A 57,671-nucleotide genomic window follows, 5' to 3' on the forward strand; every position below is an offset into this window, starting at 1 on the left:
GTCGCGGGGGCAACGACGTGATCCATGGAGCGTTTGGGCTGGACAGCCTTCTCGGTGGCGAGGGCGATGATAAACTGTACGGTGGCGCAAGCTCTGACCGGTTATTGGGCGGAACCGGTGCAGACACTCTCAGCGGTGGAACTGAAGCCGATACATTCATTTGGGACAATGCATCACTGCAATCCAACGATATTGATCACGTCACCGACTTTGATGTCCAAGGTGGCGATGTGCTTTTGTTCCGGGATACTGAGGTCATAACTGATTTCGCCAGCTTCGTCGCGGCGTCAGTTGATACACCAGACGGTGTTTTCGTCAGCATCGATGGCGCAACGAATGGGATTGTAATTGAAGGTGTCTTGCTGAGCGAGTTGACGTCCGACGACGTTTTGTTCAGCTGAATTGAACTGGCATTGTGCCGTCCGGCATATGTTTCATCACCAGCGTCAATCCAATAAAGTGGACTGACGCTGGTGGTGACCATTTAAAGATGGTCGCGCGGAATAGTCTGGTTCCATTCGCGGATTTTGACCGTCTCGCCATTTTCCTTCGCCGTCAGTACGCCGGAAATGTAGAAACTCTCAGCATCTGAATGCATCTTCGTGATGCTTTTGATGTCGATCATCCAGCCTTCACGACCCATCTGATAGGCCTGTGTCAGCACATAGGATGCCGACAGCGGGTCATTGTCATTGACGCGCAGCTCGCGCTTGAGACTGTGGCTCAACTGTGTGTCGAGATCGTCAAAGCGCAAGATACCTTCGCCGAACAGACCGCCGATGCCTTCCGTCACATAGAGCGTTTCGCCGGTGACGTGATCCTGTTCGGTCCAGCGGCGTACGCTGCCCGGATCAAGCTGGGTCATCGGTGTTGCCGGGCCATGCGCTGGCTTCTGGAAGCAAACCTTCGCATCGTCAGCAGACGGCAGGCGCACGGGCAGATCGAGAACCGATGTGGCGGTGTCGAGCGTCAGCATCACGCGCTTTGGCGATGGCCAGACCATCGGCCAGTAACCCGTTGCAACCGAAAGACGGATGCGATGGCCCTTCTTGAAGCTATAGCCACTATCGTTGAGCTTGATCGCGATTTCATAGGTCTTGCCCGGCACCAGCATTTCCGGCTTGTCATGGCCGTTGATGTGGTTGAGGTTGAAGACCTGATAGCTGACGCGAGTGATGCGGCCATCCGGCAGAACGTCGCTCAGGCGCAGCGAAACCTGTGCAACCGGTTGATCAACGGTAAATGTCAGGCGAGCAACCGGCGCACCCAGAATTTCAAGATCTTCGGTCAGGACGGGTGTGTCGAAGTTGAGCGAGCCGCCATCGTCAAGACGCTGATCGGTCGGGTGTTCGCCGGGGCAACCCGTTGCCATCCATTCGCCGCCAGCCTTACCGTGGCTGTTTGGCGAGGAAATCGAAAGCACAGCCTTGGCGGCATCGGCCTTGCCCAGCGTGAAATCTGCACCAAGCGCGAAGGACTTAGGCGTGATTTCCGTCGACGGCCAGTTCTGTTCGCCAACCCAGCGTCCATTGGTGAAGTAGCGGGAGCCAGTCGGCTCGATGGTGTCGCAGACATAGGCGCGCAGCTTCGGCTCGTCCATGATGCCGGTGTCTTTGCCCTTGAGCCACTGGTCCCACCAGCGCACTGCTTCCTGCAGGAAGCCGATTGCCGGACCCGGCAGGCCGTCCTGCGGATAGACGTGACCCCAAGGGCCGATAATGCCGCGCGCAGGAACCTGCAGGTTTTCGAGCAGGCGCGGAACAGCATTGGTGTAACTGTCGGCCCATGCGCCAATGGCGAGAACCGGGCACTGGATTGCTGACCAGTCTTCGCAGACCGAGCCATGCTTCCAGTATTCATCGTAATGCTGGTGTTCAAGCCAGAGCGCCGGGAAGAATGGCAGGCGTTCCAGACGTTCAATCCATGCATCGCGCCAACCGGCACCCACAATCGCCGGATCGAGCGGACGCGACTGATAGGCGAGCATGATGGTGCCCCACCAGAGATTATCATTGAGCAGCAGGCCGCCCATGTAGTGGATGTCGTCGCGGAAACGGTCGTCGGTCGAATAGGCGGTGATGATCGCCTTCAATGCTGGTGGACGGCAGGCTGCGACCTGAAGGCCGTTGAAGCCCCCCCAGCTCTTGCCCATCATGCCGACATTGCCGCTGCACCATGGTTGCTCAGCGATCCAGGCGATGACTTCCAGCGCGTCATCCTGTTCCTGCTGGATGTATTCGTCAGCCATATGTCCATCGGATTCGCCCGTACCACGCATGTCGACACGGATCGCGGCATAGCCGTTCTGTGCGAAATAGCCATGCATTGGCTCATCGCGGCCACGGGTGCCATCACGCTTGCGGTATGGAATATATTCGAGCACGGCAGGAACGGGATTTGCCTCAGCGCCTTCAGGCAGCCACAGGCGCGCGCCAAGACGGGTGCCATCTTTCAGAGTGATCCACAGGTGCTCGGTGATATTGACGGTCATGATCGGTTCCAATTTCAATAAAGAGGAGCCGGTGCGGCATTAGCGCCGCATCGGTAGTTTAGCTGGCGGCGCGAGCCTTGAGTATGTCGTCCAGCCAGTCGCGGCGCAGCTCCGGAACGGATGTGATGAGCTGCTCCGTATAGGGCTCGTAAGGCGGTTCGAAGATTGCCTTCGTGGTGCCGGTTTCGACCACCTTGCCCTTCTGCATCACCATGGTGCGGTCGGCGAGCCGACGGACGACGCCAAGGTCGTGGGTGATGAAGAGATATGACACGTGCAATTCGTCCTGCAACTTGCGCAGAAGTCTGAGAATTTCCTCAGCCACGAGCGGGTCAAGCGCCGAGGTGACTTCATCGCAGATGATAAGATCAGGCTTTGCTGCCAGCGCGCGGGCGATACACACGCGTTGTTTCTGTCCGCCTGAAAGTGCGCCCGGAAGGCGGTTCGCAAAGTCGGCAGGCAGGCCGATCAGTTCAAGCAGACGCTGGACCTCGATCTCGCGCAGGTCCTCATTCATGCCGAAATAGAACTTCATCGGACGACCGATGATCTCACCAACGGTCTGGCGTGGGTTCAATGCCACGTCCGGAAGCTGGTAAACCAGCTGAATGCGGCGCAGTTCTTCGCGCGAGCGCTTTTTGTAGTTCGCTTCCAGCCGCTGCCCGGCAAGCGTGATGATACCGCTTGAGTGTGGCGGCAGGCCTGCAATAATGCGCGCAAGCGTTGATTTTCCGGAACCGGATTCACCCACGACCGCAAGCGTTTCGCTGCGACGGATGTAGCAACCCACATCGGTCAGGACGAGCTTCTTGCCGTAATAGGCGGTTGCGTTTTTCACTTCGAGCAGGATTTCGCCGGTCTTGTGTTCGGCCTGTTCGCCCGAAATGCTCGATTCACGCTCAGACACCAGACGCTGGGTATAGTCCTGCTTTGGCGCTTCGAGAATTTCTTCTGCAGAACCAAGCTCGACCATTTTGCCGTGACGCAGAACCATGATGCGGTCGGCAATTTGGGCCACGACTGCAAGGTCATGCGTGATGTAAAGAGCGGCAGTGTTGTAACGCTGGATCAGGCTGCGCAGGAGTGCCAGCACTTCGATCTGGGTCGTGACGTCCAGCGCGGTTGTCGGCTCGTCCAGCACCAGAATATCCGGGCGGCAGGACATGGCCATGGCGACCATGGCACGCTGCAACTGACCACCGGAAACCTGATGCGGATAGCGATCACCAAAAGTGTCGGCATCCGGAAGCTGCAATGTATGCAGCAGTTCCAGCATCCATGCCTTGGCTTCTGCCTTGGTCATCAGGCCATGATAGAGCGGGCCTTCCATGATCTGATCGCCAATGCGGTGCGCCGGATTAAACGACGCCGCCGCACTTTGTGCCACATAGGCGATGCGTGCGCCGCGCGCCTTTTCACGGGTCTCGCGGGTGCCATCCATCAGCGAAATATCGTCAACGACAACTGTGCCTTCAGCGATCCTGCAGCCGCCACGGCCATAGCCCATCGCGGCAAGGCCAATGGTGGATTTGCCTGCGCCGGACTCGCCAATAAGGCCAAGCACTTCGCCACGCTTCAGCGTCACATCGACATGATCGACAAGCGTTGCGTCATTGGGTGCTTTGACGACGAGGTCGGAGATTGAAAGAACGATATCCTTGCTCATCGATCAGCTCCCTGCGTGGTCGTGCGTCCGGCCAAAAGCCAGTCAACGACGAGGTTGACGCCAACGGTGAGGATGGCGATTGCAGCCGCCGGAAAAAGCGGTGCGTAGAGGCCGTAGAGAATAGCCTGCTGGTTGTCCTTCACCATGCCGCCCCAGTCCGCGAATGGCGGCTGAATGCCAAGGCCAAGGAACGACAGACCGGCCACGAAAAGGAAGGTGAAGCAAAAACGCAGGCCGAATTCCGCAATCAGCGGCGGCAGCGTATTCGGCAGGATTTCACGCCAGATCAGCCAGCCGAGACCTTCGCCACGAAGACGGGCGGTTTCAGCATATTCCAGCACATTGACGCCCTGCGCCACGATGCGTGCTAAGCGGAACACGCGGGTGGAATCAAGCAATGCGATGGTGATGATCAGAACCGGCAGTGACGAGCCGAGCGCCTGCAGGATGACGAGCGCCGAAATGAGCACGGGAATGCACATGACGGTATCGACGATGCGCGAAAGGATCGTATCGACCCAGCCGCCGAAGATGGCTGCAAGGAAGCCGAGCGGTACTCCAACGCTGAACGACAGGAGCGACGCTGCGAGCGAGACGCCGATCGACATCTGCGCACCGAAGAGCAAGCGCGAGAGCATGTCGCGACCATTCTGATCGAGACCGAACCAGAACTGTGCCGATGGCGGATCAAACGGTGCACCAACGATTTCTTCCTGACCATAAGGCGCGATTAGCGGGCCGAACAGAAACATCAGGAGGCAGAGCGTGACGATCGCAAGACCGACCCACGCCGTCAGGGGAATAGACTTTTTCATCGGGGGTGCCTCAGACGCGGATTGAGCGCGATGGCAGCGACATCGGCGATGATATTGAGAATGACATAGGCCGCGCCAAAGACGAGGGCCGCAGCCTGCACGAGCGGAAGGTCACGCTTGGAAACGGCGTCAACCATGAAGCGGCCAAGGCCGTTATAGTTGAAAACAGCTTCGACAAGCACCACACCGGTGATGAGGTATGCGATGTTGAACGCCACCACATTGACGATAGGCGCCGCCGCATTGGGCAACGCGTGCTTGGTCACAACGCGCTTGGTGCGAAGTCCTTTGAGATATGCCGTTTCGACATAGGCCTGATCCATCACCGACAAAACGGCCGTGCGGGTCATGCGCATCATCTGCGCGACCGTCACGAGAACCAGCGTCAGTGCGGGCAGGGCCGTGGCCTGAATCCATTCGAGGAAGGTCATGCCTTCATAGGTGTCGGCGAGGCTTGGCAGCAGGTTGAAGCGGATCGACAGGAACAGGATCAGCAACAGGCCGAGGAAATATTCGGGCAGAGAAACGAAAGCCAGCGCCACAATGTTGATAACACGGTCGAAAATACCGCCGCGTTTGACCGCGGTGACAAGGCCGAGAAGGATGGCGATTGGAACGCTGACGACCGCGGCAAAGGCTGCCAGTGCCATCGTATTCCAGAAACGTGGCCAAAGCAGTTCTGCAACCGGCTGCTGATTGGCAAGCGAGGTGCCAAGATCACCGGTCACGAAACCTGCAAGCCACGCGAAATAGCGTGCGAGGACCGGTTGATTGAGACCGAGGCTTTCGCGCAGCGTGGCAAGCGCTTCCGGCGTGGCATTCTGACCGAGAATGGCGGACGCCACATCACCCGGCAGGATCTGCGTGCCGGCGAAAATCAACGCCGACACGAGGAACAGCGTGAGGAGCCCGAGCCCCACACGCTTGAGAATTAGAACGAACATTATGCTTCCAGCCAGACTTTTTCGGCAAGGCGCGCACCCATCAGATTGAACATCGGATGCGTGGTGACGCCCTTGAGCTTCTTGGAGGTGGCGTCGAGATAGTCGCCGAACATTGGGATAAGCGCGCCGCCATCATTGCTGATCATGGCCTGCAGCTCGGCATAGATTTCCTTGCGCTTGGCCTGATCGAGCATTGCACGGGCTTCGAGCAATTTGGCGTCAAAGTCAGCGCTCTTCCAATGTGTATCGTTTTGCGAAGCGTTGGATGCATAAGCGACCGACAGGGCCTGATCAGCAGTCGGGCGACCACCACGATAAGACATGCAGAACGGTGCCTTCATCCAGACATTGTCCCAATATCCGTCGGCCGGCTCACGCTTGATATCGATCTCTATCCCTGACTTGGCTGCAGCAGTGCGGAAGATCGCGGCTGCATCGACGGCGCCAGTGAAGGCTGCGTCAGAAGCCGAAAGCTGGATTTTCAGTGAATCCATGCCAGCCTGCTTCAGATAGAACTTTGCCTTTTCCGGATCATAGGCACGCTGCGGCAGTGCAGCGTCGAAGAACGGGTCGGTGCTCGGGATCGGATTGTCGTTACCCAAGCGTCCATAGCCGCGCAAGGCTGTCTTGAGCAGTTGCTCCCGGTCGATGGCGTGCTTGACGGCAAGGCGAACATTGTTGTCGGTGAACGGCGCCTGCGTGCAGTCCATCAGGAAGGAGAAATGCTGGCCGCCAGACGACTGGACGATGTTGAGGTTCGGATTGCGCTTGAGCAGATCGACCGTCTTGAAATCAAGCTGGTTGATAGCGTGAACCTGACCGGACATCATGGCGTTGGTACGGGCCGACACATCATTGATGACGATGACTTCAACTGCATCGACCCAGGCCGTATTGGGCTTCCAGTAGCTTTCATTACGCGTGAAACGCGAACGCACGCCCGGCTGGAAACGCTCGAAGACAAAAGGACCGGTGCCGACCGGCTTGTTGAAATCGGTCCAGTCCTTGGGAACCACGAGGAAGTGATAATCGGACAGGATGTAAGGCAGATCGGCGTTGCCGCTCGTCAGCGCAATCTTGACTGTAGCGGCATCAACCTTGACGACATCGGTAAATTCCGAAGCGAGCGAACGAGCACCGGATGTGGTTTCGCCGCGATGCAGGTTGATCGAATAGATGATATCGTCAGCGTCGAGCGTCTTGCCATTGTGGAAGGTCACGCCCTGACGAACCTTGAAGGTCCATTCCTTGGCGTCGGCAGACGGTTCCCAGCTTTCAAACAGCTCAGGCACAGCCTTGTTGTTGGCGTCGATTTCGACAAGGCCGTTCATCAGCATGTAAGCCTGATTGACCGGAACCCAATCCTTCAGCAGGCGCGGATCGAAATTGTCTGTGGTAGAGCCGCCTCCAATGCCGAGCTTGAGCACTCCGCCTTTCTTTGGTGTGCCATCACCTTCTGCGGCCATTGCAGAATTGATAAGGCCACTCATGCCACTTGCCGCAACAAGGCCAAAGCCGGCTGCGCCCGACATGAAAGAGCGGCGTGTCAATTGAAACTGGCTTTTTTGCTCAGGCATTCTGTACCCCTGTGTTTAAGTCATAGCTTATTGGCTTTTGCGGGTGGGGTAGCTCACCGGACCCCTTATTTTCAAGGGTTGATGTCGAATTTCTGGGTATGACTTTTATGCATACCCCCATGCGAAATGTGTGTCTTGGCATTTGCGCGAACAGGAATAAAGGAGCGTTCAACAGTGATGGCAGGGGTGCTTTTCGTTCAGGAAAGCAATCCCCGCTTTTTCAGATTTTGATGATCCTGGAGATCGAAAATGGGTTTGCCGGATGTGATCGGCTTGGTGGGCGCGTTCTTTTACCTTCTGGGCTATGCGCTGATTCAATTGCGTATTTTTTCCGTCGATGATCCGGTCATTCCGTTGCTGAATGTTTTGGGCGGGGTCGCGCTGATCTATTCGCTTGCCTGGAATTTCAACCTCGGCTCCTTCATCTCACAGGTTGCCTGGCTGATAATCACCGTTATCGGATACATCCGTTTCCGCATGGTTGCGCGTCGCCGCGTCGCTCTTCCGCAGGAATGATATGTTTAACAGATCCGATCATCTTTATGTGATTGGATCTGTTCCATTGCTTGCTATCAGCCAGTCGGACACTTCCCGCACGATTTTGCGCTGGTGACGATCAGCTGGTCGCATGAGATAGAAATAGGCGTCCGACCGCATCATGTGGCTGTGCGCCGGGACCAATGTTCCGCTCGCAAGCTGCTCCTTGATAAGCCAAGTCCAGCCAAGCGTGATACCGATGCCCTGCGTTGCGGCGGCAACACAAAGACCATAGTCACCGAGCCGCCATTCCAGTGCACCGGCTGGACGAGAAAGTCTGGCATCATGCCACCATTCCGGCCAACCCTGCCACTCGCGCATTGTATCTTCGATGGCGAGCAGAACCGGTGCCTCCTGTTCCATGATGCCGGGCCCGCCTGGCGCTGAGACGGGTACGACTTCCTCCCGGCCCAGCACGGTCAGATTGACCCCGATAGGCCGCTCCTTGCGATAGAATAGCGCAAGATCAAACTCGTCCAGGCGCAGATGTGCCACGTCATCCGTTACACGCAACCGGATTTCGATTCCGGGAATTTCCGCCTTCAGCCTGCCTATTCGCGATAGGAACCACTGGTCGGCAATCCCGCGTGAACAGGCGATCGTGATTTGTCGCGGCCCAATCCATGCCCGCAAGCCGTCTGTGACAGCGCTCAGATCGCCCAGAAGTCGGCTTACCTCCGAGGCATAGCTCTCCCCGATAGCAGTCAACTGCACGCCGACAGGCAGACGATTGAACAGTTTCGAGCCTATGAAGGCTTCCAGCTTGCCAATCTGCCGACTGACGGCGCTTTGGGTGAGGCCGAGCTCCAAACCTGCGCGAGAGAAACTCCCGAGCCGAGCCGCACTGTCGAAAACTACCAGCGCGTTGAGCGGCGGCATGGATTGACGACCGACTGCCAAAGTTTATTTCTCCCGTTTCTCAGAAGGCATGCATCTTTTTATGGTTTAGGTTTTCTGTATCGGGTCCTTGTCAGTCAAGCCCCTCCGATGGATTATCTCGTCACGGATTTTTTGCCGATGAATGCGAGTTCTAGAAATCCAATAGAAGTCAGTCGAACTTACGCGAAAAGCGAATAGTGTCACCCACTTCTTCAATCTGCCTGGAATGATTGAAAGCCGGAATGGTTTTCAGACTAAAGGTCGATCCAATTTTACTTGGCTAGTTTTACTTGGCTAGTTTTACTTGGCTAGTTTGATTTGGCTAATTTGGTTTGGAAAGTAACCTGAGAAAAAAGCCGCCCCCGATGAGGGATGCGAGCAACCCGGCAGACATGGGCCACGGATAAGCGAGATTGCGCCCAAGCCAATCCGCAAAAACGAGCAGCAATGCGCCGAGCAGAGCGCTGGCGAGCAGGCGCATCGTCACGCTTCTGAACCCGAGCAGGGCAGCAAAATGCGGCACCATAAGACCGATGAAACTGACAGGCCCAATGGTGATCGTTGCCGCTGTTGTTCCAACACCTGCAAGAGCAAGAAGGATCGCGCGGCTTGACGAGACTTTGAGGCCAACAGCGCGCGCTGTCATATCGCCCAACGGAAAGAGGTCGAGTGGGCGCCTGAAAAGAAGAGCCGCAAGCAGAACGATAATCGCGCAGATGCAAACCAAAGCCGCGTCATTCCAGCCGATATTGCCCATTGAACCGGAAAACCAGTTCAGGAGGCCAGCCACACGCGGATTGCCGCTGGCAAGAAGCAGGATCATCAGCGCGTGGAACATGCTTCCCAAGCCTACGCCGACAAGAAGAACACGCTCTGGCTGGAACGCCATACGCCAGCCGATCCCGGCAATGGCGCTGAGCACCACCAAAGCGCCAATGGAGGCCACAACAAGCTTGGAAAAGCCACCCGCATCGCCAATGAAGAGCACTGCGATTGCAAGCCCGAAGCCCGCGCCATAACCAATGCCAAGCAAGTCGGGACTGGCCATCGGGTTTCGGAGCGTACCCTGTAGAACAAGGCCCGCAACCGCAAGACATATGCCTGCGCCGGCCGCCGTAAAAATACGTGGCACACGCCACCATGTTACGGCCTCTGGTGCGCCAAGGCTCCAGCCTTCAGGTGTTTTCGACACCAGCGCCGATATGATCATGCAAAGGGCAAGAGCGCATGAAAGCGCTAAAAGCAGGTGCAGCGGTTTCTTGATCTGCTCTCTCGCCGGGGTGATTGCCTGCGTTGAAGACACAGCAGGCAGACGAACGCGGCTTGCCAGAATGACAAGAATTGGTCCTGTGAAAAGGCCTGCAGCGGCACCCGCGGGAATGTTGCCGACGAAAGGCGCTATGGCCCGCAGCAGCTGATCGATACCGACCAGCAGCAACGCACCAAGCAAGGCCGACCATAAGAGCCTGCGCCCATCCTGTCCGGGTGCAAAAGTGCGTGCAAGATTTGGTGCGGCAAGTCCGATCATACCAATCAGTCCAAGACTGCTGGTGATAACCGCAGCCATCGCCGCTGCGGCAGCAAGCAGAACCAGCCGCATCATTGCTGGCGAAATACCGAGTCCCTTTGCCTGATTATCGCCAAGCGAAAGAAGATTGAGCGGCCGTTGCAGGATGAAGATAAGCGCTGCAAGCGGCAGGAGACGCGGGAGAAGATAAAGGCAGACTTCCCAGCCACCTTGCTGCAGGGAACCTGCCTGCCAGGTCAGCAGGTTGATGAGGTAATCATGATTGAAGAGTACGAGCAGGCTGAAGATTGCATTGCAATAAAGCCCGACCATCAAGCCGGCCAGCACGACAGTTGTCGATGAAAACCGTCCGCGAGAGGCGATAAACAGCGAAAGGCTGAGTGCCAGTCCAGCACCGATGAGCGCGATGGCTTCGTTGCCCGCCATCCATAGGCCGGGTGCGAAAACCAGCGTGAAAGCCAGTGCAATCTGCGCGCCGGAGGCAACACCAAGAAGTCCGGGTTCAGCCAGCGGATTGCGCAGAACGGTTTGAAACACTGCGCCGCCAAGCCCGAGCGCACCACCCACAAGCAGGCCAACCGCAAGACGCGGCAGAAAGCTGTAATAACCGATCACATGGCGTGGATCGTCCAGATTGGGAGCTGCCACGATGCGCAGCCATTCCGAAGGCGCAGCAATGCTGAAAAAGCCCTGAACAATGAGCAACAATACAAATGCGACCGACAAACCCAGCATTGCCCAGCGCAGCGGGGAAGCTCGCGTGCGGCCGTGGGTTACTTCAACGCTGCTCACGCCATGTTCTCCAATGCCGAGGCGATGAGATCCGCCAGATGGGCCGCAGAAGGTACACCGCCAAAAGGATGGAATTGATTGAGCCATGCCACGCGCCCGTCGCGCACTGGTCGGAGCAGTTTCCACATCGTGTTCTGTTGTAAGGAGCGTTCGGTCTGAACCCGCTGCGAAGGAATATCCACGACGAGAAACGCCGCATCAGCGCTTTCCATCAGCCGATCAAGTCCGACACGCGCCATGCCGGTTCCATTGACCGGGCCTTCCCAGACATTGGAAAGTCCGAGTTTTCGCAACACGGCATCGGGAAGCGTGCCTTCGCCATACATGGTCATTTCACGCCCGCCGATATCAGGCAGCATGATACCCACCGCATAATCATGCTTCGAGACAGTCTCGCGCGCCTTTGCAAAACGGCTTTCCGCGTCCTCAACCACAGAAGACGGCACGGAAGGCGAAACACCGCATAAGTCCGCGACGCGGTTCAGTATCTCGATCGCCAGCCGGTATCGTTCGACATTCGGCGTTGTGATGCTCGGCACCAGCTCGACACGCGCAACATCCGCGATGCGCGGCGTCATCACGAGATTATAGTCCGTTGCGATCACAAAATCGGGCTTCAGCGCTGCAAGGGCTTCAAGATTGATCTCCCAGAACGGCCCGACATCAACGACCGTTTCCGGTAAAACCGGTGCCGCCATGCGCTGACGATAGAACGCTGTATCGGAAAGCCCTACGGGAACAATACCGAATGAAAGCATGGCTTCTGCCGCTGCCCAGTCGATCGCCACCACACGTGGAGGAGATGCGGCGGCGGCTCTGAAACCAAAGCCAGAAAGCCCCGCGCAAAGCGCGAGGCCCGAACCGAACATTATCTGGCGACGTGTCAGCAAAACGCTCGCCTCAGAAACTGACCTTCACACGGCCTATGACCGAGCGGCGATCGCCTTCATAGCAGCTGAACGCATCCTCGCAGGTGGTGAAATACTTCTTGTCAAACAGGTTTGTGGCATTCACCTGGAAGGTCATGTCCTTGTACTTGTAGCTCACACCGGCATCGACGAGTGTTCGGCCATCGACCTTGATCGTATTGGCTTTGTCGCCATAGCTTGCACCCACATAACGCACGCCGCTACCAAGGCTGAGGCCTTCAAGCATGCCGCTGTTGAACGTGTAATTGAGCCATGCCGAAGCCTGGTGTTCCGGCACCATCGTCACCTGCTTGCCGATAAACGCCGCAGCATCTTCGGTGATTTCCGCCTTGGTATAGGTGTAGGAACCGACGAAATCCCAGCCATAGCTCAGATCGACCTTGCCTTCGAGTTCCAGCCCGCGCGAATGCACCTCGCCCGTCGCCTGTGGCCCATCGATATAGCTGTAGGAAACGACATTCGATTTCACGATGTCGAACCACGCCAGCGTGAACAGCGCGTCGATTTCCTTTGGCTGATATTTTACGCCGACTTCCCACTGACGGCCTTCCGACGGATCGAAAGTGTTGCCGCTGTTATCCGCGCCGAGATTGGGCACAAAGGATTCCGAATAGCTGACATAGGGCGCGATGCCCCATGGCGTCACATAGGTGATACCCGCGCGACCGCTGAATTTCCCAATGCTCTGATCTGTATCACTGGAATCGAGACGATTATGGCTGTTGAGGTCCAGCCAGTCATAGCGCCCGCCCAAAGTGACAATCCAGTTGTCGTTGAACTTGATCTGATCCTGCGCATAAAGCCCGGTCTGATTGTATTTCTGGCGATAGCTTTGCGTTACCGTCGTCGGAACAGAAATCGGAATACCATAAGACGGATTGAACGGGTTCAGCGTTGGGGCCGGATCACGATACTGCGTCACATCGGAATCCGAATAGGAGTAATCAAGGCCGAACAGTGCCTGATGGGAGATGTTGCCGGTTTCAAATTCCGCAATGGCCTGATTGTCGACCACCAGCCCGCTCATATTCTCATCGAAGCGACGCGCCTGACGCGTGATCCCGGTCGGCCCGAGCCCAAGCGCCAGCACATTGTCGAGCAGGAAGCTGACCTGTCCGTAGCGAAGGTTCTGCTTCACCGTCCAGGTGTCGTTGATATGATGTTCAAACTCATAGCCGATGCTGCCCTGCTTCTGGACGCTGCGGTTGAAATCAGGATCACCAACCAGAATATTGGGGTAATTCGGATAAAGGCTGCTGATCGTCGCAGGCAGCACGCTGCCGCCACTATCGTCGCGCAGCAACTGGCCCGAAACCGTCAACGACGTATCCGCATCGGGTGCCCAGGTGAGCGAAGGCGCGATCATGTAGCGATCGTCCTTGACCTCGTCGCCATTGGAATATTCGAACTGCGTGTTGCCCTTGCGAACCACGCCGACCAGACGATAGAGCAGTGTCTTGTCTTCATTGACCGGCCCGGTCAGGTCGACGCCAATCTGCTTGCGATTGAAACTGCCATATTCGACCGATGCTTCATGCGAAGCTTCAGCCTGCGGCTTCTTGGTAACGCGATTGACCAGACCGCCAGCATCGCTCTGTCCGTAAAGCGACGAAACAGGACCACGCAGCACTTCGATGGAATCCAGTTCGTACGGATCGGTACGGAAGAAGGTGTAGGAATTGGAGAGCTGACGCAGGCCGTTCTGATAGGAACTGGTCGACTGCGCGTTGAAACCGCGCATGAAAATCCAGTCATAGCCTTTTGGGTCCGGACCGTAGGTTTCAATGCTTACGCCGGGGACATAACGCAGCATTTCCGTGACGCTTTGCGCATTCTGCATCTCGATCTGCTTGCGGCTGACAACAGATACTGACTGCGGCACCTCGATAAGCGGCGTATTGGTCTTGGTGGCTCCGCCAGAGCTTTCAACGACAACGCTCCTCGACGTGTCGCTGCCACTATTGCCTTCAACGGTAATCGTATCGAGGAGCAAAGACCCATCAGGAGCAACCGCGCCAGCATCGACTGATTGCTGCGCCGATATCGTGACGGTATTGCCGCGCAAACTATATGTGAGGCCAGAACCGGAGAGAATCCGGCCTAGTGCTTCCGAACGTGTCAGCGAACCTTGTGCACCGCCGGAGTTCTTGCCGCGCACAATATTTGCGTCAAAGAACAGCTGAACGCCGGTTTTGTTTGAGTATTGCACCAGCGCTTTGGACAACGGCTGTGCTGCAATATCAAACGACGTGCGCTGCACCTGGCTGTTGGCAGCGGCTTGCGCCCAAACCGTACTTGGCGCGAATGCCGCGACCGCAACCAGCGCACTTGCCGCGAGCAGATGCGCTGACAGCCCGGTTTTAAGAAGAGCCTGAGAACCTTGGCCACGACCAGTCTGAGTTCGGCTCTTCATATCGACGCGCATAGTTTAATCCCCGATGTCTGATGCCCCTGCTTTTGGCAGGATTTTCCTGTTACTTCATGGCTGCCACGCAGCCCCTCAGAGGATTAGACACCTCGGAAACGCGATCTAATGATCGGTAGCTTAAAAAAATTTGATTTTTTTAATCCAGTTATTATCGCCGTGTAACGACGGTCACCCAGCCGGAACCGTTCAGGACCCTGACCGGCAAGGTTTCGGCAATGGTTGCAAGAGCCGCTTCGGCATCACGCGTATCAAAAATTGCCGTAACCGGCATATTGCCGATTTCTGTGTCGGTGAGGAAAATCCTGCCGCGACGATAGCGTTCCAGCTCGCTCAGTACTCGGCTGAGCGGAACGTCCTCAAAGATAATCCTGTCATTGCGCCAGGCTTCAACCGTCTGCTGGTCGGCCCGTTGCGGCAAAGCCGCTTCATCACCGCTATAAGTTATCTGCCAGCCCTCATCAAGGCGCACCGGATCGCTTTGACCAAAAGCCACTGAAACTGCATGCTCAACCACTGAAACAGTGACCGCCCGATCGATCAGTTTCACGTCAAAAGCAGTCCCGAGCGCGGTGATCGTGCCGCCATTGGCGCTAACCACAAAGGGGCGCGACGGATCGGAGGCGACCTGAAAGAACCCCTGCCCTTCATGGAGCACAAGGTTGCGCCCGTTGCCCGAAAAATCGAGGGAAAGCGCCGAATAGCTGCCAAGCTCGACAGTGCTTCCATCGGCAAGCGTAAAGCTGCGACGTTCACCGACACCCGTTTGATAAGTCGCAAACAGACCGGGACGCGACAAGAGATAAGCGCCAGGCAGAAGAACGAGAGCGGTAAGGCCACCCAGAACAACGCCGCGCCGGCCCACACGACCGTCCGATTTATGGCCCGATTGGCGGAAGCGGTCATATTCAGGCTTCACGGCATCGAAGCGTTGCCACAGCGTCTGCGCACGCTCATAGGCCACTCGATGCGCAGGGTCAGATGCAATCCAGGCTGAAAACGCACGCCGGTCATCGGCGCTGACGGTTTTGTCCTGTAACAGCACAAACCATTCCAACGCCTTCATGTAAACCGGATCGGTTTCAAACTCCTTCATGGGCGTCTTGATGTTCCCGCTTATAATTACTCTGAAAGCCGCCTGTCGAGTTCAGCCAGCGCTGACACGATCTGCGTTATAACCGTATTTCGGGAAATTCCCATACGCTCGGCAACTTCGTCATAACTCAACCCCTCGATCCGGTTGAGAACAAAGGCTTCGCGCCGACGCGGCGGAAGCTGCGCAACGGAATGTAAAAGACGATGAAGCTCGCTGCGATAAAGCACCGTCATTTCCGGCGATGGTCTCGCATCGGCAAAGCGCTCGGGCTCATCGACCTCGATTTCGACATCCGCCCTGCGGCGGGCATCGCGTAAGTGATTGAGCGCGAGATTGCGCGCAGTGCGCTTTACATAAGCAGGACCTGGCGCCTGTGCCGTATCTTCATAGCGGGAAAGCAGGTTCAGGAAGGCTTGCTGAACGACATCTTCAGCCGTGGCGGTATTTCCGACAATACGACGCACAAAAGCCCGCAGACTGATCTGCTCGCTTTCATAGAGTTCTGCCAGATCCCACAACCGGGAAGTCATTTGTTCGCGTGCTCCGAACTAAACATATGCTCCAGCATCTGCGGACGAACAGACACTCATTCACGCCATAAAGGTCCGGAAAATATCGCGCAATCACAATGATTTAGAAGAATTCCAGGCAGAGAAAACAAACATGTATCAAATACTCATCTTTTATCGTTTTAAAACATTGGCTTCGGCAGGGACCTCGCGCCCGCTTTCATTGGAAACAAGAGGGCGGCGCCGGAAACTTTGTTGTCCGGATGTACCTAAAATATCACATCATTTGCAGATCAATGAGCCGGCATCGCGATGATATAATGATGCTTCCATCCTCAAGCCGGTTGGGGCATTCTCGGCAAGCTGGTGAGAAGTTTTCTCGTATAGGCATGCTGCGGATCGGCCAGAATATCCCGCGTATTGCCCTGCTCCACAATCCGGCCTTTTTCCAGAACGATCAACCGCTCGCACAACAGCGCGACCAGCGCAATGTCGTGCGACACCACCACGAAAGTGGTTTGCTCTGAAAGAGACCGCATGAGATCGATAATGCGGGCGCGCGTCGTCAGATCAAGCGCGCTGACCACCTCGTCGGCGATGACGAGCTCGGGTTTAGAGACAATTGCCCGAGCGATGGCTATACGCTGGCGCTGGCCACCTGAAAACTCGTGCGGATAGCGGCGGGCGGCATCCGCTGGCAAATCGACGGAATCGAGCGCCTGCGCAACTGCCTGCGCAATATCGGTCTCGATTTTCAAAGATCGCAGCGGCTCGGCAATGATGTCGAAGACACGCTGGCGCGGATCGAGCGATGAATAGGGATCTTGAAACACCGCCTGCACCGAACGGCGAAAATCGCGCATGAAACCGCGATTGCCAATATCCAGAGGCTTGCCGCGAAACGAAACGTTCCCCGAAGATGGGCGCTGCAGTCCAAGCAGCAGTTTCAACATGGTCGTTTTGCCGGAACCGGACTCACCGACAATGCCCAGATTGCTTCCGGTCTCAAGTTTCAGATCGACATCATGCAAAACCGTCTTACCGCCGGCATAGGCAAAGGAAACGCCCGAAAGGTCCATCAAAGTCATCGCGCAACCTCCAGAGCGGCATCGAACGCCCGTGCAGCGGCCACGAGCCCCTGCGTATAGGGCTGCTGCGGATCGGTGAAAAGCGCCGCAACCGGCCCTTCTTCTATAAGTTTTCCGTGTCGCAGGACCAGCGCGCGTTCGGTGACGGCCGCAACCACCGGCAAATCGTGACTGATGAACAGAAGCCCCATTCCCTCGTCCCGCACCAGTTGCTCCAGCAGCTTCAAAATCTCGGCCTGCGTGGTGACATCGAGCGCCGTCGTCGGCTCGTCCGCGATCAAAAGCTTGGGGCGACAGGCGAGAGCCATTGCGATAGCCGCACGCTGGCGTTGACCACCCGATATTTCATGGGGCCAGGATCGGGCAATGCGCTCCGGGTCTGGCAGGGATACGCGTTCCAGAAGTGAGTGGACCTCAGCACTGACTTCAGTTTTCCCGGTTCGGTGACCATCCCGAAGCGCACGGCGACGGACGACCAAACCGACTTGTTTGCCAATCCGCATCAGCGGGTCGAGCGCCGTCATCGGTTCCTGAAAAACCGTTGCAATGCTCTGCCCGCGCAATGGCACCAGCTCACGGTCTCGCGCCCCTATCACTTGGTGGCCGTCGAGCGTGATCGATCCGCTTGCCCGCATGCCGTCCGGCAACAGTCCCATGATAGCAAGAGCCGTCAACGACTTGCCTGAACCGGATTCACCGATCAGACCGACCCGTTCACCCTGTCCAACCGATAGCGAGACGCCGGAAACCAGAGACCTGCCTGCCGTTTCTATCTGGAGGTTCTCCACATTCAGCAAAATGCTCAACGTTGTCTCCTCCGTGTTGGGTCGGCCACGTCACGCAGCCCGTCGGCAAACAGATTGAGCCCGATCACCAATGAGACAAGCGCCAGACCGGGTGCTATGGCACCGAACGGCGCCGTATAAACCGACGCTTGCGCCTCCTGCAGAAGCCGTCCCCAGGATGAATTGGGCGGTGGAGCGCCAAGACCAAGATAGGAAAGCGATGCTTCCGCGATCACCGCCAGACCGAACTGAAGCGCAAAATTGACAATCAGCGTCGGCCAGATGTTCGGCAGCACATGGATGCGGACCAACCCGAGCCGTGATGTGCCGGAAATGCGCGATGCCGTAATGTAATCCATCGCCAGAACCCGCTTTGCGAGGATGCGGGTCAGACGTGCCACGATGGCCGATCCGGCGATACCGATGGCCACGATGGCGGTCGTCAGGCTTGCACCGTCGCTGGAAGCCACGATCAACATGGCCAGCAACAGGGTTGGGAAGGCAATGAGAATATCGAGCGTTGCCGCCAGCACGTCATCAAGCGTCTGCGTTGCAAACGCCGCAAGCACACCCAGCGTGACGCCAATCACTGCGCTGAGCGCGATGGCTCCACAGCCGACGATAAGCGCAATGCGCGAACCGATCATGATTTGTGTCATCAAATCGCGTCCCAGACGATCCGTACCGGCCCAATGCAGCCAGGACGGAGCCTCCAGTCGTCCACCGACCATTTCGCCGGCACCGTAAGGTGTCCAGACCAGCGAGAGAAGAGCGACAGCCAGATGCAACCCCAGCAGCAATCCACCCACAATAAGGGGCCATGGCAGTCGGTAAGCCGGCTTTTCATCCCTGACGGCAGGCGTCATATCAGCAGGCTCCGTCATGCACGACCTCCCGCAGACCGCTGGCGCAAGCGCGGGTCGATCAGTCGTTGCAGGAGATCTGCGGCAAAGCCGACCAGCAGCACCAGAAGCGTCGATACAAACAGAACACCCTGAACATTGGGATAGTCGCGCTGCTCTATGCCGAGCAGAAGCATCGAACCGAGACCCGGCAACGAGAAGACACGTTCGACCACCACAGCACCAAGCAAAGTCGAGGCAAGCTCGATACCGAGGATCGAGATCACCGGCACCGCGCCGTTGCGAATACCGTGACGGACAAGAGCCTGCGAGAATGTCGCGCCAAGCGCCCGTGCGGTACGAAGATAGTCGCTGCCAAGCACGTCCTGCGTGGCCGAACGGACATAACGGATCAACGATGCCGACATGACGATGGCAATGGTTGTGACCGGCAATACCAGCGATTGAAAAGCAGCCGGCGCCGACTGCCATCCTCGTGATGGGAACCCACCCGAAGGAAACAACCGCAGCTTAACTGCAAAAAACCAGACCAGCAGAATGCCTATCCAGAACACCGGCACGGCGATGCCGAGCTGGGAGATGACGGATATCACCGTTCCATACCAGCGGTTCTGGCGCACGACCGACAGAATGCCGAGTGGCACCGCGATCATGATCGCAACGACGAATGCCATCAGCGTCAAGGGCACGGTCACAATCAACCGCTTGCCGATTTCGGCAAGAACCGGTGCTCCACTCACAAAGGAATTACCAAGATCGAAGCGCAGGAGGCTACCGATAAAACGCAGAAACTGCTCGTAGAGAGGCAGGTCCGAACCGACCTGCTTGCGCGCGGCCTCGATCTGCGCCGCATCCGCGCCGACAGAAACAAGCGCATTTGCGGGATCGCCCGGCAGAAGGCGCAACAGCAGAAACAACACGATCGATGCGATGAAAACCGACAGAACCAATATGGCTGAACGGCGTATGATATAGGCGAAAATAGCGTTTACCTCTCCGATGTCAGGGCAGCGCTCGGACCCTCATGCAAATGCGACAACGCCGCCGGAAATTAATTCAGGCGGCGCAGTCTGTCGAGCTGATGTTCTCGATATCGACAGGCGGTTATTATTCCGCTTTCACAATGTCATAGGCGGAAAACTGGGAGTTCAGGCCGTTGATCGGGTAGCCGCTCACTGATTTTTTCGAAACAACGATCTGCGGATAGAGGTAGAACCAGTTGCTGGCCGCATCTTCGGCAATGATCTTGTTCGCCTCGGTCAGCTTGGCCGTCTGTTCATCCGTCGTAGCACTTGCTTCCGCTTCCTTGATGAGCTCGACAACCTTCGGATTGTTATAACCCCAATAGAAATCGGGATTGCCATAGAACACGATATCGCGATGGTTCACATGCTCCTGCAAGGTGGCCTGGAAATCGTGTGCCTTATAGACCTTCGTGTACCACTCATTGGCAGTGATGACGTTGATCTTGACGGTTACGCCGACCTTGGCCAGCTCGCTCTGGATGAACTGCGCGGCAATCGGGTGTGGATCGTAATTCGGCGTATCGATAGTGAAGGTGAAGCCATCCGGGTAACCAGCTTCCTTGAGAAGTTCCTTGGCACTTTCAGGATCATAGGCGTCGACTTTGGTGAGATCGACATACCACGGATCGGTCGGCGGTACGAATGAGCCGATCAGCGTGCCATAATCGCCCCACACAGCCTTCAAAAGCTTCTGGTCGTCGATTGCACGGGCGAGCGCCTTGCGCACTTTGACATTGTCGAATGGCGCAATACGGTCGTTATAGGCCAGCAGTAGCTTGGTGGTCGACTGCCCTTCGCTGACGGTGAAATCGGGATTGTCCTTGAACTGGGCTAGTGAATCCGGGCTTTGAACCGACGTGATGATATCAACCGAACCGGTCAGCAAAGCATTGTTCAGCGCGCTTGCATCGGTGAAATACTGGAAGACCACCTCGCCGTTTTTCGGCTTGGCGCCCCAATATTTATCGAAGCGCTTCATCGACAGGGACGACCCACGACGCCAGTCTTCCAGCTCGTAAGGTCCGGTTCCGTCTTCCTTCGACTGCAGATCCTTCGCTTCGTCGTTCACCACCCATACATAGCTTAGATTGTACGGCAGCGAGATTGAGCGCGAAGACAGCTTGACGATAACGGTTTCATCATCCGGAGTCTCAACGGCCGAAATAGTCTTGAGGCTGCTTTTGCGTGAGCTCTTCGATTCCGGCGCGGCAACGCGCTCGATGGAGAATTTGACGTCCTTGGAAGTCAACGGCGCTCCAGAGTGAAAAGTCACGCCCGGCTGCAGCTTGAACGTATATGTCAGCCCGTCGTCGCTGACGCTGTAATCCTTCGACAGGACCGGCTCGACCTTGCCGTCATCAGCAAGCCGGAACAGGGCCTCATAGACATTGCCGTTGAAGGCTTCGTTGATGCCCTGCCCCGCACCGGCGGTATTGTCGAGGTTTTGCGGTTCGTAGAGCGAGCCGATATTGATTGTCGCGTCCGGGTCGCTTTCCTGCGCCAACGCCTGGCTGAACGATCCGATACCGAGCGTCACGGCCAATGCCGCGCTCAAGCTCCAGTAAGCCAATCCAGATTTGCGATCACGAATGTTGAAGCCGCCCATATTATTCTCCTGCGTGGAAAGCGCCCTATCAGGCTCTCCGTTAGCAACGCTTATACCGCGACCGCGAGAGCATCGGTAAGCGGTGGCACCATGAGATAGCGAGAATTATTAGAAATTTATTCCATAAAGAGTCAATCTATTGGACAAACCATCCGGACTGCAGCACAAGCCGTCCGATATAAGGCGCACTGACAAAGCATAACCTCAAGAGATCAGCCATGACTTATATGGATCGGAACCGCGTACAGGATCTGCTCACTGCAGAAGGACTGGATGCACTGGTGCTTTTTCAGCCGGAAAACTTTCGCTATGCCACCGGAATTGCTGCGGGCGTGGCGACAATGTGGGGGCGCGCCGGTTCGGCCATAGCGCTGGTTCCAGCGGATGCCTCGACACGTGCTGGCGCCATTGTCAGCGATCAGGCGCTGACAGCAGCACGCGCAACGGCTGATGAGATCGACTTCCGCTCGCATCGAATCTGGATCGACGCCGTCGCGGTTCGCGACGCCCACTCGATAGAAGACCTCAACGCTGCCTATCGCAACAGTGGTAATATCGGTCCCCGCCCGGAAACCTTCGACCAGAAAGCAGCCTTTCAACTGCTTGCAGATATGATTGCCGAACGTGGCCTCGCTCAAGCCAGCCTCGGCGTCGACCTTGAATTCATGCCTGTGGCTGATTTTGTGCTGTTGAAAGAAATTCTGCCTTTTGCCCAATGGCGCGATGCTTCCAGCATCGTAAGGCGGTTGCGCCTGATAAAGAGCCCCCGCGAGATTGAATATCTACGCAATGCCGCCCGTTATGCGGAAAGCGGGTTGCAGAATATGGCGACTGCGGCGCGGTCGGGCTCCACAGCCGCCGAGCTTTCCGATGCCTGGCTGACCGGAGCGACCAATGCTGCCAAAGCAAACGGCCAGAGCCTGTCCGGCCATTGGGCCTATATTTCGGTCGGGCCGAACCTTCAAAACCTTGCCGCACAACTGGCGCAAGGCGACCTCATCAAGGCCGATGTCGGCACGCTTGTGAATGGTTATTCTTCGGATGGCGCGCGTACCTTCGTCTATGGCAAGCCTGCTCCTCTTGCAGAGCAGATTTACAAAGCGCTCCAGGAGACCTTTCAAGCCGGAACAGCGCTGCTGAAACCCGGCAATACATTCGGTCAGGTTCACGAAGCGATGCTCTCCACCATGCGTCGTCATGGCTTCAGCGAATATTATCGCGGGCATTTCGGGCACTCGGTCGGCTCGGCGCTCGGGATCGAGGAATGGCCTTTCATCTCGCATGGCAACGACATGGCCATCGAACCGAACATGGTGCTGGCCGTGGAGGCGCCGTTTTACGCAAACGGACTAGGAGCCCTGATGATCGAAGAACAGTTCCTCATCACCGCCGATGGCGCTGAAACCATGAACGTTCTTTCACAAGAGCTTGTCTCGATAAGCTGAATAGAGCGAGGTAGTTGCTGCCCCCGCTCAAACTCTTTCAGTATCGAGATTGTACTCCCCATCGCGTTGATGGCGGTGCATTGTTCTTTTAATCTTTCCAGAGTGCGAGAATGAGACTCCCATACTATTGATGGAGATAGGGAGTCTCATGCTGCGACGGTTATCGTCGAAGCCAGCACCTACCACTTCACCTTGAAGCCAACACTCCCCTTGACAGCATAGCTGTTGGCGAAGTGATTGAGGGAAGTGTTGATAGAGCCTTCGCCGTAGACAGCATATTTGTTGTCTGCCCAGGCATAGGTGCCGCCAGCGCCGATCCCAGCCCAGGTCCGTTCATTGTCGGTTTCGAAGTCGATGCCGGACACGTTGACCGTCGTCCCGCCAAGGAATGCCTGATAGACATTGGCAATGCCATAGACGCTGGTATTGACCATCAGTCCATCATTGCCTTTCCAGTCCAAGCGATAATCCGCTGCGAGGCCCAGGCGTCCCAAAAGACTGTCACCATCATGCAAACTGACGCGACTGCCCCATGTATCGCTGAATTCATCTGCATCAATGGATGACCACATCAGCTGTGCTTGCAGCGTGAGTGCCCAGCTGCCCTGCATCGGGATACGCTGCCCGGCTTCGATGCTCAGTGCATAGCCAGTCGCCTTGCGTCCATCGGCAAGGCCGGTATTGGCGGTCCAGGAGTTGAGGTCGTTGTCGAACCACGTCACCTGACCCTGACCGTCAACATAGAAGCCGTTATTGCCGTACCAGGTCGCGGTCGCTCCAAGGCTCCATGCATCCGTGCTGATATCACCATCGCCATGGAAGGAAGAGACATCGCCGCGGGCATGGCCGTATTGTCCGGTGATGCCGCCAATCAGCTTGCCATTCTCGCCCTCATAGAACTGGCCATCGACACCGGCCTGCATGATGACAGTATTGATATCCTGCTTCATCTGCGACGTTGACGTGTCTGGCTCAAGACGATTGTGCCCGCCTTCGACGCGTGCCCAGACACCATACTCATTCACCGTTGCGCCGTTGTCTGAACCATTGCCGTTCTCACCAGTCCAGTAACGACTGCCGACACGCTGCTGGAGGGTGGGCAATTTGTTGAGAGCCAGCATGTTTTGAACGTAGCCCTCGTAAACAGGAACACCAGCGCTGTAACGGGGTCTCGGGTTGGAGCCGGAATTGGGTCCTTCGACATGGCTGACGAGATACCAGTCACCGTCCACTGGCGTCCTCTTGCTGCCCTGCTGCAATGTGTAGGCATAAGCGCCGCCGACAACTGCCTGCTGACCATCCTTGGTCTTGTAGCTGTTTGCCAGCGAGAAAGAGCCATTCGATGAGCCTGACACATCGACAACCTTGATGCCGTTGACAGTCTGTGCGCCGGAACCACCTGCATTGTTCACATATAGCTTTGTCGACCCCGATGTATCACCATCGACCTTCAGCATGTCAGTTTTGGAATCATCGCCACCCAGAACCGTATTGACGGTCATTATGCCGCCATTGCCGGTGTAATTGCCAGCAATGTTGAGCACGGTTCCGCCTGTTCCGCCGAAATTGACGTTCCCGGTGTTGCCAAGGCTGGCAAGCGAAGTGGAGTAGCCACCAAGATCAAGTGTGCCGTTGCTGGCAACTTCATAGCCCGAAGATGATGCGTTGAAAGCGCCTTGTGCGCCCTGTTTCAAAGTGCCGCCGGAAACCACCGTCTGGCCTGTGTAACTATTGACGCCAGCCAATGTGAGTGTGCCGGAACCAGTTTTGGTCAAAGCGCCGGAGCCATCGACCACACCGGAGAACAGCGTATCGAAACTCTGGTCAAGGGTGAGTTTGCCGCCGCCCATGGCGACATCGCCCGCACCGGCAAGACCACCTGTCGTCGTATTGAAATTCGCGAGATCGACCTTCGCACCTTCATTGACGTTCAACAGACCTGAACCGAAAGCATGATCGGCAGTTCCAGCTTGAACAGTCCCTTTCTCAACGGTCAGACCACCGGTAAAATTGTTATTGCCGGACAACATCAAAGTGCCATCGCCTTGCTTGCGAAGATACCCATTGCCCGACAACTGTTGCGTAACCGTGAACGTGTTGCCAGCATCCGCGATATCAAGCCCGCCGCCATGCTCACCCAAGGTCAGCGACCGGGTGGTGGAGGTGAAATTCGTACCTGTCACCTGCAGCGTGCCGCCATCAAGTGTCAGACCGCCAGCAGCAGCACCAAGGCTCGCATCCGAAGAAACGGAAAGCACACCATCGGCAATAGTAAAACCTTGAGCAAAATTGCCTGTTTCGGTCAGTGTCCAGGTACCGGAACCGTCTTTGCGATTGGATTGAAATCCTTGATACTGCGTACCAATCAAAGATACGTCGAAACTGCCGTCATCTGAACCGCCAAGCACAAAGGTATTTCCCTGTGTGCCACCTGCCACCACAACGTTTCCTGTGATGGACGAGCCATCATGGATCTCAAATGTGTTATTGCTACCGAGAACATCGACTGCATTGGCGTCGGCCCCTCCTGCAGAAATTGTGCCTTCATTGACAATATGTGAGTTCGATCCGACCCGGACACCGGAGCCCGAAACTCCAACTGTGCTGTGTTGAGAAGCGGGGCCACCCACACCACCGTTGATCTGTCCGCGGTTTACAAGCCTACCTTGACTGACATAGACGCCATCGCCTCCGACAACCGTTGTCGCATTTGATGTCATCAGGGTTGCGCCACGCAATAGTACACCGGCGCCGCCACCACCACCTGCTCCGTTAGCAGTGCCATAAATACCGGCGCCACCATTGCCTCCGGTTCCTCCCGCAATCGTCGAATTGGCTGCAAGCGAGAAGGAGCCTCTACCCGAGAGAAACAGACCAGCGCCACCACCGCCGCCGCCCGAAGCCTGACTATCAATACCCTGACTGCCGGCCCCGCCAGTTATATATACAGTATCCATTCCAAGAGCCGTCTGGCCGACACTCCCTCCTGCGCCACCCGCATAAATCTGATCGTTAACAATAGCGAAGGCACCGTCTCCACCAACGCCATCCATTGATGGATCCCCGCCCAGAGTATTGGTGGCGCCTATACTACCGCCAGCTCCCCCGCCTCCATAGCCGTTGCCTCGACCACCAGTGGCCGTTATGACATTCGATGTGTCGTCCGCAAAATTTGTCGTTCCCGCCCCTCCGGCATTCCCCGGCAGATCGTCGGCGTGAGCGATACTGACACCGCCAATGAGAGGCGTAACCGTCAGTGGAAACACAACGGAAATGGTCAGAGCCAAATATGATGTACTATTTAAGAAGAAAGTATATAATTTGCTCATAATATTTCCAGAGAAAATAATTGATTTTTTATCAATGTATATGAATTAAATCCACCATTCCAATAAAAAATAATTCTATTATAAAACTTAAATTACTAATAATTATATCAATAATATTGAATAAATACATTAAAATGAAATCGATATAATCATAAATATTGCGATTGAATCGGTATCTTCTCAATGGAGACAAATTCTACCAACACGTTCCTTGCGTTCCGCTCAAGCAGCTGTGATCGGTTATCGTCGCTGAGGCCGTGGTGCCGCCTGTCTTAGACAAACAGCATCTATGCAATCCATTCCGGCGCGAGCAGGAAGGTCGCCCGACGATGCAACACTGGGTAAGCGTCTCGTTGCAGGGTTGAAGAACCGGAAGCGTTGGAAGCCGAAAATGCCCGGCTCAAACTCCTTTTAAAGGAGCTGAGAAACCAACCTCGGAGAATTGCAGTGGCCGTCGCCAACTTCTTTTCGAAGATGATGGCCGGGCGTAGTGTCCTGATCTTTCAGCTTACCAGCGGATTTCGTCACCATCATAGGACAGGAAGGCCCCGGTTTTGGGAGCACCGGCGATTAACGCTCTCAATCCACACGCGCTGTTCTCCGCATTCACGACTGCTCCTTCACCGCCCATATCCGTCTTTACCCAGCCGGGGTGAAGTGCAATCACCTTTATGCCTTCGGCCCGAAGATCCAAGGCCAGTTGGGCGGTCGCCATGTTCAATCCGGCTTTAGAGCACCGATAGGCATAATCGTCGTCGTCATCGTCCAGCAGACCCTCTGAGATCGAGCCGGCCCGGCTGCTGATATTGGCAATCATCGGCTCCGTGCCACGCGCCAGGCAGTTCCGCAATGCGCGCGCTACCAGAACAGGGCCGAGCATATTTGTCCTGACGACTGCCATGAAATCATCCGGATCGAGCGGCGCAAGGCCAGCAATGCGACTGCGAACAGCCGCATTGTTGATGACAAGGTCCAGAGAACGCATGGCCAGACGATCACCAAGCGCTGCCACCGAAACCGGGTCAGCCGTATCGAGCGTCTGAAACTCGATACCGGGGGCGCATGGCGTTTCAGGCGGGCGGCGACCGCAGGCGATCACACGCCAGCCATCCTTGGCATATTGCCATGCCAGTTCGCTGCCAAGGCCGCGCGTGGCTCCGGTAATGAGGACGGTCCTGTGCCCGTTGTCAGCCAATCGCCGCGCTCCTCGTTTCAATATTTCCGTCCTGCCTTGCAATGAGGGCATAGACCTCGCCGGAATATTTGACGCGACGCTCCTGGGTTTTGAAATTGATATGGGTAATGCCGAACGGTGTCGTGTAACCAAAGGCCCATTCAAAATTGTCTGTCAGTGTCCAGGCGAAGTAACCCCTCACCGGCACGCCCTCATCAATAGCTTTGGCCACCTGCTCCAGATGATCGACATAATATTTCGCTCGCAGATCGTCCCAGACATGCCCGTCCGGCCCCACATCTTCCGGTCGCGTTGCCACGCCGCTTTCGGAAATATAGATTTCCTTTGGCGCATAGCCGTCATTTACATAATGAAGAATGTCATAGATGCAGCGCGGCCAGACTTCATAACCAACTGCGGAATAGGTGCCTTCCGGCTGTACGCGACGATAGTTGAGCGGCGGCAGTTCGTCACCTGCCGCGATCACAGACCGGCGATAGATGTTAACGCCCAAATAATCGAGCGGCTCCGCAATCGTCTTGTTGTCTTCCGGATGGATGGGCGGCAGGAGATCGCCGTAAAGCTCCAACATGTCCTGCGGATAGGCGCCCTTGAAAACGGCATCTAGGAACCAGCGGTTCTGTGCACCATCGAAACGTTTCGCTGCCGCAACGTCGCGCGGATCGTCGCTGGCCGGTTCCGCCACGTTGAGATCGAACACAATGCCCACGGAGACATCCGTGCGTTCTGCACGAATGGCCTGAACAGCCTTGCCGTGGCCAAGCAGTGCATGATGGCTTGACGTGACCCCGCCCTTTACGCCATCAACCAAGCCCGGCGCATCTTCGGCGCTGGCATGGCCCGACCAACAGAAGGTCCATGGTTCATTGAGCGTCGTCCACTTCTTGACGCGATCACCGAAACTGCGAACGGCAACCGAGGCATATTCGGCCAGCGCATCCGCAGTTTCCCGAACATACCAGCCGCCCTTGTCCTGCAAGACCTGCGGCAGATCCCAATGATAGAGCGTCGCATAGGGTTCGATGCCCGCCTCCAGCAGATCGTCTATGAGGCGGTCGTAAAAGCCTATTCCCTTGGAATTGACCGCACCGTACCCCCCCGGCAAAATCCGGGTCCAGGCGAGGGAAAAGCGATAGGCTTTGAGGTCCATCGCTTTCAGCACCGCAATGTCCTCGCGCCAGCGATGGTAGTGATCGCAAGCAACGTCACCGCTGGACTGGTCGATGATGGCACCCGGCTTTTTACAGAAACGGTCCCAGATGCTCTCGCTCTTGCCGTCTTCATAAGGGGCGCCTTCGATCTGATAGGCCGAGGTCGCGGCACCAAAGGCAAAGTCATTCGGAAAGATCAGTCCGGAGGCGCGCTGCTGCAGGTCTTGGCGGGCTTTAACGATGTTTGTTGGCATCATATTTTCTCTCGATTGTGCTGACGAGACTGGCCGCAGCCAGCGTGAGGAGGATGTAGAAGATCGCAGCCGAATTATACGGCGCGAACGGCAGGAAGCTTGCTGACTGGAACTCGCGCATGCGCTGCGTGATATCCCGAATGGACAGGATCGACAGAAGCGACGTGTCCTTGAGAATAGCGATCAGCTCGTTGCCGAGCGGCGGAATGATGATACGGAAAGCCTGCGGCAGGATCACCAGACGGGCAGTCTGCCAGCCGTTGAGACCAAGGCTGCGCGCCGCCTCGATTTGTCCCCGCGGAATGGCGTTGATGCCGGAGCGGAAAATTTCCGCCAGATAGGCCGAGTAGGCCAGCGCCATCGCCGCCACACCGCGAGCCATATTCGGCGGATCGATCACGCCCTGCGTGGCGTCCTTCAGTGCGCCACTCAAGGGCAGGCCGACATAGAGTACGATGACGAGCATGGGAATGCCCCGGATCGTATCCACGATGAATTCTGAGCCGATGGAGAGAGGATGACGGCGATGGATATGACCGCAAGCCGTCAGCAATCCGAGCGCAATGGCCAGAACGACGAAGGCAATGCCCGCCGACTTGTCGCGGTCGTTCAACGCTTCCGTCTGCCACAGGACAGGCACGTTCGCCGGGACTGAAGCCGCCGGAAGCAGAACCGCGCTGACATCGGCCTTCTTGCCAAGGGCGGCGAGCGCTTCAGGCGGACCGCGAAATGTGCGCAATGGCACTTCGTTTTCGGGACCATCGGGAAACTGGCCGTATCGCACCGTACCGATCATGCTCGATGGCGTGCCGGTTACCACGCCGATCTTGCCATCGAGGGTGCCGGCGAGCGTATAGGCCTGGCGCGGCTGAAACAGAAACCAGGCAGCCATGCAGGCCATCAGCAACGTCAGGCCGATGAAGATAAAGTCTCCCCGGCTGCTATATTGAAGCTTTTGCAGGCCAACCCAAAGCAGGGCCAGAAGCGCGGCAATGATATAAGCCGAAATGGCAGCCCGAATGGTCGTTGCAACCCCGGCGGCGAATGCCACATGCGCTGCAAAGAGGACAAGAAATAATCCAAGCCCGTTGATCGTTGCCAGCAGGATGAAACCCGCCTTGCGCGATCCCGACAATCCGTTCCCGGATCGCCCCGTCAGGCTCAGGAGCAGACCCAGAACGGTCGCACCGAGATAGCTCAACAGGATGATGAACCCGTACCGATCCGTCGCTAGTGCCGCGGCCTCGGTAAGTCGCCGCGGTGTGACGCCTTTCACCACGAGATCGGACGTGAACGGATCGACCCCATTGGCTACAACCGAGTGCAGATAGGGATACACAACAGGTGTTGCCACGAGCGCGGCAGCCGACAGGAGATTGAGCACCGCGCAAGGAATCCCCCAGCGCGTATTGTTCCTGCGCATGAACAACATCGTGGCAAGACCGGAGGCAAAGGCTGCGCAAAGCAGCACAAAACCCGGCACGAAAGCTGATGATCCCGGCTCGACGCCCAGGATAGCCAGAAGCGAACGCTGGTAGTCGTTTGAACTGGCAAAGAGATAGACGACAAATGGCAGTGCGGCGAGCACGATCATGTTGCTCGGACGCAAGCGCATCAAAAAATACATTTGAACCGTCTCCCGACCCTCTGGATGCGATGTTCCAGAGGCGTTGCGTGTGGGCCAAGGCCAACGGAGTTGGAGTCGTTGGAACTGCTCTATCTGTTTTGGCTATCCCGAAAACCGCCATGCGTTCTTCGGGATAGGCTCACCTTCTTGGTTTTGCGCATCATCTCGGCAGCACGTGCTTTACTTTCGCAGGTTCACCGCCAGAAATGTTCCGGACTATTTTGCGCCCCAATATTTGCTGATGAGAGCATCGAGCGTACCGTCTTCCTTGATGGCCTTGATCCCTTCATTGAAGGCGGCAGCGGTTTCATCGCCCTTGCGGAAGACCAGCCCCAGCGGATCGGATTGCAGGTCGCGAATTGGAACGACGAGCTCGCCTGCGAATTCCTTTTCATAGGCGGGTGCATTGGCGCCGTTGATCACCACGCCGTCGACGTCCTTGTTCTTGAGCGCTATGACGGAGGCGCTGAAGCTGTCATAGGCAACGACATTATCCTTGCCGACAATACCCTCGGCTACCTGAGCGTCAGTCGTATTCGCCTGCGCCGACAGCTTTTTGCCTTTCGACTTGAAGTCATCAAGTGTCAGCCCATCATCTTCGGCACGCATCAAAACGGCCTGGCTGTTGATGATGTAAGGCTCGGAGAAATCCATCGCCTTCTTGCGTTCATCGGTAATCGAAACTCCGGATGCAACGAGATCGAAATTGCCCTGCTCCAGAGCCGCGAAAATGCCATCCCAGCCCGTGGTCACGAATTCCGCCTTGCAGTTGATCTTGGCGCAGATTGCATTCACCACGTCGACATCGAAACCGACGATCTGTCCCGTTGCCGGATCGACGCTTTCCATCGGCGGCGAGGTCGTGTCGGAACCGACCTTGAGCATTTTTCCCTCAAGATCGGCCGCATGTGCGGCGACAGAGGACATCAGCGCGAGCGCCAAAGTCAGGATTGTCTTTTTCATGTGTACTCCTCCCATTAGAACACTTTCGACGAATGCACGAAGCGGTTGCGCCTCTGAAACAGCATTGAAAGCTGTTCGCCGGAGCGGTTCCCGCCACCCCGTGAGAAGGCCAAGCCGCTCTAGGAATTAAGCTTCCGCCCAGATCGTCGGGCTGACGCGCGACGAGCTCCGGACGAAAAACCTCCCTCAATTGCGCAGGGTCTTCCCCTCCCATACGCCGCAACAGAAATTCCCCCAGCCGTTGCCCCAACACTTCGATCGGCTGATAGAGGGTCGTGACCGGCGGAGTGAAATAGGCGCTGACATTGATGTCGTCATAGGCGATGACGTCGATGTCCTGCCCGACTTCCAGCCCCAGCGACCGCAATGCGGACAACACACCGAGCGTTGTCGATTCATTGACACAGACCAGCGCCGTCGGTGGATCACGTTCTTCCCGGAGAGCCAGCGCAGAATCGCGTCCGAAGCGTGTGGACAAGTCGCCGCCGATAACCAGATCGGTACATGGCGCAGCACCTGTCTCCGTGAAGGCACGCGTAAAACCATCGATCCTGTCGAGAGCATAGGAAAAACGCGCATCCGCATTCACCAGACCGATGCGCCGGTGCCCGCCAGCGATCAGTCGTGCAGTTGCGGCATGTGCGGCCCATTCATTGTCCACGTCGACATGGGCATAAACGAGCGATTTGCGGCATCTCCCCAGGGACACGAAAGGAAAGTCAGCCTCGACCAGCATGTCGATGCGCGCATCGTCGGCCAGAACGCCTGAAAAGATCAGACCATCGGCGAGGCTTTGATCGACGATGCGGCGCGTGATGGCACAGGCATCGTCAAAACTGCGATAGCCATAGACGGAAAGCTGATAATCGCTATCGTCGAGAATCTGGCTGAGACCGCTGAGAATCTGCGTATATTCGACACCGTCCCATTCATACCCCGCCACCGAATTCATCGGCATCAATACGGCGGCTTGATAGGTCTTGCCGGTACGCAACGCCATGCCACGGGCATTGGCCTGATAGCCAAGCTCGTCTGCAGCGGAGAGAATAATCTTGCGCGTCTCTTCCGTCACGACCGGCGAACCGTGCAATGCCTTCGAAATCGTCGCAATCGAATAGCCCGTGTGTTCCGCGAGCGTTTTGATCGTCGGTCGCACACGCGTTTTTATTCGGTCAATCGACCTCGACATTTCAAGCTCCCACAATCGTCATACCAAAACGGTAACAACATATAAAAACGTTTTCAAGAAAAATAAAAACGTTTTTATATCGGAGAATGTCTTGTGCCTGGCAAACAATCGGGGTGTCATTCAATTTGATTGAATCAGATCGGATTATTGGGTCGGTTTCGGCTGGGGCGGAAAAAACTTTAACGAAATAGTCCAATGATTTTCGACATCTATGATTGATTGGATATTGATAGATGCCATCCCGAGAGAACAAGAGGCTGTTTGAGATAATTTTCACGCCCGCAAATTCAATGGCTTACGTTTAGAAAATGCGAGCGGATCAAGAACCGTCGGCCTTAGCCCTGCCCAGTTTGGCCAACGCAAAGAGATACTCGGCTTTGCCCCACGTTGGCCAGATATATCTTTTTATCATACGACACACTACCGCAGACTTGGGTGTGTGTTCGCAAGACAGCGGGCGCATAATATGAGAACGGGAGGCTCTTCAGAAACAGTAAGGTGACCATCATGAAACCGTACTCACTATTCGTTGTTGCTGGATTGGCGTTAATGAATGCGACAATTGCTTATGCGGGTTCAAACACAGCATTACAAAACACGTCCACATTACCATCGACTGATCCAGCAGAGACAATCGTCCATGTGGCAACGTCAGCGCAGCTGAAAGCCGCTAAGCCACTAGTCTGTCGATACAAGACTTGGCAAGATTGCATAGCAGCCTGCGGAACCTCGCTGTGCATATATTGCTCAGGCAATGGAAAATATGCCTGCGAAAAGGAGAAATGAGACGTGGTGCATGGGCGCGAACGGAATTGGGACGTACACAGCTCAGCATACGATCGAGCGCCCGGCAGCCAAGGACGACTTCCGTTCGCTAATTGGGGTCGGTTCCAGCAGAGGGTGAAATGATACGTATAGCTGTCTCAATTGAACCCGTTCGGATTTTCCAAACGTAAGTCATTGAATTTACTGACGTGAAAATTGTCCCAAACAGCCTCTTGTTCTTTCGGGATAGCATCTATCAATATCCAGCCACTTCATAAACGACAGAAATCATTGGACTATTTCGTTAGAGTATTTTTCGCCTCGCCGGAGCTGACGTCAGTATGCAACGAACGCCCGAGACGCTCGACTTCAAAAAACCGAAACTCCGTAGCAACCTTCACTGGAAAAATAATTGCAACAGAATATGTAGGCGCTTCGGCATTCTAATAGACGCAGACCAAACTCTAACTGTAACTCCATAATTTAGACTGCTGATTTGTTCTATAATGTTTCACTATACATCACCGCCTCATGTTGACAAAAAAACTGTGTAATATTTTATTCATCCTGTTTCGATCTGTGAGAACCGATCAACACAAAGGGAGGACAGAATGGATATCAGGCCGTCTATCTTTGCCTGGACTTTGACTTGTTCGCTGGCAGTATCTGGCGTTGCATTTTCTCAAGAAACGCGCACGAAAGTCATTTTAGACGCGGATATGGTCGAGCTATTCGATGATGGCACCGCCATGCTTCTGCTGGAGCGCGCTCCCAACATCGACCTGCTGGGCGTAACCGTCGTTTCAGGAAACACGCCCATGCCAGCCGGTGTCGCCGCGGGCGCGCGACAACTGGAGGCGCTCGGCTCTGAGGTGCCAATCTACGAAGGCAGCCGTTACGGCATTCGCAACTGGCGAGGAAACAAAGCCACTCCGGAGGTGCTGGCAGCCGAACTGCAAATCAGCCCGATCACCGGTTGGGGCGGTTATCTGCGGCCGGATGCGGGCAATGAGATCGATGCCGATCCGACGGCAAAATGGTCCGACGTCTACAAGCATAAATATGGCGAGGCCCCATCCTATAAACGGGTGTATGGCCTGGATAATCCGGACTCGGATGGCAACAGAGACGCTGTGGATTTTCTCGTCGACACCGTCAACAAGTATCCCGGCCAGGTCAAGCTGGTGGCAATTGGTCCACTCACCAATATTGCACGCGCCATCCTGAAGGATCCGAGCTTTCCATCGAAGGTCGCTGAAATCGTCTATATGGGCGGCGCCTTCTACGTTCCGGGGAATTCGTCGGCATCGGCAGAGTTCAACTGGTGGGCAGACCCTGAAGCCGCCAAGATCAGTGTCAGGTCGAAATGGGGCGATCCGAATTCCGAATCCTTCAAGGCATATGGCAATCAGGTGATCTCCGGTCTGGAAGCCAATGAACATACGGGAGGAATGCCGGAGGACCTCTATCGGAAAATGGTCGACAACAGCCCTCCCGGCATTCAGAAACTCTGGCTTGCACGCGAAGAACAGATCAAGGCGCAAGGCGGAACCACATTCGGACCCGATAACGTCTGGGACCTGTTTGCGGCCGCCTATGTCATCGACCCGTCGATTGTCCTAGCCTGGAACAACGCCCCTCGCCCCAAGGATGGCGCATCTGTACCTGCCACCGGCGTCTATGTCGACGTGAACACCGAGATGGGTCTCGACTATGGCCGAAGCCTTGCTTTCACCAACAATGATATAGGAGGCAATGCGGAGGCAAAACCGGGACCGGTCGGCACTCAGAAAGCCGCCATTCAGAACTACATCGATGAAGACAAATTCTGGAAAGAGATCGTCGTTCCGCTAACCACCGCTTCGAAGAATTAAAGCATGATCCGACCGATGCGAAACGCGGGTCGAAAAGATTTCTGCTTGTTTGGATAGTCTGCCTGCTCACAGGATTGCAGGCATCATAGGAGAAATTGAGGCGGCGGGAGCTAAACTGCGTCACCTGCCGCCTCATAAATTGGGTACGACTCGGCAAAACCTGACACCGGAGTTCCGGTGCCAGGCATTCATTCATCCTGAAGCAAGTATCCGATCAGAACTTGAAGGGCGTGCCCATGCATTTTGCCACTTCACGCTTGATGCAGTTATTATATTCGTGGGGCACCTCTCTCAACGAATAGCAAATGGTTCGCGCCTTTTGCCGGCACTCTTGTTGATTGCTACCATCGGCAATCTGCGCAAAAGAGCTATTCTGGGTTGATGTGTTCACAACTTGAACGCTCATATTGCTCATTTCTACCGCGAAAGCTCCGCCAGCTCCCCAAAGGATGGAAGCAATAACCAATGGCATCAATGCAAATTTATTCATTGCAATCTCCCTTTTAAAAATTCCATCATTACAATGGCATTAAATAATTCTGCAATTATAGTATCATCGATTGATGATCATCAATTAGCTTAAAATGATTTATAAATAAAAATTATATATATAAAAGATTATATACTCGTTCTATCTTTATTAATTCCTCCTCTTTTTATTTGACTTATATTGAACAAGTACATCTATCTTGAATAGAGCAATAATTTTCTAGATTATTATATACTGAAAATTAGCTGTACCAATATCAGTTTGCATCTCAGCGGCCCCATTTTTTTGCTTCACCGAACGTGTCTCGGCTTATGCGAAAGCAGCTGACCACCTGCCTAAGAACACGTTTGGCACCGGCATGTCCGCTCCGGTGCTGGCTATGTCTTCAGGAAAGAACGAAGAACTGATCAAATTGGCAGCCTCAGAACATCAAAAATTGCAGCTCCTGAAACGCCAAAATGACGACGACGCGATCCCGAGCAATCTGTTTGCAGCTGAACCAATAATCGATCTTCCAAACTCCCTATAAACAGGGCTATGATAGCCACTGTTTCTCGGATTGGGCATGTCGGCAAGCCATAATGAATCAGATCTCTTTTTCGACAGATATGATCGAAGATCAATTACGTAACGATTTTTGGCGTGAAGTTCTGAAGCCAATGTATGAAATCACATTGGATAGAGAAATACGAAATTATCAGCTTTTTGGCTTCGCAAGGGGCAGTGCGATCAGCTCTTCCCTTCAAATCGGCTCGACCCGTTTCAATACCCAAAACTATCTACGCACGCCTAAGATCATCGCGCATGGAGGTCTCGACCAATATATTCTCCAGCTCATAACCGCTGGGGATTTACGCGGCGATTTCAACGGCGTCGACGTCTGGGCCAAGCCTGGCGATATCGTCATCATAGATTTCACACAAACAGTTCAAAGCACGGCATATGAAGGAAGTCGCATCACCGTGATGCTTGCGCGCGACGAGCTGGAAAAGGTGGTTGGGTGGCGAAATCTGCACGGCGTCGTTCTGCGTGCCCATGAACCAATGACGCGTCTCCTGTTTGCTTATTTACGAGGACTGCACGACGTAGCCAGCAAATTGAGTGCGTCAGAGGTCTATTCGGCGCAAGAAGCGATGCTTTCTCTGCTGAATGCCAGCATCAAGGGCGACGCCATCGAAAATGCAGCCGTGAACCTCACGATGCGTAAATGCATCCTCGCTCACATCAATGAACACCTGAACAACCCCTCGCTCAGCCCCCAATCCATCATGCGAAACTTTCGCGTTTCGCGCTCACACCTCTATCGCGCCTTTGAACCCGATGGAGGCGTCGCCAAGGTCATTCGCGATAAGCGGCTCGACAGCGCATACCAAACGCTGGTGAGGCAGACAGGACCGTCGGCCTCGCTGAAAAGAATAGCCTATCAATGCGGTTTTAATGACGGCACACAATTTACGAAGGCATTCAAGGCACGATTTGGATTGGTACCGAAGGACGTGGCGAAGTTCGGCGCGCCATTGCTGACAAGCGCTCCCTACAATTTTTCCTACGCTCAACACTTGTCGGCCCAGGCAAAGAGAGCAGGGCTGACGAACGGACAGCCTATGCAACTTGAAAGCATGAGCCTGGCATAACGGATCTCATCGCAGCCAGAGATAGCAATGGCCATACGCAATGAAGCCGTTCCGCCAGCTTCTTCTCTTGCATAGCACTCCTGCGAGCATCTTCTTACCGAACACGCATAACCAATCAATCCTGTCGGCCACTTTCTATGATGTCGAGTCGCATGGGTAATATACTGAAAAAATTGGCGATTATGGAGACTACTAAAGCTAAATTCGCCTTAGATTTCGTCTGACTGACAATGGTTTTCGCTGTTCTGGGAGGGGTATGTGGCGCGTCGCGATGCGTTGATCTGACAGCGCAGGAGCAATCTCCTTGACGATCCCGATGCTAACCCGATTTGGTTAAGAAATCTATCCCCCAGAGATGAAAAGCCCCACAGACTGAAAGATGGGAAGCGCTGGTTTGCACCATCGTGGGAGAAAGGCCGTGGTCATTGAAACCAGTGATCGGAAGCCGAAAAACGAGCTCGACATCAAAATTGGAACCGAGCCGCAACGAATCCGGCCTCTAACTTTCAGAAAAAAATTCACCGCCCCTCCCCTCTTCGAGCTTCCGTCGTTAGATCGCCGGAGCCACCGGCGCACCTTCTATCGTTCCGCAATTGCGCGTTTCGTATTCGCTCCGTCTCATCTGCAGGAGGTCATGTGAAGCGGGCCGGAATAAAGCCGTTAGCGAAATCATCCCGTCATAAAATGAGTATGTCACCTTCCTTGTACTTTCCAACGGCGGTTATCGGCCTGGTCAAAAACCATTCAGGACAAACCTCAGCACGGGAAAAGCGCAGAAGACATGCTTCGCTCCGAACAACATACGCGTTGGGAACGCCCCATATTTCCGTTCTGTATAATCTGTCTTTTCTCGAGCTAGGATCCGAGCAGAACCACTCCGTCCGACGGGTTCAAGCAGTGCCAATTTATCATTTCGGCGTCGGAATGATGCTTGATAAACTACACCTTCAGAGAATCAGCCCCGGCGCCTCCAGCAACAGAAAAGCCGCCTCATTCCCATGTGGAAACAGACTCTTCTCAATTGAAATTTCCAGATGGAGGAGACCTTTGAATCATAGACTGCCGTCTAAAATCAATATTATCATACAAAAACAAATAGATAGGTTATCTTCAGCCGAATCGATAAAATTTTGTTTAGTTTTACTCTTGGCGCTAACTCTTTGTTAATTCGGTCGCCTCTTGCGATAGAATAAGAATCGGACATAATGACGGTATTTAGGCGGTATTAGTTCCAGTGCCGTCACTAGGGATCCCAAGTAAATGAATATCGCAAATCCAGCAGCAGCTTTGTCGTTTGACGACATGATACTATCGCAAGGGCGCGAGATTTCTCGCAAGCTCAATCTGCTGCGTCACGAAAACTTTCCGCCAGATGCGCGCAAAAATATGCTGCGCCAGTTTTCGATGGCCGAGGCTGCGTACTTCCTTGGTGTCTCCCCCAGCAATCTCAAGAAACTACATCTGGAAGGTAAAGGTGTCGAGCCGACCATTCTGACAGGTGGCCGTCGCGCCTATAGTGTCGAACAGATTCAGGAGCTGCGCCAGTGGCTTGACCAGAATGGTCGCGCTGAGGTGAAGCGCTACGTTCCGCATCGTCGCGGCAATGAGAAGCTTCAAGTCATCGGCGTCGTCAATTTCAAGGGCGGCTCGGGCAAGACGACAACGGCTGCACATCTGGCGCAACACATGGCCCTGACCGGTCATCGCGTACTTGCAATCGATCTCGACCCGCAGGCTTCGCTATCGGCTCTGCATGGCATTCAGCCGGAGCTCGATGAGTTTCCGTCGCTCTATGAAGCCATTCGTTACGATTCCGAAAGGAAGTCTATCCGTGAGGTCATTCGCCGGACGAATTTCCCCGGCCTCGATATTATTCCAGCCATGCTGGAGCTGCAGGAATATGAGTATGATACGCCGCTTGCCATGCAGAATGGCGGCGAGGGCAAGACTTTCTGGAACCGCATCGCGCAGGCTCTCGCCGATGTGGATGGTGACTATGATGTGGTAGTCATCGACTGCCCTCCCCAGCTCGGCTATCTGACGCTGACGGCGCTATCTGCCGCAACATCCGTCCTGATTACCGTTCACCCGCAGATGCTCGACCTGATGTCCATGTCGCAATTTCTCCTGATGCTCGGCGACATTCTGAAGACCGTTCGTCAGGCAGGCGGTGCGGTGCAACTCGATTGGTTCCGCTATCTGATTACCCGTTACGAGCCGACCGACGTTCCGCAAGCGCAGATGGTCGGTTTTATGCAGAGCATGCTCGCCTCGCACATGCTGAAGCACCAGATGTTGAAATCAACCGCGATTTCCGATGCTGGTCTGACCAAGCAGACGCTTTACGAGGTCGAGCGTTCATCGATGAATCGCGGCACCTATGATCGCGCCATGGAAGCCATGGAAGCGGTTAACGCTGAAATTCGCGGCCTCATTCACGAGGCATGGGGGCGTTAGACTGCCGTCTAAAACGGCAAATATTGAATAAAATCAGGTCTCTGACCGGTTTGAGGACATGAGAATGGCAAGAAAGAACATCTTCGAAAGCGTTATGCGGGACGAACCGGCGGCCGAACAAGCCTCACAGTCGGTCGAAAACGTATCGCGCCGGTTCGGTGCCGCCAAGTCTCTGTCCGCTTCGATTGACGAGCTGGCAAAGCAGGCAGCCCAGAAGCTTGATGGCGAAGCCATTATCGAGCTTGATCCCGCCAATCTTGATGTCTCCTTCGTGGCGGACCGTCTGCCTGAAACGGATGACGAAGAATATCGGGAACTTCTGGAAGCCATTCGCGAGCGTGGTCAGGACAGTCCTATTCTCGTTCGTCCACATCCCGAGACCAGCGACCGCTATATGATCGTTTTCGGTCATCGGCGCGCGCGGGTTGCCAGAGAGCTTGGCATCAAGGTCAAGGCGGTTATCAAGCCTCTCGCCGATCTGGAACATATTCTGAGCCAGGGCCAGGAAAACTCGGCGCGCGCCAATTTGAGCTTCATCGAGCGTGTTTTCTTTGCGGCACGTCTGGAAGCGCTTGGCTTTGAGCGTGAAGCCATACAGGCAGCATTGACGGTCGATTACCAAACCTTGTCGAAGATGCTGACCATTCCGAAGGCTATTCCGGAACATATTCTTCTGGCTATCGGCCCGGCCAAGGGCATTGGCCGTGACCGCTGGTTGGAACTGCGTAAACTGATCGAGATCCCGGGCAGAAAAGATGCTGCAGAAGAGCTTCTGGTGACATCAGCGTTTTCAAACGCGTCGTCCGTTGATCGTTTTGAGCAGCTTTACGGCTATCTGAAAGGCGGCAAGCAGAAGAAGCCTGTTACCAAGGCGGCTCTGCGTCCTGGCACCAGCTGGACAGCTTCTGACAAGACGGTCAGCGCAGTTATCAAACAGAATGGCAAATCAGCTACATTGGCGCTCAGCGCAGCCAACGGGCCTCGTTTTGCCGATTGGCTTTCTCGTAATCTGGATGAACTTTATGCATCGTTCCAGAACGAGGAGAAGTAAGTAAGCGTAACGAACGGCGGCGGTTGCCACGGTTCGACTGTGTAGAGCATGTCTCCCGAAAGTGGGAACCGGTTTCGGGGCGAAGACATGCGTAGAACAAAGAAATAGAGCATTTCCAGTGCGTTCAAACAAACAGGAAATGCTCCAGCGTTCAATAGTAAGTGTGTTTGCGTCGAAACTGTTCAGGAAGAGGAACGAGACAGCAAAAGAAAAAGGCCCCCAAACGTCGCCGTGTGGAAGCCCTTCTCATTGGTTTAGCAGCTAGAGAATCGCAAATCCACGAATCACTGTCAAGTGTAATTAGCGTCATTTCGGCGGGTGGATTTCTTTTGCCTTGTGGAAGGTGAAAGAAAATGGAGATTCAATTGGCCTCGACGCCGTTTGGCAGTCGAAGGATGACGCTTGCCTTGTTGGCAAGTCAACAGAACACACAGCAAATCGCACCGGGAACGGTTGCCGATAAGTGGCAACTGCATCGCTGGCTGTGCGAAGCAAAGACGCAGTTCGGCCTGAATGATCGTTCTCTGGCGGTTCTTTCAGCCCTGTTGTCATTCTATCCGGAAACGGAACTGAATGCGCAGAACAGCCTGATCGTGTTCCCGTCCAACAAGCAACTGGCATTGCGAGCCCATGGCATGGCCGATGCAACCTTGCGCCGTCATCTGGCAGCGCTGGTCGATAGCGGTTTCATCCATCGTCAGGACAGCCCGAATGGCAAGCGCTATGCACGCCGTGCCAAAAGTGGAGACGTGCAGATTGCATTCGGCTTTTCACTGACACCGCTGCTGGCACGTGCTTGTGAACTGGAAGCGGCTGCAGAGCAGGTGAGGGTGGAAAAGACGGCGTTGCGTGAAATGCGCGAACGCCTGACATTGCTGCGCCGCGACATTACCAAGCTTGTTGAATTCGCCGCACTGGAAGAACTGGCCGGAGACTGGGAAGACATCCATCATCGTTTCCGCCTGATTGTCGACAGCATTCCTCGTCGTGCAGACTATGAAGAACTGGCGGCTCTGGTCGAATCCATGCAGTACATTCGTGCGGAAATCGATAACGCATTGAAAATTCATGAGAATGTTCAAAATTTGCGCGCCAATGAATCTCAAAATGAGCGGCAGCAAATTGAATCGAATCCAGATTCCCATTTTGAAAAGGCAACGCCTGAATTTATCGACCAGCGCGTCAATGAAATCACCAGTGCTCCGTTTGAACCCACGGTTTCGCTCGACATGGTGCTCCGTTCCTGTCCCGAGATCACAGCCTATGCGATTTCATCCATCCGACATTGGCAGGATTTGGCCAATACAGCAGAGAAAGTACGCTCTTTCCTCGGGATCGATGGAAAGCTCTACGATCTCGCAAAGAAAACGCTGGGAACTCACAATGCATCGATCGTGATCGCTTATATCCTGCAGCGCTATGAGCAAATCCAGTCTGCTGGCGGCTATTTGCGAATTCTGACGGAAAAGGCTGCCAACGGCTCGTTCTCGATCAGACCAATGCTTATGGCTGCCCTGAATGGACAAAGTCGTTAACCATAAAGCCCAGTCAGCGTGACAAAACCAAACGGCTAGTTAGGTTTCGTATCGTTCATGAAGTTCAAGGAGATCAAGCTATCCAGTATAGGCCGCAAAACAGTCAAGGAAGATAAAACTACGGCCGGAGCGGATTGTTCGGCTGCCCTTTCACTGATGTCACGGGTTGCATAGCCACTGATATTGGCGCCTCACAACGGCAATTGAGGTTAAGACTATATAGCTCGCGAAAGACAGGCGCTTTGAAGCTTTATGTGGCTGCTGGGTCTGGTCTTAGTCCAGTGCCTGAAAGCGGCGACGGCGTGAACGGCGGCGAGGGCGCAAAGTGTTCAGGTCTTGTTTTTGATCGACCTTATGACGCGGGGGAGGCGAAAGAAGGCGCATGATGAAGAGGATGCAGCACCCGATGGTGAATATCCAGAATATCTCATCGGTGAGATCGTTGATCATGACGCAATCCAAAGCAAACCGCTTGTCCGTTTCCGTGACGCGCGAAACAATATTCCGAGATAAATACCGTCTTGCGAAACCAGGGCCAAGTCACGAAGGCGTGCTTTATCGCCGCGCCGTTGGTATCGCGACACCGCACTCCTGTGGATGGCTGGCAGGCGCTGGTCGCGAACTCCGCACCGATCTGCGATAGGTTGGTCATGCTGCCTTTTTCAATCCATTGTTCCGGCCCGATCCTTGCGGCTGAATTCCCAGACAGGCAAAACATCCTGAGCTGGTCTCTGACACGTCCGGGGTTCGTTTCGGCGTGCTCCGTCGCCTGGCTGGAAGTGCGCAATGACGTTCTGACGTTGGAAGTGGACCCGATGCTTATGCTGCAGGAGAAACTGGCCGAAGCCGATTACGGCGGAGCGGTGCAGATGATGACATCGCGCAGCGTACAGAAGCACCATGTTGCGACGCGACGCTCCGGCGAAACGCATGCCACCTGTCTTGCCACTGTCGGCCTGTCGAATGCGGGAAGGGTGGGGGAACTCACACAGATGAAGATGCCCGTTGGAACGATCAATCTTCTGGTCCACATCGACAAACCATTGTCGGTCGCAGCCCATATAGAGGCAATGTCGATTGCTGCCGAGGCCCGCACCGCTGCCATTATCGAACTTGGCCTAATTGTCGGCGGTAGAGCCGCAACAGGGACTGGAACGGATTGCATCGCCGTTTCCGCTCCACACGGGCAGGCGGGAGAGGCAGCATCATATGCGGGTTTGCATACGGATATCGGCGCCGCCCTCGGTGGTGCGGTTTATGACGCGGTGTCCGAAGGCGGCAGGCTCTGGATGAAAGAGCAGGGTTTTTGACCGATCAGGCTTCGGCTGCTGCGCCTTTCGGCTTCAGGCGCAGGATAAGCGGAACCAGAACAAGGGCAACGATCGGGAAGACGAGCCAGTTGATGGTTTCCCAGCCTGACGAATGCAGCAGCGACCCTGCAAAGAACGAAGCGCAGGCCACTGTGCCGAACATGATGAAATCATTGGCGCCCTGCGCCTTGCCGCGTTCAGCCGGCGTGTGGCAGTCGGTCACCATGGCAGTCGCGCCAATAAAGCCGAAATTCCAGCCGATGCCGAGGAAGATCAGCGCACCCCAGAAATGACCGACATCAAAGCCGCCCAATGCAATAATGGCGGAGAACGCGATCAACACCAGCCCGAGCGCGGTGATCTTTTCCTTGCCGAAACGGGTGATGAGTTTTCCGGTGAAGAAGCTTGGCGCGAACATGGCAAGCACATGCCACTGGATGCCAAGGGCCGCATGATCGACGGAATGGCCATGGCCGACCATGGCGATGGGCGCTGCCGTCATCACGAAAGTCATCAGCGCATAGGAACAGACGCCAGCAGCCACGGAAAGGATGAAGCGCGGTGAACGGAGAATTTCGCCCAGCGGGCGGCCTGTGTCATGGATAGCGTTCGGATCTTTCCGGACCTTCGGTGCGCGCAGCATGAAAAGGACGGGGAGGGCGAGAAGCCCGAGAACAGCCTGACTGAGGAAACTGCCTGCAAACATCGCATCCGGAATGGTATCGCGTGTCCAGATGACAAGCTGTGGCCCGACGATTGCCGCAACGAGCCCACCCACCATGACCCATGATATGGCGCGCGCCTTCATGTCGCCCGTTGCCGCATCGGTCGCGGCAAAGCGATAGCTCTGGACATAAGAGGCGTAGAAACCGGCAGTCAGCGTTCCGAGACAGAAGATGAGGAAGGAGGCGGCAAAAATACCTGCGGCTGCGATCACACCCGCCGCAGCGCCGACAAGCGCACCCAGCATATAGGCATTGCGGCGTCCGAACTGGCGCATGAAGAAAGCGGCAGGCAGTGTGCCAAGCGCAAGGCCGAGATTGAACAGGCTGACGGGCAGCGTGACGAGTGCCGGATCGGAAGACAGTTTCTGGCCTACCAGACCGCCAAGCGAAATCACGATAGGCGGGCTGGAAGCGCCCAGTGCCTGTGCAATCGTCAGGATAACAATATTGCGTCGTGCAGCCGTCGCGTCGGTCATAACCAACCCCTCAATCGATAAACCGGGATGGTTTTATCGGAAAGCGCATTTACCGGCAAAATTATTCTACAGCTGGTTAGAACATTTTTTTACTGGGTCAGCTATTCCGTTTCAAACGATGAGATGGATGTGACGACACATCCGGGTTTGGGAGGATATTTGGCAATTAGCCCATAATATTATTCGTCCAGTGCTCCGATAGAGACATTGCAGGCGGTATTGACGCCATGATCGTCAGCGTATTGAAAGTAAATTGTACCATTCATCGTGGGCAGAGGGCCGCTATGTGGCGGTTTTGATCGCCCAAGATAATCTGATGAGAAGCCAGCTTCATATGTGCCATCCGGCTTTGTAACTATAGTGCTTTCGTCAATACCAAACTGCGCAGTTAAAAGCTCTGTCGAATTATCGGAATATATATTTACCTCTCCGGAAAAACCTTGTCCGTTATTGGTTAGTGTCACCAAAATATACTCGTGATCATCGCCATTCATGACCAAGAATCCGGGGTTCAACGAGATTTCAATAGCCATTCTTCACCTATATACTTGTTGAAGAGCGAATATATCTCAAATCTGGAATGAAATTATACTGACAGAGTAGGCAGAGTTGGGCTGCTGGTCTATCAGTTTGAATAATTATCGCATCAGCGATGCGCGTCTTCACTCATACAAAACCTGAGCGGACAACAGAGACGCAACCATGCAGGCCCGCGATGCATGTGGGAATCCAATTTGGACAGCCCGATGTCGTTCGGCTGTCATCTAGTGCTTCTAATTTGCAACTCCACAATTCGATAGGGAGCCAGCAATGTCAGAGAATCTTTCCCAGCAAAGTCTGTTCAAGACCAGCCAGTTGGAAGAAGCAGATGCCGATCCGCGCAATCCGTCCGATAATCCAACCATGGGCGAAATCATCAGCCGGCGCTTTTCCCGCCGTGGCTTTCTGCGTGGATCGCTCGCTGTCTCGGCCATTGCGGCAACGGTCAGCCCGCTCGCCCTGTTGAGCGCCGGTGATGCGCGCGCTGCATCCGGTTCGGCCTTTTCCTTCAAGGAAGTCGAAGCCGGTGTGGATGCCCATCACCATGTCGCGGAAGGCTATGACGCCGATGTGCTTTTGCGCTGGGGCGACAAGCTTTTCGCCGATGCGCCGGAATTCGATCCAACCAAACAGTCAGCCGAAGCGCAGGCGCGCCAGTTCGGCTACAACAATGATTATGTCGGCTATATCGCCATCGAGGAATCGCCGGAACATGGCTTCCTCGTGGTCAATCACGAATATACCAATCCGCACCTGATGTTCCCCGGCCTCGTCAAGATCGTCGACGGCAAGGTGGAGCAGGCTCCGCTTTCGAAGGAACAGGTGGATATCGAAATGGCCGCCCATGGCGGCACGATTGTCGAAATCCGCAAGCAGGACGGCAAGTGGCAACCGGTGCTCGACGGTGCAAACAATCGCCGCATCACCTCCAATACCGAGATGGCGCTGAGCGGTCCCGCCGCCGGTCATGATCGCGTCAAGACCAATGCCGATCCTTCCGGCACCAAGGTTTTCGGCACGGTCAACAATTGTGCAGGCGGCGTCACGCCCTGGGGCACCTACATCATGGCCGAGGAAAACATCCATGGCTATTTCATTGGCGAACTGCCGGAAGGTCACGCGGAAACGGCCAATTACAAGCGCATGGGCATTCCCGAAGGTTCATACGAATGGGGACGTTTCTACGACCGTTTCGATGTTTCCAAGGAACCGAACGAACCGAACCGTTTTGGCTGGATCGTTGAGGTCGATGTGTCCGATCCGAACTCCGTGCCGAAGAAGCGGACCGCGCTTGGCCGTTTCAAGCATGAGGGTGCCGAATCCATCGTCAACAAGGACGGGCGCGTGGTCTTCTATCTGGGCGACGACGAACGCTTCGACTATGTCTACAAGTTTGTGACGGCGGGCAAGTTCAACCCGGATGATCGCGCTGCCAATATGGACCTGCTGGATGAAGGCACGCTTCACGTGGCCAAATTCCATGAAGATGGCAAGGTCGAGTGGATGCCGCTGGTATTCGGTCAAGGTCCGCTGACCGAGCAGAACGGCTTCAAAAGTCAGGCCGATGTGCTGATCGAAACCCGGCGTGCCGGTGATCTTCTCGGCGCGACCAAGATGGACCGCCCGGAAGACGTGCAGCCGAACCCGGTCAATGGCCGTGTTTATGTCATGCTCACCAACAACACGAAGCGCAAGGACGATCAGGTGGATGCCGCCAATCCGCGCGCCAAGAATGCCTTTGGCCATATCATCGAGATCGAGGAAGATGGTCAGGATTTTGCCGCCACGACAGGCAAGTGGGAAGTGCTGCTGAAATGCGGCGATCCTTCCGTGGCCGAAGTTGGTGCCAGCTTCTCCACCGATACGACGCGCAATGGCTGGTTCGGTATGCCGGACAACGCCGCCGTCGACAGTGCCGGTCGGCTTTGGGTCGCAACCGATGGCAACAGCAACAAGGGTACCGGTCGCACGGACGGACTTTGGGCGGTCGATACGGAAGGCGATGCGCGCGCGACCTCGAAACTGTTCTACCGCGTGCCGGTGGGTGCCGAAATGTGCGGTCCGCTGTTTGCACCCGATGATGAGACGGCTTTCGTCGCCGTGCAGCATCCGGGCGACGGCGGCGAGGATTGGGACGGTCATGGCCGTCCGTCCTATTACGAGGACCTGTCCACCCGCTGGCCGGATTTCAAGGACGATATGCCGGTTCGGCCTGCCGTGGTGGCAATCACCAAGCAGGGTGGCGGCAAGATCGCGGTGTAATGACTTGATGAGACAGTTGGCCCCCGGTGAAAGTTGGGGGCCTTCGTCAAAGCTTCATGGAAGCGTCAAGCCAGCGATACAAAGCCAGCCTAATTGCGTCCCTGTATTTGAATTCCAACGGGGACTTATCATGATATCGCGTCTCGTCGCTTCGACCATGCTTGCCGGTGCCGTCGCATTGGCTTTTCCGGCCTCCGCTGAAGAAAAGGCTTTTCCTGCAACGCTCAAGGCCCATGCCATCCTGCCCGCGAACACGATCATCGCTGCACCGGATGATGCGGCGGATCACCTGAAGACGTCAGGCAAGTTCACCACCGCCGACCGCAAGCGTGCCGAGGGCATCGGCACTGTTGAAGGCAAGGACGGCGTGCGCAAGACCGGCCTGTCTGTGCCGTTCGACGGCCAGCCGGTGCAGGGCTTTTCCGGCATCAAGACCATGGAAGACGGCAGCTTCTGGTCACTGTCCGACAATGGGTTTGGCTCCAAGCTTAACTCGCCGGATGCCATGCTGATGCTGCACAATGTCAAGTTCGACTGGGACAAGGGTACGGTGGAGCGCGTGAAGACCGTGTTCCTCAGCGATCCGGACAAGAAGGCTCCGTTTCCCATCGTCATGGAAGGCGCTGAAAAGCGCTATCTGACCGGCTCCGATTTCGACGTGGAATCTATCCAGCCGGTTGCGGATGGCTTCTGGGTCGGCGAGGAATTCGGTCCTTTCCTGTTGAAATTCGACATGGACGGCAAGCTGACCGACGTTATTCCGACGGTTGTCGGTGAGACACAAGTCGTATCACCGGACAATCCAAAGCTCGCTCTGCCCGCCAATCCGAGCCTCAAGCTCCCGACTTACAATCTGAAGCGCTCGGGGGGCTTCGAGGGGCTGGCGATGTCGAAGGACGGCTCGAAGCTCTACGGTCTTCTGGAAGGTCCGCTTTTTGTCGATGGCGCGCCGGAAAAGACCGAAAGCGGCAAGACCGGGCTGCGGGTCATCGAATTCAACGTTGCCGACAAGAAGTGGACGGGCCGCTCCTGGCTCTATCCGCTGGCCGAGGGTGGTGAAGCCATCGGCGATTTCAACATGCTGGATGAAACCACAGCGCTGGTCATCGAGCGTGACAACGGCGTCGGCACGGCGGACAAGGCCTGCGCCGATCCAAAGAAGCCGCAGGCCGATTGCTTCGATGTGCCGTCGAAGGTCAAGCGCATCTACAAGATCGCTTTCGACGACAGCAATGTCGGCAAGGAAGTGCGCAAGATCGGCTATATTGATCTGCTCGCCATCGCCGACCCGGAAAACAAGCGCCGTCAGGGTGGGCGTGAAGGCATTTACGATATGCCGTTCCTGACCATCGAGAATGTGGATCGTGTGGACGACACGCATATCGTGGTCGGCAACGACAACAATCTGCCCTTCTCGGCTGGCCGTTTTCTCGACAAGGTCGATGACAATGAATTCGTCTTGCTGGAAGTGGGTGAGTTCCTGAAAGCCGAATAAAATATCTGCTCCAGAGACTGCGGAGAATATCATTCTCCGCAGTCTTCTAAGCAAAATAGTCGAGAGTAATATAATTCAATTACTTTTTTATGGTTGCTTTAAATTTTCCATCGGATAGTTCAAGCTTATCAGGGTGGACTTGAATATCCATCTTGTTCGACTTTATCTCTGTATTTTCTATTTTTATGAAAACGTTGCCGGACGCTTTCATATGGTTGTCTGTTACTTTTTCAAGTCTGTCTGCATTGATTGTAAAGCCGGGATCTGTGACCTGTTTTGGGGCTGCATTCGCTGCAAAGGATCCACTAGCAAGAATAAGTGAAGTAAAAATAGCGTAGCCGTAAGTTCGCATGGTATATCTCCAATTAAATAAGAACATAATATTAGGCAGAAAATATATACTTCCAGAATCAAGGCCTAATTAAGTCGTGCTTATAATAAGATTCGACGAGGTGACGTTTGACTCAACCTGTGCATCACGACTTGCCTGGCATGGAAATTTCAGCCGGTCGCGATTATGTTGGCTCAACTTTGTTTCGCGTATTCCCTATGCAAGAGCTGCAGGAAATACGCCGATATTTATGGAGACGGTGTTGAAGATTTTCATTTTCGGCAGTGTGAATGTGGATGTCAGCGCGCGGATGGCCGCACTGCCGCGTCCGGGGCAGACCGTGAATGCATCGGGCTATGGTATCGGCCTCGGTGGCAAGGGTGCCAATCAGGCGGTTGCAGTCGCCAAGATGGGCGGTGATATCCGCTTCGTCGGTGCTGTCGGCAACGATGCCTTCGGCGAACTGGCCTTGAAGCAGATGCAGGAATTTGGCCTTAACACCGAAAGCGTGCGCGTGATTGACGGCGTCGATACGGGCATGGCGATCATTCAGGTTGAAGAAGCCGGGCAGAACACGATTGCTGTTTGTGCCGGAGCCAATGCGTACTGGTCGGCTGCCGACATCAATGCCTATGCTGCCGATATTGCCAGGGCGAAGATTACGCTGTTGCAGCGCGAAGTTCCGCATGAGGCCAATCTGGCCGTGGCAAAGGCCGCGCGTGCGGCAGGCGGCAGTGTTTTGCTTGATCCGGCACCGGTGGGCGATGCAAGCCGTATGGCGGACCTGATTTCACTCAGCGACATCATCTCTCCCAACGAAACAGAAGCTGCTGAAATTACCGGTATCGAGCCGACCGATCTTGCTTCAGCGGAAGCCGCTGCGCGCAATCTTCTGGAGCGCGGGCCGAAGACGGTCATCGTCAAGCTTGGAAGCCGTGGTGCATTGCTGGTGACGGCGGACGAGGTCAAACACTTCGCGCCGTTCAAGGTCAAGGTGGTGGATACGGTTGCCGCCGGCGACAGTTTCAACGGCGGTTTTGCAGTCGCGTTCTCGGAGGGCCAACCCTTGCATGATTGCGTGCGGTATGGTTCGGCTGCAGGTGCGATTGCAGTCACAAGAGCGGGCGCGGGGGCAGCTGCACCGACCGCCGAGGAAGTGGCGGCACTTCTGCAAATTAACGCCGAATGAAAATTCGGGGCATTTTGCGCCAGTTTCGCTCATTTTGAGCAGAAAACTGCGCAAAAACCTCCTGTCAAACATGGCGAAGAAGCCGCGAGAATAAGGTACTCGCGGCTTTTTTGTGGCTGAATTATGTCTCAGAGCATGATCCCGAAAAGTGGATACCGGTTTTCGGATAAGATCATGCTCAGAAAAAATCAGAGCGTTGCGAGGCGCTCGGTCAGCAGGCTGAAGAAGCCGTCTGCGTCCACATCCTTGATGAAGAGCGCATTCTTCGGTCGGTCGGTTACCTCCCACCAGTCGACGACTGTCTCGCCGATCGTCAGTTCCGAATTAATTTCGATTTCCACATTGCACTCGCGTCCGGAATAGAGTTCCGGCTTGATGAGATAGGCGATGACGTTCGGGTCGTGCAACGGGCCGCCGTCGGTGCCGTACTTGGCTTCGTCATAGCGCTCGAAGAATTCGAGCCACGCTGCAACCACTTCGCCGACATGCGTGCCAATGCCGCGAATGGCGGCGATGCGCTTTTCGGTGGTGAGCACCTTGTGTGTCACATCGAGCGGCATCATGGTGATCTTGATGCCGGATTTGAACACGACAGCAGCGGCGTGCGGATCGACATAGATGTTGAATTCCGCCGACGGCGTGATGTTGCCGCCCTCGAAATAGCCGCCACCCATCAGCACGATTTCCTTGACGCGCTCAGCAATCTTCGGCTCGCGGATCAGTGCGGATGCGATGTTGGTCAGCGGTCCCAGCGGGCAAAGCGTGACGGTGCCCGGCTCCTCTTTCATCAGCGTTTCGATGATGAAATCGACGCCGTGCTGCGCCTGCAGCGACATGGTCGGGGCGGGTAGGTCGTAACCGTCGAGACCGGTCTTGCCATGGACGTTTTCGGCCGTCACGAGCGGGCGCACCAGAGGACGGATGGAGCCTGCAAAAACCTTGGTTTCCGGCTTTTTCGCCACTTCACAGATTGTGCGGGCGTTGATTTCGGTGCGCGCCAGTGGGCCGTTGCCTGCCACTGCGGTGATGCCGAGAATGTCGAGTTCCGGGCTTGCCAAGGCCAGAAGAATGGCGACTGCATCGTCCTGACCGGGATCGGTATCGATAATGATTTTACGGGCCATGATGGTTTCCTGATGAGGGGATTTAGAGAGCGTTGCGCGCGGCACTGACCGTCTGGTCGACAAGCGCGTCGAAGGAGATTTTCGCCGGGCGGCGCATATAGGTGACGATGTCGTCGGCCAGCAGCGGCTTCGACCATCGTTCGGCGATGATGGCGGACCCGCGCTGGATGGCGATCATGCTCAGAATCTGCGCGGCATTGCAGTCGACGTCGTGGCCAATGCCGCAGACGATTTCGAGCGTGCGGTCGAAATCGCCTTCGCCGAACCAGAGCGCAATCACCTGTGCGGCTGCATTCGGATAGACGTGAATCCAGTTATATTCGGCATATTCCACATCGCATTTCGTCCATGCGTCCTGCCAGTTGCCGGCAGAACGGCAGGCGTCGAGTGCGAAGGCCAGAACCGCGCCATATTCGGTGTCGGTTGAGAAAAGCGCTGCTGTCGAGACGAGCAATTCGCGCGCGTCACCAATTGCAAAGGCGCGCGCCGCCATGACAGCATTGAAGACTTCGCCCAAAATACCGTTTCCGGCATGGGAGATTTCGGCGTCCATCCAGGCGAGGCGGGCAGCTTCGCGGGCACGCCCCGGCACGACCATGCCGCAGATTGTGCCGCGCATCTGTGCGCCGATCCATTCATCGAACGGATTGTCGGAAGTGCCGGTTTCGGGCGCGGTGAGGCCGCGCCGCATATTGGAAAGCGCGATCGCCTCCGCCGACCAGCCAAGCGGGATCAGCGAGGTCCAGCGCTCGGCAATGTCCGCGCTGGTCACAGCAGAACCCTTGTCGCCGAAGGCTTCGAGAAATGCGATCTCGAAGGTGATGTCGTCATTATAGGTGTTTGGCTCGCGCACATAATCGCGGATCGGTCCGAAGACCTCGGCGATGTTTTCTGCCGTATAACCTTCGAGCGCCGTACCAGCCGCAGCGCCCACGAGCTGCGCCATCCAGGCGGCTGCGGTGCGGTCGCGGAAATCATCGGACTGGACAGCATAGAGCACATCGTCAGGCCATTGAACGGCAGCGTCGAATTCGTCCCACGACCCATAGCGCACCGTCTTTTGTGACGGATGGTCCGGATCGGGCCGTGCAGCGCGCATGAGGACACGCAGGCGCATATCGATGCGATACAGCGTTTCAAAGTCACCTTTTCCTAGTGCTGCCAGCCCGTCGCGAAGAAGCTCCTCATAGGGAGCAAGAACGAAGCCCTTGTTTTCCAGCGATTGCAGCGCACCGGCCATCAGACATTCAGGTGCTGCCGATCCCGGCACATTGCTTTTCCAGAACATGGCCATGAGATCGTCCTGCGCCTTCATGACGGCGCTTGCATCCCAGGTCTGTTCTTCCGCTGTGCGCACTACCGGTTTCGTGTCGCGCAGCAGATCGCGGGTCAATTCCCAAGCTTTCATTTCATTCTCATTTTTATGCATTTCAGGAGTTTTTCAGTTGCTTTGCGCGCCGCTGACGGCGCGCCGCGTGGATCGTCAGCACAACGACCGGGACGAGATAAGGGATCATCTGCATCAGTTCGAACGGCAGGCCGAGGCTCTGAAGCGTGATGGCGAAAGATTCAGCCGCCGCGAGAACCAGGCTTGCCACAAGCGTGCCCCATGCGGTTCCCTGCCCCATAACTTCGGCTGCAATCGCGATGAAACCGCGACCTGCAGTCATGTTCTGGGCAAACCATGTGACATAGCCGAGCGACAGATAGGCACCGGCTGCACCGCCGAAGAGACCGGACAGGACAAGCGCCATCATCTGCACCCGGCCTGTATGGATACCGGCGGCACGCGCCGATTTGGGATCAACGCCGGTGGCGCGCAGATGCAGGCCGAAGCGTGTGCGCATCATCAGGAGGCTGACCGCCGGGACAGCGAGAAGGGCGGCAAAGGTCAATATGTGGATATTGCCGATGAAAGGCACGGGAAGGCTTGGCAGAGCGCCGCTTTTCAACGCGCCCGACATGCCTTTGTCGCCCGTAGCAAGAAAAAGCCCGAGCGTCGTTGCCGCGGCAGCAGCGATGTTGAGTGCGATGCCGGTCATGATAAGGTCAGTGCCCAGCCGGTTGACCGAAAGCGACATCAGCCAACCAAGAGCTGCACCTGTGATGAGCGCGGCCAGCAGGCCGACAGCCGGACTTCCGGTGGCTGCACTGGCCAGAACGGCAATGAGCGCCGCCGACAGCATCATGCCTTCCATGCCGATATTGAGAACGCCTGCGCGGTCAGAAATCATCACGCCGAGTGCTGCCAGCAGCAATGGTGTTGCCACGCGCAGGATGGTGCCGATGAAGGATGGATCGAGAATTTGTGCGAGAACCATGCTCATGGTTGTACTCCGGCCTGCACTACCGCTTGTTCTCCTTCGCGATTGCGAAGGTTGCGGATCAGCCGCAATACGGTCGGATGATTGTGAATGACGCTTGCCGTTGCGCCCACCATGATGGCGGCGGTCACAAGCCCCACTACTTCGGTCGGGATGTTCATGTTGCGGGCCAGAAGATCGCCGCCGATCTGCACGAAACCGAGGAAAAGTGCGGACGGAATAAGCAGGAACGGATTTTCGCGCGCCAGAATGGCGACGACGAGGCCGGTCCAGCCATAGCCGGGCAGATCGAGCCAAGCGAAGCGGGCATGAAGGCCGAGCACTTCCAGCGCACCGGCCATGCCTGCCACCAGTCCGCCGACAATCTGGGCACGCATGATGATGCCCTTGAGCGGCAGGCCAAGATGATTGGCAAAGCCCGGACTGGAGCCTGCGATACGGATATTGAGGCCCGAGCGCGTCCAGTAAAGCCAGATGCCGCCAGCGATACAGGCCAGAATGGCAATGATCGAACCGCTGTTGAGACGCGTACCGGCGAGCAGACGGTCAAGTTTGGCATCCGGCGGAATCCTGAGCGACATCATCCCGCCCGCAGCCGGGTCGCGGATGACATAGTTGAGGACGAACAGGCCGAGAAACAGGAAGGCATAGTTCAGGACGAGCGACGTCACCATTTCCGATGCGCCGAAACGCAGCCGCAGCGCTGCCGGGATGGTGCAGGCGAAACTGCCCGCAACCGCACCGCACAAAATGGCGACCGGCAGCGAGAACCAGCCGAGCGAAGGGAGCAGAACAGCGCCCGCCACAGCGCCGAGCGCGCCGAGGAAGAAGCCGCTTTCCGCGCCGAGATTGAACAGGCCGGAGCGGAACATGATGGTGATCGCAAGGCCGGTCAGCATGATCGGCGTTGCCGCTTCCACCACATTGCCCATATGGCGAATGCTGCCGAATGGTCCGAGGAAAAACGTCTTGAGAACCCCGGTGGGATTGTCCTGCATCAGCGCCAGCGGCACCAGAAGCACGGCCATGATGACGGCGATGACAAGCACGGTCAGGAAGAATGGAATGAGATAGGAAATCAGTCTGCGCATTACGCTGCAACTCTCTGCTTGAGCATGATCTCATCCAAAAACCGCGTTACACTTTTTGGAATCATGCTCGTGTCCCCAGCATATAAGGTCCAAGGACAGCCGGTGTGATGTCTGGCCCGTTTTCCATAACGGCAACGATGCGTCCGTTAAAAAGAACGATGATGCGGTCGCTGAGGCGCAGCAATTCATCGAGATCGGCGCTGACCAGCAGCACGGCGCAGCCGCCCTGCGCCACTTCGTCGATACGGCGATGCAGGAAGGCTGCCGCCGAAACGTCGATGCCACGTGTTGGCTGGTCGGCGATCAGGAATTTCGGATTGGTGGCAAGTTCGCGCGCGGCGATGAGCTTTTGCGCATTGCCGCCGGAAAGGGAATCGAGCCGTTCGGTAATTGCGCCTGCGCGCACCGAATATTGCTTGATCATCCCGCTGACACGGGCCTTGATCGCATTCCAGCGCAGGAATGGCCCCCAGAAGATCTGCTTGTCGGAGGTAATCGATCCCGCGCTTGATCCAGTTCCGGCGATCGCGTTTTCAGCGAGAGACAGGCCGGGTGCGCCACCTTGCGAAAAGCGGTCGGCTGGCAGATGAGCGAGACCTTGTCTACGCCAGCTTGCCGTGTTGGCGCGCAGCATATCCTCACCGTTGAGACTGATCGTGCCGCTGGCCGCTTCGGCAAGGCCGGAAAGCACCGATACGAGGCCGCGCTGACCGCTGCCATCGACACCGGCGACGCCGACGATCTCGCCTGCACCGACGGTCAGGTTCACATCCTTGATGCGGTCTGCCGGGTCGGCTGCTTTTGTCGTAACGCCCTTCATGTCGAGAACGGTTTTCATTGCGCCGTGCTTGTGGGCGCGCTCCGGAATGTCGACCGCATGGCCCATCACCATCTGCATGATGGCATCGTCCGGCACGTCGGCAAGCTTTTCCGTGCCCGCAACCGCGCCCGCACGCAGCACGGTTACGCTTTCGGCCAGCTCGCGCACTTCGTTCAGCTTGTGGGAAATGAAGAGGATGGTAATGCCTTCGTCGCGCAGCGCCTTCAGCTTGCGCATCAGCTCCTCGATCTCCGGCGGAGAGAGAACAGCGGTCGGCTCGTCGAGGATCAGGAGCCTCGTGCGGCGCGCCAGCGCTTTCAGGATTTCAACCTTCTGCTGGGCGGCGACGGAAAGCGCGCCCGTGATCGCTTCGGGGTCAGCGTGCAGATCATATTGCTGCATCAGCGCTTCGACCATTTTGCGCGCGCTCACACGGTCGATCAGCCCTGCCTTCACCGGCTCATGGCCGAGAATGATGTTTTCGGTAACCGTCAGGGTCGGCACGAGCGAGAAATGCTGGTGCACCATGCCGATGCCTTGTGCCGCAGCATCTTCCGGCGACCAGGACGCAATGTGCTGTCCATCGACGATGATTTCGCCTGCCGTGGCATTTTCGATGCCGAACAGGATTTTCATGAGCGTGGATTTGCCCGCACCGTTCTCGCCGCAAATGGCGTGGATGGAGCCTGCGCGGATCGAAAAAGACACGTCGCGAAGCGCCTGCGTGCCGTTCGGATAGACCTTGCTCACATCGCGGAAGGCGACGATTGGGCGGAAGGCGACGATAGCATCGCCGCCTTCAATATTTTCAGCTGGATTTTCCACGATCAGGGACGAACCTTGTTGCGGATCGCGTTAAGATCCTCGGTGCTCATGCCGAATGCGGTCGGAACCGTGATCTTGCCTTCGGAAATCTCGTCGGAAGCCTTCTTGATGGCATCCTTCATTTCCTGCGTGGCCATGGAAGCCATGTTGCCGTCCTGCACGATGCCGACAGCGCCTTCCTTGAGGCCAAGCGCTTCCGCCTTGCCGAACGGCAGGTCGCCTGCCTTGAAACGTTCATAAGCTTGCAGAAGGCTGACATCGACATTCTTCAGAACGGAGCTGACGACCTGCTTGGCAATGGCCGGATCGCTATCCTTGAAGATCGCTTCCTGATCGGAATCGACGCCCAGAACATATTTGCCGGTTTCCTTGGCAGCCGAAAGCTGGCCGAGGCCGGTCTGCGAGGCGACGACGAAGCCGAGCGACACGTCGGAACGATACTGCGCGAGACCGAGTTCCTTACCCTTTGCGGCATCCATGAAGGATCCGGCATAGGAAATCGCGATCTTAGCATCAGGCATGACCGACTGCGCACCGGCAATGTAGCCGACGAGGAAGTCGTTGATGACCGGAATGTCCATGCCGCCGAGGAAGCCGAGATTTTTGCCTGTATCGCCGAGCTTGCCTTCCTTCAGGAGCGAAGCT

At 55.8% G+C, this 57,671-nt stretch carries 47 protein-coding genes (2 of these 47 running past the window's edge); 14 read left to right on the plus strand and 33 right to left on the minus strand.

The window, feature by feature from the left end:
- A protein-coding gene (locus ABDF71_RS19470; RefSeq protein WP_029928601.1) for a calcium-binding protein crosses the window boundary here: on the plus strand, positions 1–401 show its final stretch. 1,156 nt of this gene lie to the left of the window's left edge; the window shows 401 of its 1,557 coding nt (coding positions 1,157–1,557); its start codon lies beyond the left edge, outside the window; the stop codon is at positions 399–401.
- Positions 402–484: 83 nt separating this feature from the next.
- On the opposite strand, the gene ABDF71_RS19475 is transcribed toward ABDF71_RS19470, so the two are convergent.
- Genes ABDF71_RS19475 through ABDF71_RS19495 form a run of 5 tightly spaced genes read right to left on the minus strand, consistent with a single transcriptional unit; the run spans position 485 to position 7,493 of the window.
- Positions 485–2,491 (minus strand): CocE/NonD family hydrolase, encoded by a 2,007-nt coding sequence (locus tag ABDF71_RS19475; RefSeq protein WP_029928603.1) that lies wholly within the window; start codon positions 2,489–2,491, stop codon positions 485–487.
- Positions 2,492–2,549: 58 nt separating this feature from the next.
- On the minus strand, positions 2,550–4,157 hold the full coding sequence (locus ABDF71_RS19480; RefSeq protein WP_029928604.1) for an ABC transporter ATP-binding protein: 1,608 nt from the start codon (positions 4,155–4,157) through the stop codon (positions 2,550–2,552).
- Positions 4,154–4,972 carry an ABC transporter permease gene (locus ABDF71_RS19485; protein WP_010660508.1) on the minus strand — a complete coding sequence of 273 codons (819 nt, stop codon included), beginning with the start codon at positions 4,970–4,972 and terminating at the stop codon, positions 4,154–4,156. Before ABDF71_RS19485 ends, ABDF71_RS19480 begins: the two co-directional genes overlap by 4 nt.
- Entirely contained in the window at positions 4,969–5,916 is a 948-nt protein-coding gene (locus ABDF71_RS19490) for an ABC transporter permease (protein WP_010660509.1), read from the minus strand. Before ABDF71_RS19490 ends, ABDF71_RS19485 begins: the two co-directional genes overlap by 4 nt.
- Entirely contained in the window at positions 5,916–7,493 is a 1,578-nt protein-coding gene (locus tag ABDF71_RS19495; RefSeq protein WP_010660510.1) for an ABC transporter substrate-binding protein, read from the minus strand. Before ABDF71_RS19495 ends, ABDF71_RS19490 begins: the two co-directional genes overlap by 1 nt.
- 249 nt (positions 7,494–7,742) lie before the next feature.
- Between ABDF71_RS19495 and ABDF71_RS19500 the strand changes: the two genes are divergently transcribed.
- Entirely contained in the window at positions 7,743–8,009 is a 267-nt protein-coding gene (locus ABDF71_RS19500; protein WP_010660511.1) for a CBU_0592 family membrane protein, read from the plus strand.
- Between the two features lie 24 nt (positions 8,010–8,033).
- On the opposite strand, the gene ABDF71_RS19505 is transcribed toward ABDF71_RS19500, so the two are convergent.
- From ABDF71_RS19505 to ABDF71_RS19555, 11 genes are all read right to left on the minus strand, one after another.
- The gene (locus ABDF71_RS19505; RefSeq protein WP_081861799.1) at positions 8,034–8,930 is read right to left on the minus strand and encodes a LysR family transcriptional regulator; all 897 of its coding nucleotides are present in this window, start codon (positions 8,928–8,930) and stop codon (positions 8,034–8,036) included.
- 301 nt (positions 8,931–9,231) lie between these two features.
- Positions 9,232–11,229: a Fe(3+)-hydroxamate ABC transporter permease FhuB gene (gene fhuB, locus ABDF71_RS19510; RefSeq protein ID WP_258124629.1), complete on the minus strand. Its 1,998-nt coding sequence runs from the start codon at positions 11,227–11,229 to the stop codon at positions 9,232–9,234.
- Positions 11,226–12,119 carry an ABC transporter substrate-binding protein gene (locus ABDF71_RS19515; protein WP_226622698.1) on the minus strand — a complete coding sequence of 298 codons (894 nt, stop codon included), beginning with the start codon at positions 12,117–12,119 and terminating at the stop codon, positions 11,226–11,228. Before ABDF71_RS19515 ends, fhuB begins: the two co-directional genes overlap by 4 nt.
- Before the next feature lie 10 nt (positions 12,120–12,129).
- Positions 12,130–14,583: a TonB-dependent siderophore receptor gene (locus ABDF71_RS19520; protein ID WP_029928611.1), complete on the minus strand. Its 2,454-nt coding sequence runs from the start codon at positions 14,581–14,583 to the stop codon at positions 12,130–12,132.
- Between the two features lie 151 nt (positions 14,584–14,734).
- Positions 14,735–15,679 carry a FecR family protein gene (locus tag ABDF71_RS19525; protein WP_029928612.1) on the minus strand — a complete coding sequence of 315 codons (945 nt, stop codon included), beginning with the start codon at positions 15,677–15,679 and terminating at the stop codon, positions 14,735–14,737.
- A gap of 26 nt (positions 15,680–15,705) precedes the next feature.
- Positions 15,706–16,209 (minus strand): RNA polymerase sigma factor, encoded by a 504-nt coding sequence (locus tag ABDF71_RS19530; RefSeq protein ID WP_029928614.1) that lies wholly within the window; start codon positions 16,207–16,209, stop codon positions 15,706–15,708.
- Between the two features lie 314 nt (positions 16,210–16,523).
- Positions 16,524–17,276 carry an ABC transporter ATP-binding protein gene (locus tag ABDF71_RS19535; RefSeq protein ID WP_010660518.1) on the minus strand — a complete coding sequence of 251 codons (753 nt, stop codon included), beginning with the start codon at positions 17,274–17,276 and terminating at the stop codon, positions 16,524–16,526.
- Positions 17,273–18,082, minus strand: coding sequence for an ATP-binding cassette domain-containing protein (locus ABDF71_RS19540; RefSeq protein ID WP_029928616.1), 810 nt, complete (start codon positions 18,080–18,082; stop codon positions 17,273–17,275). Before ABDF71_RS19540 ends, ABDF71_RS19535 begins: the two co-directional genes overlap by 4 nt.
- Positions 18,079–18,945 (minus strand): ABC transporter permease, encoded by an 867-nt coding sequence (locus ABDF71_RS19545; RefSeq protein ID WP_010660520.1) that lies wholly within the window; start codon positions 18,943–18,945, stop codon positions 18,079–18,081. Before ABDF71_RS19545 ends, ABDF71_RS19540 begins: the two co-directional genes overlap by 4 nt.
- The gene (locus ABDF71_RS19550; protein ID WP_010660521.1) at positions 18,942–19,874 is read right to left on the minus strand and encodes an ABC transporter permease; all 933 of its coding nucleotides are present in this window, start codon (positions 19,872–19,874) and stop codon (positions 18,942–18,944) included. The genes ABDF71_RS19545 and ABDF71_RS19550 overlap by 4 nt, the downstream gene beginning before the upstream one ends.
- Positions 19,875–20,031: 157 nt before the next feature.
- The gene (locus ABDF71_RS19555) at positions 20,032–21,555 is read right to left on the minus strand and encodes an ABC transporter substrate-binding protein (RefSeq protein WP_010660522.1); all 1,524 of its coding nucleotides are present in this window, start codon (positions 21,553–21,555) and stop codon (positions 20,032–20,034) included.
- Positions 21,556–21,773: 218 nt separating this feature from the next.
- On the opposite strand from ABDF71_RS19555, the gene ABDF71_RS19560 reads away from it, so the two are divergent.
- The gene (locus ABDF71_RS19560) at positions 21,774–23,000 is read left to right on the plus strand and encodes a M24 family metallopeptidase (RefSeq protein WP_029928618.1); all 1,227 of its coding nucleotides are present in this window, start codon (positions 21,774–21,776) and stop codon (positions 22,998–23,000) included.
- A gap of 179 nt (positions 23,001–23,179) precedes the next feature.
- Here the strand turns inward: ABDF71_RS19560 and ABDF71_RS19565 are convergent, their stop codons facing one another.
- The 6 genes from ABDF71_RS19565 to ABDF71_RS19590 all read right to left on the minus strand — a co-directional run bounded on the left by ABDF71_RS19565 (position 23,180) and on the right by ABDF71_RS19590 (position 32,708).
- Positions 23,180–26,053, minus strand: a complete 2,874-nt coding sequence (locus ABDF71_RS19565; protein WP_444551292.1) for an autotransporter family protein — start codon at positions 26,051–26,053, stop codon at positions 23,180–23,182.
- A gap of 784 nt (positions 26,054–26,837) precedes the next feature.
- On the minus strand, positions 26,838–27,524 hold the full coding sequence (locus ABDF71_RS19570) for an SDR family oxidoreductase (protein WP_258124631.1): 687 nt from the start codon (positions 27,522–27,524) through the stop codon (positions 26,838–26,840).
- Positions 27,517–28,932 (minus strand): GH1 family beta-glucosidase, encoded by a 1,416-nt coding sequence (locus ABDF71_RS19575; RefSeq protein WP_258124632.1) that lies wholly within the window; start codon positions 28,930–28,932, stop codon positions 27,517–27,519. The genes ABDF71_RS19570 and ABDF71_RS19575 overlap by 8 nt, the downstream gene beginning before the upstream one ends.
- On the minus strand, positions 28,910–30,556 hold the full coding sequence (locus ABDF71_RS19580; RefSeq protein ID WP_258124633.1) for an amino acid ABC transporter permease: 1,647 nt from the start codon (positions 30,554–30,556) through the stop codon (positions 28,910–28,912). The genes ABDF71_RS19575 and ABDF71_RS19580 overlap by 23 nt, the downstream gene beginning before the upstream one ends.
- 216 nt (positions 30,557–30,772) lie before the next feature.
- Positions 30,773–31,519: a transporter substrate-binding domain-containing protein gene (locus tag ABDF71_RS19585; protein ID WP_010660528.1), complete on the minus strand. Its 747-nt coding sequence runs from the start codon at positions 31,517–31,519 to the stop codon at positions 30,773–30,775.
- Positions 31,449–32,708: a LacI family DNA-binding transcriptional regulator gene (locus tag ABDF71_RS19590; RefSeq protein ID WP_500061703.1), complete on the minus strand. Its 1,260-nt coding sequence runs from the start codon at positions 32,706–32,708 to the stop codon at positions 31,449–31,451. The genes ABDF71_RS19585 and ABDF71_RS19590 overlap by 71 nt, the downstream gene beginning before the upstream one ends.
- A gap of 1,376 nt (positions 32,709–34,084) precedes the next feature.
- Here ABDF71_RS19590 and ABDF71_RS19595 point away from each other — a divergent pair.
- Positions 34,085–35,347 carry a nucleoside hydrolase gene (locus ABDF71_RS19595; protein WP_258124636.1) on the plus strand — a complete coding sequence of 421 codons (1,263 nt, stop codon included), beginning with the start codon at positions 34,085–34,087 and terminating at the stop codon, positions 35,345–35,347.
- A 214-nt stretch (positions 35,348–35,561) separates the two neighbouring features.
- On the opposite strand, the gene ABDF71_RS19600 is transcribed toward ABDF71_RS19595, so the two are convergent.
- On the minus strand, positions 35,562–35,837 hold the full coding sequence (locus ABDF71_RS19600) for a hypothetical protein (RefSeq protein ID WP_258124637.1): 276 nt from the start codon (positions 35,835–35,837) through the stop codon (positions 35,562–35,564).
- 578 nt (positions 35,838–36,415) lie between these two features.
- Between ABDF71_RS19600 and ABDF71_RS19605 the strand changes: the two genes are divergently transcribed.
- The 5 genes from ABDF71_RS19605 (at position 36,416) to repC (ending at position 42,514) form a co-directional block, all read left to right on the plus strand.
- Positions 36,416–37,471 (plus strand): helix-turn-helix domain-containing protein, encoded by a 1,056-nt coding sequence (locus ABDF71_RS19605; RefSeq protein ID WP_459560325.1) that lies wholly within the window; start codon positions 36,416–36,418, stop codon positions 37,469–37,471.
- Between the two features lie 418 nt (positions 37,472–37,889).
- Positions 37,890–38,111, plus strand: coding sequence for a hypothetical protein (locus tag ABDF71_RS19610; protein WP_010660536.1), 222 nt, complete (start codon positions 37,890–37,892; stop codon positions 38,109–38,111).
- A 620-nt stretch (positions 38,112–38,731) separates the two neighbouring features.
- On the plus strand, positions 38,732–39,928 hold the full coding sequence (gene repA, locus ABDF71_RS19615) for a plasmid partitioning protein RepA (RefSeq protein WP_012093718.1): 1,197 nt from the start codon (positions 38,732–38,734) through the stop codon (positions 39,926–39,928).
- Between the two features lie 64 nt (positions 39,929–39,992).
- Complete coding sequence (gene repB, locus ABDF71_RS19620) at positions 39,993–40,979, plus strand: plasmid partitioning protein RepB (RefSeq protein WP_500061704.1); 987 nt, start codon at positions 39,993–39,995, stop codon at positions 40,977–40,979.
- Between the two features lie 353 nt (positions 40,980–41,332).
- A complete protein-coding gene (gene repC, locus ABDF71_RS19625; RefSeq protein ID WP_010660539.1) occupies positions 41,333–42,514 on the plus strand; it encodes a plasmid replication protein RepC in 1,182 nt (393 codons plus the stop codon).
- 273 nt (positions 42,515–42,787) lie between these two features.
- Here the strand turns inward: repC and ABDF71_RS19630 are convergent, their stop codons facing one another.
- Positions 42,788–42,964, minus strand: coding sequence for a hypothetical protein (locus ABDF71_RS19630; RefSeq protein WP_158304336.1), 177 nt, complete (start codon positions 42,962–42,964; stop codon positions 42,788–42,790).
- Between ABDF71_RS19630 and ABDF71_RS19635 the strand changes: the two genes are divergently transcribed.
- Together ABDF71_RS19635 and ABDF71_RS19640 are read left to right on the plus strand one after the other, a co-directional pair.
- On the plus strand, positions 42,963–43,157 hold the full coding sequence (locus ABDF71_RS19635; RefSeq protein WP_258124639.1) for a hypothetical protein: 195 nt from the start codon (positions 42,963–42,965) through the stop codon (positions 43,155–43,157). The genes ABDF71_RS19630 and ABDF71_RS19635 overlap by 2 nt on opposite strands.
- 7 nt (positions 43,158–43,164) lie before the next feature.
- Entirely contained in the window at positions 43,165–43,824 is a 660-nt protein-coding gene (locus tag ABDF71_RS19640) for an adenosylcobinamide amidohydrolase (protein ID WP_500061705.1), read from the plus strand.
- Positions 43,825–43,828: 4 nt separating this feature from the next.
- Here ABDF71_RS19640 and ABDF71_RS19645 read toward each other — a convergent pair whose 3' ends face one another.
- Positions 43,829–45,025, minus strand: a complete 1,197-nt coding sequence (locus tag ABDF71_RS19645; protein ID WP_010660541.1) for an MFS transporter — start codon at positions 45,023–45,025, stop codon at positions 43,829–43,831.
- Positions 45,026–45,204: 179 nt separating this feature from the next.
- A complete protein-coding gene (locus ABDF71_RS19650) occupies positions 45,205–45,558 on the minus strand; it encodes a hypothetical protein (protein WP_258124641.1) in 354 nt (117 codons plus the stop codon).
- A 277-nt stretch (positions 45,559–45,835) separates the two neighbouring features.
- Here ABDF71_RS19650 and ABDF71_RS19655 point away from each other — a divergent pair, with 277 nt between their 5' ends.
- Both ABDF71_RS19655 and ABDF71_RS19660 read left to right on the plus strand, forming a co-directional pair.
- Complete coding sequence (locus ABDF71_RS19655) at positions 45,836–47,827, plus strand: PhoX family protein (protein ID WP_010660543.1); 1,992 nt, start codon at positions 45,836–45,838, stop codon at positions 47,825–47,827.
- Positions 47,828–47,957: 130 nt separating this feature from the next.
- A complete protein-coding gene (locus tag ABDF71_RS19660; protein WP_258124642.1) occupies positions 47,958–49,322 on the plus strand; it encodes an esterase-like activity of phytase family protein in 1,365 nt (454 codons plus the stop codon).
- A 79-nt stretch (positions 49,323–49,401) separates the two neighbouring features.
- On the opposite strand, the gene ABDF71_RS19665 is transcribed toward ABDF71_RS19660, so the two are convergent.
- Positions 49,402–49,674 carry a hypothetical protein gene (locus ABDF71_RS19665; RefSeq protein WP_258124643.1) on the minus strand — a complete coding sequence of 91 codons (273 nt, stop codon included), beginning with the start codon at positions 49,672–49,674 and terminating at the stop codon, positions 49,402–49,404.
- Between the two features lie 229 nt (positions 49,675–49,903).
- On the opposite strand from ABDF71_RS19665, the gene rbsK reads away from it, so the two are divergent.
- On the plus strand, positions 49,904–50,842 hold the full coding sequence (gene rbsK, locus ABDF71_RS19670) for a ribokinase (RefSeq protein ID WP_258124644.1): 939 nt from the start codon (positions 49,904–49,906) through the stop codon (positions 50,840–50,842).
- 188 nt (positions 50,843–51,030) lie between these two features.
- On the opposite strand, the gene ABDF71_RS19675 is transcribed toward rbsK, so the two are convergent.
- From ABDF71_RS19675 to ABDF71_RS19700, 6 genes are all read right to left on the minus strand, one after another.
- Entirely contained in the window at positions 51,031–51,966 is a 936-nt protein-coding gene (locus ABDF71_RS19675; protein WP_258124646.1) for a nucleoside hydrolase, read from the minus strand.
- 22 nt (positions 51,967–51,988) lie between these two features.
- Complete coding sequence (locus ABDF71_RS19680) at positions 51,989–53,374, minus strand: ADP-ribosylglycohydrolase family protein (protein ID WP_235916986.1); 1,386 nt, start codon at positions 53,372–53,374, stop codon at positions 51,989–51,991.
- 22 nt (positions 53,375–53,396) lie between these two features.
- Complete coding sequence (locus tag ABDF71_RS19685) at positions 53,397–54,293, minus strand: ABC transporter permease (protein ID WP_012093707.1); 897 nt, start codon at positions 54,291–54,293, stop codon at positions 53,397–53,399.
- The gene (locus ABDF71_RS19690) at positions 54,290–55,381 is read right to left on the minus strand and encodes an ABC transporter permease (protein WP_094515460.1); all 1,092 of its coding nucleotides are present in this window, start codon (positions 55,379–55,381) and stop codon (positions 54,290–54,292) included. Before ABDF71_RS19690 ends, ABDF71_RS19685 begins: the two co-directional genes overlap by 4 nt.
- A 61-nt stretch (positions 55,382–55,442) precedes the next feature.
- Positions 55,443–57,026 carry an ABC transporter ATP-binding protein gene (locus ABDF71_RS19695; protein WP_258124647.1) on the minus strand — a complete coding sequence of 528 codons (1,584 nt, stop codon included), beginning with the start codon at positions 57,024–57,026 and terminating at the stop codon, positions 55,443–55,445.
- 2 nt (positions 57,027–57,028) lie between these two features.
- Positions 57,029–57,671 carry the 3' portion of a BMP family ABC transporter substrate-binding protein gene (locus tag ABDF71_RS19700; protein WP_010660552.1) on the minus strand. 464 nt of this gene lie beyond the right edge of the window, so 643 of the gene's 1,107 nt are visible here — the last part of the coding sequence; its start codon lies off the right edge, out of view; it ends in the stop codon at positions 57,029–57,031.

The organism is Ochrobactrum sp. WV_118_8 (genome assembly GCF_039631535.1).
Taxonomy (GTDB): Bacteria; Pseudomonadota; Alphaproteobacteria; order Rhizobiales; family Rhizobiaceae; genus Brucella; species Brucella anthropi.

Excerpts from the sequence above, each read along its gene's own strand:
- ABDF71_RS19680 (WP_235916986.1), bottom strand. The coding sequence starts at position 53,374 with ATGAAAGCTTGGGAATTGACCCGCGATCTGCTGCGCGACACGAAACCG.
- ABDF71_RS19525 (WP_029928612.1), bottom strand. The coding sequence starts at position 15,679 with ATGAAGGAGTTTGAAACCGATCCGGTTTACATGAAGGCGTTGGAATGG.
- ABDF71_RS19590 (WP_500061703.1), bottom strand. The coding sequence starts at position 32,708 with ATGTCGAGGTCGATTGACCGAATAAAAACGCGTGTGCGACCGACGATC.
- ABDF71_RS19685 (WP_012093707.1), bottom strand. The coding sequence starts at position 54,293 with ATGAGCATGGTTCTCGCACAAATTCTCGATCCATCCTTCATCGGCACC.
- repA (WP_012093718.1), top strand. The coding sequence starts at position 38,732 with ATGAATATCGCAAATCCAGCAGCAGCTTTGTCGTTTGACGACATGATA.
- ABDF71_RS19585 (WP_010660528.1), bottom strand. The coding sequence starts at position 31,519 with ATGAAAAAGACAATCCTGACTTTGGCGCTCGCGCTGATGTCCTCTGTC.
- ABDF71_RS19650 (WP_258124641.1), bottom strand. The coding sequence starts at position 45,558 with ATGGCTATTGAAATCTCGTTGAACCCCGGATTCTTGGTCATGAATGGC.
- ABDF71_RS19530 (WP_029928614.1), bottom strand. The coding sequence starts at position 16,209 with ATGACTTCCCGGTTGTGGGATCTGGCAGAACTCTATGAAAGCGAGCAG.
- ABDF71_RS19490 (WP_010660509.1), bottom strand. The coding sequence starts at position 5,916 with ATGTTCGTTCTAATTCTCAAGCGTGTGGGGCTCGGGCTCCTCACGCTG.
- ABDF71_RS19555 (WP_010660522.1), bottom strand. The coding sequence starts at position 21,555 with ATGGGCGGCTTCAACATTCGTGATCGCAAATCTGGATTGGCTTACTGG.
- ABDF71_RS19500 (WP_010660511.1), top strand. The coding sequence starts at position 7,743 with ATGGGTTTGCCGGATGTGATCGGCTTGGTGGGCGCGTTCTTTTACCTT.
- ABDF71_RS19600 (WP_258124637.1), bottom strand. The coding sequence starts at position 35,837 with ATGAATAAATTTGCATTGATGCCATTGGTTATTGCTTCCATCCTTTGG.
- ABDF71_RS19480 (WP_029928604.1), bottom strand. The coding sequence starts at position 4,157 with ATGAGCAAGGATATCGTTCTTTCAATCTCCGACCTCGTCGTCAAAGCA.
- ABDF71_RS19660 (WP_258124642.1), top strand. The coding sequence starts at position 47,958 with ATGATATCGCGTCTCGTCGCTTCGACCATGCTTGCCGGTGCCGTCGCA.
- ABDF71_RS19475 (WP_029928603.1), bottom strand. The coding sequence starts at position 2,491 with ATGACCGTCAATATCACCGAGCACCTGTGGATCACTCTGAAAGATGGC.
- ABDF71_RS19690 (WP_094515460.1), bottom strand. The coding sequence starts at position 55,381 with ATGCGCAGACTGATTTCCTATCTCATTCCATTCTTCCTGACCGTGCTT.
- ABDF71_RS19635 (WP_258124639.1), top strand. The coding sequence starts at position 42,963 with ATGACGCAATCCAAAGCAAACCGCTTGTCCGTTTCCGTGACGCGCGAA.
- repB (WP_500061704.1), top strand. The coding sequence starts at position 39,993 with ATGGCAAGAAAGAACATCTTCGAAAGCGTTATGCGGGACGAACCGGCG.
- ABDF71_RS19520 (WP_029928611.1), bottom strand. The coding sequence starts at position 14,583 with ATGCGCGTCGATATGAAGAGCCGAACTCAGACTGGTCGTGGCCAAGGT.
- rbsK (WP_258124644.1), top strand. The coding sequence starts at position 49,904 with ATGGAGACGGTGTTGAAGATTTTCATTTTCGGCAGTGTGAATGTGGAT.
- ABDF71_RS19545 (WP_010660520.1), bottom strand. The coding sequence starts at position 18,945 with ATGACGGAGCCTGCTGATATGACGCCTGCCGTCAGGGATGAAAAGCCG.
- ABDF71_RS19645 (WP_010660541.1), bottom strand. The coding sequence starts at position 45,025 with ATGACCGACGCGACGGCTGCACGACGCAATATTGTTATCCTGACGATT.
- ABDF71_RS19675 (WP_258124646.1), bottom strand. The coding sequence starts at position 51,966 with ATGGCCCGTAAAATCATTATCGATACCGATCCCGGTCAGGACGATGCA.
- ABDF71_RS19495 (WP_010660510.1), bottom strand. The coding sequence starts at position 7,493 with ATGCCTGAGCAAAAAAGCCAGTTTCAATTGACACGCCGCTCTTTCATG.
- ABDF71_RS19580 (WP_258124633.1), bottom strand. The coding sequence starts at position 30,556 with ATGTATTTTTTGATGCGCTTGCGTCCGAGCAACATGATCGTGCTCGCC.
- ABDF71_RS19640 (WP_500061705.1), top strand. The coding sequence starts at position 43,165 with ATGCTGCCTTTTTCAATCCATTGTTCCGGCCCGATCCTTGCGGCTGAA.
- ABDF71_RS19535 (WP_010660518.1), bottom strand. The coding sequence starts at position 17,276 with ATGACTTTGATGGACCTTTCGGGCGTTTCCTTTGCCTATGCCGGCGGT.
- ABDF71_RS19485 (WP_010660508.1), bottom strand. The coding sequence starts at position 4,972 with ATGAAAAAGTCTATTCCCCTGACGGCGTGGGTCGGTCTTGCGATCGTC.
- ABDF71_RS19655 (WP_010660543.1), top strand. The coding sequence starts at position 45,836 with ATGTCAGAGAATCTTTCCCAGCAAAGTCTGTTCAAGACCAGCCAGTTG.
- ABDF71_RS19560 (WP_029928618.1), top strand. The coding sequence starts at position 21,774 with ATGACTTATATGGATCGGAACCGCGTACAGGATCTGCTCACTGCAGAA.
- ABDF71_RS19665 (WP_258124643.1), bottom strand. The coding sequence starts at position 49,674 with ATGCGAACTTACGGCTACGCTATTTTTACTTCACTTATTCTTGCTAGT.
- ABDF71_RS19630 (WP_158304336.1), bottom strand. The coding sequence starts at position 42,964 with ATGATCAACGATCTCACCGATGAGATATTCTGGATATTCACCATCGGG.
- ABDF71_RS19565 (WP_444551292.1), bottom strand. The coding sequence starts at position 26,053 with ATGGATGGCGTTGGTGGAGACGGTGCCTTCGCTATTGTTAACGATCAG.
- ABDF71_RS19575 (WP_258124632.1), bottom strand. The coding sequence starts at position 28,932 with ATGATGCCAACAAACATCGTTAAAGCCCGCCAAGACCTGCAGCAGCGC.
- ABDF71_RS19595 (WP_258124636.1), top strand. The coding sequence starts at position 34,085 with ATGGATATCAGGCCGTCTATCTTTGCCTGGACTTTGACTTGTTCGCTG.
- repC (WP_010660539.1), top strand. The coding sequence starts at position 41,333 with ATGGAGATTCAATTGGCCTCGACGCCGTTTGGCAGTCGAAGGATGACG.